Annotated in this window: 51 protein-coding genes and 6 pseudogenes (2 of these 57 only partly in view); 39 read left to right on the top strand and 18 right to left on the bottom strand. The window is 63.0% G+C overall.

Features of this window, described 5'->3' with window-relative positions; all coding sequences use genetic code 11:
• From QFZ94_RS04490 to QFZ94_RS04455, 8 genes are all read left to right on the top strand, one after another.
• On the top strand, positions 1-449 hold the 3' portion of the coding sequence (locus tag QFZ94_RS04490) for a hypothetical protein (protein WP_429455715.1). 307 nt of this gene lie to the left of the window's left edge; only the last 449 of its 756 coding nucleotides appear in the window; the start codon falls outside the window, past its left edge; it ends in the stop codon at positions 447-449.
• Between the two features lie 131 nt (positions 450-580).
• A complete protein-coding gene (locus tag QFZ94_RS04485; RefSeq protein WP_429455714.1) occupies positions 581-901 on the top strand; it encodes a DUF4148 domain-containing protein in 321 nt (106 codons plus the stop codon).
• Positions 902-1,000: 99 nt separating this feature from the next.
• The gene (locus QFZ94_RS04480; RefSeq protein WP_429455713.1) at positions 1,001-1,951 is read left to right on the top strand and encodes a ketopantoate reductase family protein; all 951 of its coding nucleotides are present in this window, start codon (positions 1,001-1,003) and stop codon (positions 1,949-1,951) included.
• Positions 1,948-2,340 carry a VOC family protein gene (locus QFZ94_RS04475; RefSeq protein WP_429455712.1) on the top strand — a complete coding sequence of 131 codons (393 nt, stop codon included), beginning with the start codon at positions 1,948-1,950 and terminating at the stop codon, positions 2,338-2,340. Before QFZ94_RS04480 ends, QFZ94_RS04475 begins: the two co-directional genes overlap by 4 nt.
• Positions 2,341-2,343: 3 nt before the next feature.
• Entirely contained in the window at positions 2,344-2,805 is a 462-nt protein-coding gene (locus QFZ94_RS04470; RefSeq protein ID WP_176120311.1) for a MaoC family dehydratase, read from the top strand.
• The gene (locus QFZ94_RS04465; RefSeq protein ID WP_368581740.1) at positions 2,805-4,025 is read left to right on the top strand and encodes a CaiB/BaiF CoA transferase family protein; all 1,221 of its coding nucleotides are present in this window, start codon (positions 2,805-2,807) and stop codon (positions 4,023-4,025) included. The genes QFZ94_RS04470 and QFZ94_RS04465 overlap by 1 nt, the downstream gene beginning before the upstream one ends.
• Positions 4,025-4,858 (top strand): shikimate dehydrogenase, encoded by an 834-nt coding sequence (gene aroE, locus QFZ94_RS04460; RefSeq protein ID WP_429455711.1) that lies wholly within the window; start codon positions 4,025-4,027, stop codon positions 4,856-4,858. Before QFZ94_RS04465 ends, aroE begins: the two co-directional genes overlap by 1 nt.
• A gap of 94 nt (positions 4,859-4,952) precedes the next feature.
• Positions 4,953-5,864, top strand: coding sequence for a LysR family transcriptional regulator (locus QFZ94_RS04455; protein WP_429455710.1), 912 nt, complete (start codon positions 4,953-4,955; stop codon positions 5,862-5,864).
• Here QFZ94_RS04455 and QFZ94_RS04450 read toward each other — a convergent pair.
• The 5 genes from QFZ94_RS04450 to QFZ94_RS04430 form a co-directional block, all read right to left on the bottom strand.
• Positions 5,845-8,244 carry an EAL domain-containing protein gene (locus QFZ94_RS04450; RefSeq protein WP_429455709.1) on the bottom strand — a complete coding sequence of 800 codons (2,400 nt, stop codon included), beginning with the start codon at positions 8,242-8,244 and terminating at the stop codon, positions 5,845-5,847. The genes QFZ94_RS04455 and QFZ94_RS04450 overlap by 20 nt on opposite strands.
• Before the next feature lie 148 nt (positions 8,245-8,392).
• The gene (locus tag QFZ94_RS04445) at positions 8,393-9,754 is read right to left on the bottom strand and encodes a metallophosphoesterase family protein (RefSeq protein ID WP_429455708.1); all 1,362 of its coding nucleotides are present in this window, start codon (positions 9,752-9,754) and stop codon (positions 8,393-8,395) included.
• 215 nt (positions 9,755-9,969) lie between these two features.
• Positions 9,970-11,262, bottom strand: coding sequence for an NRAMP family divalent metal transporter (locus QFZ94_RS04440; RefSeq protein WP_429455707.1), 1,293 nt, complete (start codon positions 11,260-11,262; stop codon positions 9,970-9,972).
• A 168-nt stretch (positions 11,263-11,430) separates the two neighbouring features.
• Positions 11,431-12,042, bottom strand: a complete 612-nt coding sequence (locus QFZ94_RS04435; RefSeq protein ID WP_429455706.1) for a response regulator receiver protein — start codon at positions 12,040-12,042, stop codon at positions 11,431-11,433.
• A 96-nt stretch (positions 12,043-12,138) separates the two neighbouring features.
• Positions 12,139-12,972 (bottom strand): class II glutamine amidotransferase, encoded by an 834-nt coding sequence (locus QFZ94_RS04430; protein WP_368581747.1) that lies wholly within the window; start codon positions 12,970-12,972, stop codon positions 12,139-12,141.
• A 250-nt stretch (positions 12,973-13,222) separates the two neighbouring features.
• On the opposite strand from QFZ94_RS04430, the pseudogene QFZ94_RS04425 reads away from it, so the two are divergent.
• From QFZ94_RS04425 to QFZ94_RS04415, 3 genes and pseudogenes are all read left to right on the top strand, one after another.
• A pseudogene (locus QFZ94_RS04425) lies at positions 13,223-13,467 on the top strand (nitrate reductase); the annotation flags it as partial.
• Positions 13,461-13,934, top strand: a pseudogene (locus QFZ94_RS04420) (MFS transporter); the annotation flags it as partial. The pseudogenes QFZ94_RS04425 and QFZ94_RS04420, both read left to right, overlap by 7 nt.
• Before the next feature lie 86 nt (positions 13,935-14,020).
• Complete coding sequence (locus QFZ94_RS04415; protein ID WP_410849367.1) at positions 14,021-14,692, top strand: SagB/ThcOx family dehydrogenase; 672 nt, start codon at positions 14,021-14,023, stop codon at positions 14,690-14,692.
• Positions 14,693-14,737: 45 nt separating this feature from the next.
• On the opposite strand, the gene QFZ94_RS04410 is transcribed toward QFZ94_RS04415, so the two are convergent.
• Together QFZ94_RS04410 and QFZ94_RS04405 are read right to left on the bottom strand one after the other, a co-directional pair.
• A complete protein-coding gene (locus QFZ94_RS04410) occupies positions 14,738-15,049 on the bottom strand; it encodes a hypothetical protein (RefSeq protein ID WP_429455705.1) in 312 nt (103 codons plus the stop codon).
• 133 nt (positions 15,050-15,182) lie between these two features.
• Complete coding sequence (locus QFZ94_RS04405) at positions 15,183-16,121, bottom strand: cation diffusion facilitator family transporter (RefSeq protein WP_429455704.1); 939 nt, start codon at positions 16,119-16,121, stop codon at positions 15,183-15,185.
• 196 nt (positions 16,122-16,317) lie between these two features.
• Between QFZ94_RS04405 and QFZ94_RS04400 the strand changes: the two genes are divergently transcribed.
• Positions 16,318-16,581, top strand: coding sequence for a hypothetical protein (locus QFZ94_RS04400; RefSeq protein WP_429455703.1), 264 nt, complete (start codon positions 16,318-16,320; stop codon positions 16,579-16,581).
• Between the two features lie 141 nt (positions 16,582-16,722).
• On the opposite strand, the gene QFZ94_RS04395 is transcribed toward QFZ94_RS04400, so the two are convergent.
• The gene (locus tag QFZ94_RS04395) at positions 16,723-17,952 is read right to left on the bottom strand and encodes an acyl-CoA dehydrogenase family protein (RefSeq protein WP_429455702.1); all 1,230 of its coding nucleotides are present in this window, start codon (positions 17,950-17,952) and stop codon (positions 16,723-16,725) included.
• 33 nt (positions 17,953-17,985) lie between these two features.
• A complete protein-coding gene (locus QFZ94_RS04390) occupies positions 17,986-18,555 on the bottom strand; it encodes a peroxidase-related enzyme (RefSeq protein WP_368581753.1) in 570 nt (189 codons plus the stop codon).
• A gap of 353 nt (positions 18,556-18,908) precedes the next feature.
• Here QFZ94_RS04390 and QFZ94_RS04385 point away from each other — a divergent pair, with 353 nt between their 5' ends.
• From QFZ94_RS04385 to QFZ94_RS04305, 17 genes and pseudogenes are all read left to right on the top strand, one after another.
• Entirely contained in the window at positions 18,909-19,139 is a 231-nt protein-coding gene (locus QFZ94_RS04385; protein WP_429455701.1) for a hypothetical protein, read from the top strand.
• Positions 19,140-19,320: 181 nt separating this feature from the next.
• On the top strand, positions 19,321-19,788 hold the full coding sequence (locus QFZ94_RS04380) for a rhodanese-like domain-containing protein (protein WP_429455700.1): 468 nt from the start codon (positions 19,321-19,323) through the stop codon (positions 19,786-19,788).
• Positions 19,789-19,833: 45 nt separating this feature from the next.
• Entirely contained in the window at positions 19,834-20,811 is a 978-nt protein-coding gene (gene epsC / locus QFZ94_RS04375) for a serine O-acetyltransferase EpsC (protein WP_429455699.1), read from the top strand.
• Positions 20,808-21,056 (top strand): helix-turn-helix domain-containing protein, encoded by a 249-nt coding sequence (locus tag QFZ94_RS04370; RefSeq protein ID WP_018436421.1) that lies wholly within the window; start codon positions 20,808-20,810, stop codon positions 21,054-21,056. The genes epsC and QFZ94_RS04370 overlap by 4 nt, the downstream gene beginning before the upstream one ends.
• 107 nt (positions 21,057-21,163) lie before the next feature.
• Positions 21,164-22,096, top strand: a complete 933-nt coding sequence (locus tag QFZ94_RS04365) for a family 2A encapsulin nanocompartment shell protein (protein WP_410848274.1) — start codon at positions 21,164-21,166, stop codon at positions 22,094-22,096.
• Positions 22,071-24,107 (top strand): family 2A encapsulin nanocompartment cargo protein cysteine desulfurase, encoded by a 2,037-nt coding sequence (locus QFZ94_RS04360; protein ID WP_429455698.1) that lies wholly within the window; start codon positions 22,071-22,073, stop codon positions 24,105-24,107. The genes QFZ94_RS04365 and QFZ94_RS04360 overlap by 26 nt, the downstream gene beginning before the upstream one ends.
• A gap of 285 nt (positions 24,108-24,392) precedes the next feature.
• Positions 24,393-24,635 (top strand): annotated as a pseudogene (locus QFZ94_RS04355) (LLM class flavin-dependent oxidoreductase); the annotation flags it as partial.
• A gap of 495 nt (positions 24,636-25,130) precedes the next feature.
• Entirely contained in the window at positions 25,131-26,063 is a 933-nt protein-coding gene (locus QFZ94_RS04350) for a TauD/TfdA dioxygenase family protein (RefSeq protein ID WP_368581759.1), read from the top strand.
• A gap of 42 nt (positions 26,064-26,105) precedes the next feature.
• Positions 26,106-27,143, top strand: coding sequence for an ABC transporter substrate-binding protein (locus QFZ94_RS04345; RefSeq protein ID WP_410848276.1), 1,038 nt, complete (start codon positions 26,106-26,108; stop codon positions 27,141-27,143).
• Between the two features lie 31 nt (positions 27,144-27,174).
• Entirely contained in the window at positions 27,175-27,975 is an 801-nt protein-coding gene (locus QFZ94_RS04340) for an ABC transporter ATP-binding protein (RefSeq protein ID WP_368581761.1), read from the top strand.
• Positions 27,976-27,994: 19 nt separating this feature from the next.
• Complete coding sequence (locus tag QFZ94_RS04335) at positions 27,995-28,807, top strand: ABC transporter permease (protein ID WP_429455697.1); 813 nt, start codon at positions 27,995-27,997, stop codon at positions 28,805-28,807.
• Positions 28,808-28,862: 55 nt separating this feature from the next.
• A complete protein-coding gene (locus tag QFZ94_RS04330; protein WP_429455696.1) occupies positions 28,863-30,512 on the top strand; it encodes an FAD-dependent oxidoreductase in 1,650 nt (549 codons plus the stop codon).
• A complete protein-coding gene (locus QFZ94_RS04325; RefSeq protein WP_368581764.1) occupies positions 30,509-30,826 on the top strand; it encodes a 4Fe-4S binding protein in 318 nt (105 codons plus the stop codon). The genes QFZ94_RS04330 and QFZ94_RS04325 overlap by 4 nt, the downstream gene beginning before the upstream one ends.
• A gap of 390 nt (positions 30,827-31,216) precedes the next feature.
• Positions 31,217-32,230, top strand: a complete 1,014-nt coding sequence (locus QFZ94_RS04320) for an ABC transporter substrate-binding protein (protein WP_429455695.1) — start codon at positions 31,217-31,219, stop codon at positions 32,228-32,230.
• Between the two features lie 21 nt (positions 32,231-32,251).
• Positions 32,252-33,295: an ABC transporter permease gene (locus tag QFZ94_RS04315; RefSeq protein WP_368581767.1), complete on the top strand. Its 1,044-nt coding sequence runs from the start codon at positions 32,252-32,254 to the stop codon at positions 33,293-33,295.
• Complete coding sequence (locus QFZ94_RS04310) at positions 33,289-34,125, top strand: ABC transporter ATP-binding protein (RefSeq protein ID WP_410848283.1); 837 nt, start codon at positions 33,289-33,291, stop codon at positions 34,123-34,125. Before QFZ94_RS04315 ends, QFZ94_RS04310 begins: the two co-directional genes overlap by 7 nt.
• Before the next feature lie 54 nt (positions 34,126-34,179).
• Positions 34,180-35,214 (top strand): ABC transporter substrate-binding protein, encoded by a 1,035-nt coding sequence (locus tag QFZ94_RS04305; RefSeq protein WP_368581769.1) that lies wholly within the window; start codon positions 34,180-34,182, stop codon positions 35,212-35,214.
• 63 nt (positions 35,215-35,277) lie between these two features.
• On the opposite strand, the gene QFZ94_RS04300 is transcribed toward QFZ94_RS04305, so the two are convergent.
• Genes QFZ94_RS04300 through QFZ94_RS04290 form a run of 3 tightly spaced genes read right to left on the bottom strand, consistent with a single transcriptional unit; the run spans position 35,278 to position 38,557 of the window.
• Positions 35,278-36,366 carry an LLM class flavin-dependent oxidoreductase gene (locus QFZ94_RS04300; RefSeq protein ID WP_429455694.1) on the bottom strand — a complete coding sequence of 363 codons (1,089 nt, stop codon included), beginning with the start codon at positions 36,364-36,366 and terminating at the stop codon, positions 35,278-35,280.
• Complete coding sequence (locus QFZ94_RS04295) at positions 36,363-37,589, bottom strand: acyl-CoA dehydrogenase family protein (protein WP_429455693.1); 1,227 nt, start codon at positions 37,587-37,589, stop codon at positions 36,363-36,365. The genes QFZ94_RS04300 and QFZ94_RS04295 overlap by 4 nt, the downstream gene beginning before the upstream one ends.
• Before the next feature lie 11 nt (positions 37,590-37,600).
• Positions 37,601-38,557, bottom strand: coding sequence for an ABC transporter substrate-binding protein (locus tag QFZ94_RS04290; RefSeq protein WP_410848496.1), 957 nt, complete (start codon positions 38,555-38,557; stop codon positions 37,601-37,603).
• A gap of 191 nt (positions 38,558-38,748) precedes the next feature.
• Between QFZ94_RS04290 and QFZ94_RS04285 the strand changes: the two genes are divergently transcribed.
• Positions 38,749-39,663, top strand: a complete 915-nt coding sequence (locus QFZ94_RS04285) for a LysR substrate-binding domain-containing protein (protein ID WP_368581773.1) — start codon at positions 38,749-38,751, stop codon at positions 39,661-39,663.
• A gap of 8 nt (positions 39,664-39,671) precedes the next feature.
• On the opposite strand, the gene QFZ94_RS04280 is transcribed toward QFZ94_RS04285, so the two are convergent.
• From QFZ94_RS04280 to QFZ94_RS04265, 4 genes are read right to left on the bottom strand one after another with little or no spacing between them, the layout of a single operon-like run.
• The gene (locus QFZ94_RS04280) at positions 39,672-41,279 is read right to left on the bottom strand and encodes a rhodanese-related sulfurtransferase (RefSeq protein WP_429455692.1); all 1,608 of its coding nucleotides are present in this window, start codon (positions 41,277-41,279) and stop codon (positions 39,672-39,674) included.
• Positions 41,276-41,872 carry a cysteine dioxygenase gene (locus tag QFZ94_RS04275; protein WP_410848289.1) on the bottom strand — a complete coding sequence of 199 codons (597 nt, stop codon included), beginning with the start codon at positions 41,870-41,872 and terminating at the stop codon, positions 41,276-41,278. Before QFZ94_RS04275 ends, QFZ94_RS04280 begins: the two co-directional genes overlap by 4 nt.
• Entirely contained in the window at positions 41,872-42,690 is an 819-nt protein-coding gene (locus tag QFZ94_RS04270) for a class II aldolase/adducin family protein (RefSeq protein ID WP_410848290.1), read from the bottom strand. The genes QFZ94_RS04275 and QFZ94_RS04270 overlap by 1 nt, the downstream gene beginning before the upstream one ends.
• Before the next feature lie 11 nt (positions 42,691-42,701).
• Positions 42,702-43,778: an LLM class flavin-dependent oxidoreductase gene (locus QFZ94_RS04265; RefSeq protein WP_429455690.1), complete on the bottom strand. Its 1,077-nt coding sequence runs from the start codon at positions 43,776-43,778 to the stop codon at positions 42,702-42,704.
• Positions 43,779-44,179: 401 nt separating this feature from the next.
• Here QFZ94_RS04265 and QFZ94_RS04260 point away from each other — a divergent pair, with 401 nt between their 5' ends.
• The 7 genes and pseudogenes from QFZ94_RS04260 to QFZ94_RS04230 all read left to right on the top strand — a co-directional run.
• Positions 44,180-45,019 (top strand): MetQ/NlpA family ABC transporter substrate-binding protein, encoded by an 840-nt coding sequence (locus tag QFZ94_RS04260; protein ID WP_429455689.1) that lies wholly within the window; start codon positions 44,180-44,182, stop codon positions 45,017-45,019.
• 25 nt (positions 45,020-45,044) lie between these two features.
• Positions 45,045-46,211 (top strand): methionine ABC transporter ATP-binding protein, encoded by a 1,167-nt coding sequence (locus QFZ94_RS04255; protein WP_429455688.1) that lies wholly within the window; start codon positions 45,045-45,047, stop codon positions 46,209-46,211.
• Entirely contained in the window at positions 46,204-46,860 is a 657-nt protein-coding gene (locus tag QFZ94_RS04250) for a methionine ABC transporter permease (protein WP_410848293.1), read from the top strand. Before QFZ94_RS04255 ends, QFZ94_RS04250 begins: the two co-directional genes overlap by 8 nt.
• 69 nt (positions 46,861-46,929) lie before the next feature.
• The gene (locus QFZ94_RS04245; RefSeq protein ID WP_429455687.1) at positions 46,930-48,177 is read left to right on the top strand and encodes an SfnB family sulfur acquisition oxidoreductase; all 1,248 of its coding nucleotides are present in this window, start codon (positions 46,930-46,932) and stop codon (positions 48,175-48,177) included.
• A 3-nt stretch (positions 48,178-48,180) separates the two neighbouring features.
• Positions 48,181-49,428, top strand: a complete 1,248-nt coding sequence (locus QFZ94_RS04240) for an SfnB family sulfur acquisition oxidoreductase (protein WP_429455686.1) — start codon at positions 48,181-48,183, stop codon at positions 49,426-49,428.
• Positions 49,428-50,822 (top strand): LLM class flavin-dependent oxidoreductase, encoded by a 1,395-nt coding sequence (locus tag QFZ94_RS04235; protein WP_368581783.1) that lies wholly within the window; start codon positions 49,428-49,430, stop codon positions 50,820-50,822. The genes QFZ94_RS04240 and QFZ94_RS04235 overlap by 1 nt, the downstream gene beginning before the upstream one ends.
• Before the next feature lie 21 nt (positions 50,823-50,843).
• A pseudogene (locus QFZ94_RS04230) lies at positions 50,844-51,104 on the top strand (2-oxoglutarate and iron-dependent oxygenase domain-containing protein); the annotation flags it as partial.
• A gap of 155 nt (positions 51,105-51,259) precedes the next feature.
• Here QFZ94_RS04230 and QFZ94_RS04225 read toward each other — a convergent pair.
• Entirely contained in the window at positions 51,260-51,961 is a 702-nt protein-coding gene (locus tag QFZ94_RS04225) for a YoaK family protein (RefSeq protein WP_429455685.1), read from the bottom strand.
• A 207-nt stretch (positions 51,962-52,168) separates the two neighbouring features.
• Here QFZ94_RS04225 and QFZ94_RS04220 point away from each other — a divergent pair, with 207 nt between their 5' ends.
• Together QFZ94_RS04220 and dctA are read left to right on the top strand one after the other, a co-directional pair.
• A complete protein-coding gene (locus tag QFZ94_RS04220; protein ID WP_410848298.1) occupies positions 52,169-53,134 on the top strand; it encodes a LysR family transcriptional regulator in 966 nt (321 codons plus the stop codon).
• Positions 53,131-54,442, top strand: a pseudogene (gene dctA, locus QFZ94_RS04215) (C4-dicarboxylate transporter DctA). Before QFZ94_RS04220 ends, dctA begins: the two are co-directional and overlap by 4 nt.
• Before the next feature lie 347 nt (positions 54,443-54,789).
• On the opposite strand, the pseudogene QFZ94_RS04210 reads toward dctA, so the two are convergent.
• A pseudogene (locus tag QFZ94_RS04210) lies at positions 54,790-56,805 on the bottom strand (CoA-binding protein) (it continues 685 nt past the right edge of the window).

The following is a 56,805-nucleotide window of genomic DNA, read 5'->3' as shown; positions in this document are numbered from 1 at the left end:
TCCGTCATGCTGTGACGACCCGGCTCGCGTCCACGCTCTATGGCTTCGAACCGGACTACGAGCGTGTCGTGATCCAGTTGCTGACGACCGGTACGCAGGGTTTGCAGCTTGCGCTGCTCGCGCCGGGATGGATACACGGATGCCTCGGACTATGGTTTCGCTTGCGTCACATGCGTTGGGCGCTTCGCATGAAGCCCGTGCTGTTGACATGGGTCATCGTGCTGCCATTGCTGTCCGCCGCAGGCTTTGTCCGGATGATGCGAGCGGTCGAAGCGAAGCGGGCGGTCCTTCCAACTCCCGATCCGAAACTGATTGCGCATCAGCTTGCATTGAACGCATGGCGTCACGATCTCGTGGCCTTGTATCTGTCTCTGATCGTCGGCGCGTTCGTCGCAGGTCAATTGCGCAATGGGATCGAACGTCGGAGATTGCGTGGTAGTTCTATTTAGAAAAGACCGGGAATATCCAACGAGAAAACTCCGTCTACCGGATGTGCATCGCGTAACACTCACGATCTGACGAGACGGTCCGAAGTGAATGCAGATGCGCGAATACATCCTCAGGTCAAAAGGAGTACATCATGAAATCCGATTCGTTGAATCAATACGCGGTTTCCCCGTTACTGAGCCTCATGATCGCCGGTGCGATGTTGATGGCGAGTTCCGCAAGCGCGGAGGCGCAAACTGTGTCGGAGCCCCAGCCTCATCAACTCACGCGTGCGGAGGTCATGCACGAACTCGAGGAACTGGAAGCGGCGGGATACAACCCGTCGATGGGCGATGATGGTTCGTATCCCGCCGATATTCAGGCAGCGGAAGCGAAGGTGGCTGCGATGCACCGAGCGGAAAGCGCCGCGGCGATGAGCTCGGGACAGAGCGGGCAAATGGTGGGCACGCATTGATAGCCTCGATATTAAAATCGGCAATGACGTTATTGCATCCATTGCATTGCCAGCATGAGGTCGGAATCGTATCTTCGTCTCCATATCACGGAGACATCTATGAAGATCGCATTCCTGGGAGCCGGCGCGTTGGGTTGCGCGATCGGCTCCGCGCTGACTGAAGGCGGCCATCAGACGTGGCTGGTCGACCGCTTCGCGGCGCACGTCGAGGCCATGCGCCGCGACGGCCTGCTAGTCGACGATGCCAACGGCTCCCGCCGCGTAAAAGTTTGTGCGACGATGAACCCCGCCGAAGTCGGGCCGGTGGACCTCGTCATCGTGCTGGTCAAGTCCTTCCACACCGATTCGGCAATGCGCGGCGCGCTCGATCTCGTCGGACCCGACACGCTCGTGTTGTCGCTGCAAAACGGCCTCGGCCATGAAGACGTGCTCAGCGAAATCGTCGGCCGGGAGCGCGTGCTGGCGGGCAAGACCTATGTGGGCGGCGTGCTGAAGGCGCCGGGGCACATCCAGTCGGGCGTGAACGGAAAGCTGACGATCGTCGGCGAACTCGATGGCCGGGTCACCGACCGGGTCCGCGCCATCGCCGACGCGTTCAACAGCGCGGGTCTGACGACCACGATCAGCGACAACATCCTCGGCACCATGTGGGACAAGTTGCTGATCAACGTCGCGACGGGCGCGATCACCGGCATCACCGGTCTGACGTATGGGCAACTGTACGAAGAGCCCGTTCTGAAAGCTACCGCGTTGGCGGCGATCGAAGAAGCGATGGCAGCCGCGAAGGCCGCCGGCATCCATCTTTCGATGACGAAAGCGGAACAAGCCTGGACGCTCGCGGCCGAAGGACTCTCGCCCGCGTTCAAGACCTCGATGCTGCAGAGCCTCGAAAAAGGCTCGATCACGGAAATCGACTTCATCAACGGAGCGGTCGTGCGCTGGGGCGAGCGCCTCGGCGTGCCGACGCCGGTCAATTCGACGCTCGTCGCGTGCATCAAGGGCATCGAGCGCGCGTTGACGGACCGTCAGCGAGAAGGAGCGACGGCATGAGCGGCGCGAAAGCCTATCTGGAGCACGTCGCCATCTGGGTGACGGATATTCACTGGCATACCCGCTTTTTCGAAGAAGTCTTCGGCATGACCATGCGCGAGGTGGATGGCACGCGCGACGAGCCGCGTCAGTACTGGACGCTCGGCGGACTGCAGTTCATCAGTGATCCGCGCTACGAAGGTCCCGAGGGCCGGCTCGCGCATCTCGGCGTGATGTGCGAGGACCTCGAGGCGTCGCTCGACGCGGCGCAAGCGTTCGGCGTCAGTGAAATGCCGCAGGGGCGCAACTGGCTGCGTCTGCCGGATGGACTCGCAGTCGAACTGATTCAGGCCAAACCCGCCACGTGCGTTGCGCAGGCGCTGGCGATCAATCCACGCGCGGAGGCGTAAAGCATGAGCACGATCATCGAAAAGTACTGGGACGACGCGAACGAGGGCGACGAGTGCGTGAGCCCGACCTATACCGTCACGAAAGAACGCATTCTCGCTTACGCCGATCTGACCGGCGATCACACGCCCGTGCATGTCGACGAGGAATATGCGAACGCGAGCCACTTCGGTTCGATCGTCGCGCACGGGCTGTTCGGCCTGTCGATCGCGGATGGGCTGAAGACGCAGAGCGACTATCGCTTTCTGCCCGGCATGTCGCTCGGCTGGACGTGGGATTTCCTGCTGCCGATCAAGGTCAACGACGTGCTTCACGTCAAGTTCCGCGTCGGCAATATGCGCGCGAGCAACAGCCGTCCGGACTGGGGCATCGTGGTGCTGCCGTCCGAACTGATCAATCAGGACGGCCAGGTCGTCCAGCGCGGCGAACATCGCCTGATGGTGCCGCGCCGTCCGGGAGCGAACTGATGCAAGCCCGCCCCCTCGAAGGTATTCGCGTCGTCGACTACAGCCACTTTCTTGCCGGTCCGTACGTGGGCCGCTGCCTCGCGGCGCTCGGCGCCGAAGTGATCAAGGTGGAGCGTCCCGGCAGCGGCGATGCCGGCCGGCAGCACGCGACCATCCTCGACGACCAGCAAAGCGCCTATTTCCTGCAACTGAACATGGGCAAGCGCGGCGTCAGCGTCGACATGAAAGATCCGCGCGGCAAGGAGTTCATGCAACGCCTGTGCGATTCGGCCGATGTGTTCATCGAAAACTACCGGCCCGGTGCGCTCGACAAGCTGGGCCTCGGCTATGCCGCGCTGTCCGAGCGCAATCCGGGTCTCGTTTACTGCTCGATTTCGGCGTACGGTCACACCGGACCCGACGCGCATCGCGCGGGCTTCGGTCTGATCGCCGAGGCGAAGAGCGGCATCATGCAGATGATCGGCAATCCGGGTGAACCGCCGCCGCTGATGCGCATCTCGCTCGGCGATATGTACACGGGCATTCACGCGGTCGCCGCGATCAACGCCGCCTTGCTCGGCCGCGTGAAGAGCGGTCGCGGCCAGCACATCGACATGGCGTTGTACGACACGTTGGTGTCGATGCACGAGTACGCGGTGCAGTGCTACACGATGCAAGGCGTGCTGCCCGAGCAGACGGGGCACGACATGCCGACGTCGACACTGTACGGCGTGTTCCGCGCGGCCGATGGCGATCTGGTGATCGCCGCGCAGGTCGACGATGCGTGGAAGCGGTTTGCTTCGCTCGTCGAACAGCACGGCGGTCCGGCCGGCTTCGGAACCGATGCGAGGTTCCACCGTCTGAACGGACGCAACGCCCATCGCGAAGAAATTCTCGCGGTCGTGAAGCCATGGGTTGCGGCGCGCCCGGTCGCCGACGTGCTGGCGCTGCTCGATGGCGTCGACGTGCCTTGCGCAAAAGTGCAGCGCATCGATGAAGTGCTCAACGATCCGCAGATCGTCGCGCGTGGCATGGTGATCGAGCAGGACCATCCGCGCTTCGGAAAGCTGCGCCTGCCTAACCTGCCGTTCCGCTTCTCCGACTGCGATACGTCTATCCGCGAAGTCGGCCCGGACCTGGGGCAGCACAACGCGGAAGTCGCGCAGTCGCTCGGATTCAGCGCCGCAGAAATCGACGCGATGCAGACCCAGGGCGTGCTGTTTTCGAAGAGGAGCGCGTGATGAGCGACCGATACGCGGTGATCGGCAATCCGATCGGCCACACGAAATCTCCGCTGATCCACGGTCTGTTTGCGCAGGAGACCGGACAGGACATCAGCTACTCGGCGATCGAAGGTCCGATCGAGCCCGCCGACGCTTTCGCCGAGACCGTCAAGACGTTCATCGCCGCGGGCGGCAGAGGCATGAACGTCACCGCACCATTCAAGCTGCAAGCGTTCGCGATTGCCGACGAGCGCAGCGAACGGGCCGCGCTCGCGGGCGCCGTGAACGCGCTGAAGTTCGAAAACGACCGGATCATTGCCGAGAACTTCGACGGCGTCGGTCTCGTGCGCGATATCGAAGTGAACCTCGCTCAGCCGATGGCGGGCAAGCGCGTGCTCGTGCTGGGTGCGGGTGGAGCGGTGCGTGGCGCGTTGCTGCCGTTTATCGCGGCGCGTCCGGCGCAACTGGTCGTCGTGAATCGCGATGTGCGCAAGGCCGAGGCGCTGGTCGCGCAAGTCGCGAGCAGCCGCCCATTGATCGCATGCGGCTACCGGGAACTCGATGGGATGGGGCAGTTCGACCTCGTCGTGAACGCGACATCGGCGAGCCTGACCGGTCAGTTGCCCGCCGTTCCCCCGGAGGTGTTCAGTCCAGCGGGAACCGCGTACGAACTCGCGTATGGAAAGGGACTCACGCCGTTCCTGCGGCTCGCGCGAAATGCGGGCGTGCAGGGCATCGCCGACGGCGTCGGCATGCTCGTCGAGCAGGCTGCGGAGGCGTTCGAGTGGTGGCGCGGCGTTCGACCGCAGACGCAAGCGATCATCGACCGCCTGACCGTTCCGCTCATTTGACGCATATGGGGGCGAGGAGGCCCACGGTACGGACGTCCATTCATGGGCATAACGTAATGGATACAATGGCGATATTGCAAATGACAATACCGCCATGAGTACCACTGAGCTTCCGGACCTCAAGCTGCTTCAGCTTTTCGACCTGCTTTACGACGTGCGAAGCGTCACGCGCGCCGCAGAGGAGCTCGGGCAAAGTCAGCCGACGGTCAGCATCTGGCTGGGTCGCTTGCGCGAGCATTTGCAGGACCCATTGTTCGTTCGCACGCCGGGCGGTATGACGCCCACGCCGCAGGCTGACGCGCTGATCGGGCCGTGCAGGGAAATTCTGGAGTCGCTGCGCCGGTTCGCTGCTTGGGAGATCTCGTTCGATCCCGCCACCGCCAAACGACGCTTTCGTATTTGCATGACGGACGCGAGCCACATTACGCTGCTGCCGCGAATGTTGGCGCATTTGCGGGCGCAGGCGCCGGGCGTTCGGCTGGAAGCGGCAAGGATCGACGGCAATACGGAGCGGGCGCTCGAATCCGGCGAGGCGGATCTTGCGATCGGGCACGTGCCATGGCTGGGGGGCGGTATGTACCAGCAACAGCTTTATATGCAGGACTGGGTATGCCTTGCGAACCGCAATCATCCTCGCGTGCGTGCGCGGCTGAGTCTGAAGCAATACGGCAGCGAGGGGCATGTCGTCATTGCGGCTGGCACGGGCGGCCAACTGCTCGAACAGGCGTTATTGCGCGAGAACATCGAACGCGACGTCGTGCTCGAATTGCCCGGCTTCCTCGGACTCGGATCGATCATCAAGTCGACCGATCTGATCGCTACCTTGCCACGGCACATTGGCGAGACGCTGGCGCGGACGAACGACGTCGTGGTCCATTCGTGTCCTTTTCCGGTAGACAGGTTCGCGGTGCGCCAGCACTGGCACGCGAAATACCATCACGAAGCCGGCAATCGATGGCTGCGCTCGGTCGTCGCGGATCTGTTTCTCAATGGGAGCAGACGCTAGCTGCCGAGGCTGCTGCGGACGAGGACAGAGAGCATTCGCACTGAACCAGATTCTCCGCCTTCATCGGCTTCGTCAAAAAGAACCCTTGCACGAAGTCGCAGCCTGCGTCGCGCAGCGCATGCAGCTGTTGATTCGTTTCGACACCCTCGGCCGTTACCTTGATGCCGAGTTCGTGCGACATCTGAATGATGCCCCGGACGATCGACGCGGCCGCCGAGTCGCGGCCCAGCCTGGCCGTGAACGAGCGGTCGATCTTGACGATGTCCGGCGAAAAATCGGCCAGATAGCGCAGGCTCGAGTATCCCGTTCCGAAGTCGTCGATGGCGATGCGCACGCCCAGGCGCTTGAGCGCCATTAGCGTTGCCTGCGCGAGTGAGGGGTTTTCCATCAACGCGCTTTCGGTCAGTTCGATCTGCAGGCAGCGCGGCGGCACCCGGTGTTTTCGCAGCGCCTGGTCGACTATCGCGACCAGCGAGTCATCCCGCAACTGACGCGCGGACACGTTCACCGACATCGACAGCCCTTTTTTGCCGGCGGCCTGCCAGACGGCGAGTTGAGCGAGGGCCGCGTCCATGACCCATGCCCCGACTTCGACGATGAACCCGCTTTCCTCCAGGATCGGGATGAAGCTGCCGGGACCCACCAGACCTCGCGCTGGATGATTCCATCGAACCAGTGCTTCGACGCCTTTCACCGTCAGAGAGGCCGGCTCGTGAATACCCTGGAAATGCAGCACGAACTGGTTCGACGCCAGCGCCGTGGGCAGATTGCACTCCAGTTCGAAATCTCCGAGCACATCGCTGGACGCTTCGTCGGCGAACCGGAAGCCGTTGCGGCCGCCTTTTTTCGCCGCATACATCGCGATGTCCGCGCTCGTCAGCAGCGCCTCGTGATCGCGGCCATGCTCGGGATAGATGGATATGCCGATCGACGCCGTGACGAACGGCGCGGCGTGGTCTTTTCGAACGTCGCTTGAAAACAGGTTCAGAAGAGACTGCGCGAGGCTTGCCAGCGTGACCTTGTCGCTCTCGCCCCTGACGATCACCGCGAACTCGTCTCCGCCGAGGCGCGCGACACAGGCATCCGGCGGAAGCGCGCCCTGGATGACTTTGGCGATGTCCTGCAGCAGACGGTCAGCGGCCGTATGGCCCAGCGTATCGTTGAGGACCTTGAAGCGGTCGAGATCGACGAACATCAGACCGAAGGCGACGTTCTGCCTGCAAAGCTTCTTCATGTGGCGGATCAGCGCGCCGCGGTTAGCCAACCCCGTCAGCCCATCGGTGTAGGCCAGATGGTCGAGTGCCGCCAGGCGTTCCTGTTCCAGCGTGATGTCCTCGCTGACGCCGACGATGCGCACCACGTTCGCGGAGCCATCGCACACGGGGTAAGCCGTGCTTCTGATCCAGCGCAGGCAACCGTCCGGGCGGCGGATGCGGTATTCGAAGCGGCCTTCCGACACTTCGGACGCGATGCGGTTCATCTCGGCGAGCAAAGGCTCCAGATCCTCCGGCACCACGAGGTCGAGCCACGCCGAAGGCCGGTTGCTGAGCTCTTGAGGCGTAATGCCGAACACGCGTTCGACCCCCGCGCTGATGTGATGACAGTGTTCGAAATGCGAGCTATACGAATAGAACACGAGCCGGACATGCAACTCCATCTCATGCATCAGCTCATCGCGTTCGCGCAGTGTCTTCAACAGTTCCGATTGCTGGGTGACGTCCTCCGACGCACAAAGCAGCGCGGTCACCGCGCCGTCGTCGCCTGTTACTGGCGTGAGCGTCGAGTTCCACCATTTGGTGCGCCCGCGCGTCGTCGCGCAGCTTCCCGTGAACGATGTGCTGTTGCCGGCGGCGGCGCCCGCCAAAGCCTGCTCGGCCGCCGCGCGGTCCTCGCCGGTCCAGAAAGCGAGCCAGTCCGCGCCGGACAGTTGCTCCGGCGACTCCGCTTCCATCAACATCGCGCCATGCTCCGACACCCGCAGCATTTTTCCGTCGGTAGAGAGCACCTTCAGGCAGTCGCGATTCGCATGCAGAAGCCCGCTCGCCAATGCGGTGGCGGCGCTTTGCCGCGCGTGATCCAGGCCGAGTTTGCGACGAACGATCGCGAGGCCGGCGACGCCGGACATCATCGACAACGCAACACGTAGAGTAGTCGCCGCTTCACTGGCCGCTTGATGCACGAGAGCGCCGACGCCAACGCCGGCAATGACGGCGATGCAGAGACTCGTCAGCGGTATGGTCCTGCGTTGACCATACCGCGACAGGAAATAGGAAAGAAACTGCTGGTTGCGGGCTGACCAGCCATTCGGGTGTGCGTCGCTATCGACCCGGGACTCAATCGGGTTGGGTTTATTGGGGCACGAGGCCGCTTTGAATCTCACGCTGTTCTCCGACTACCGGGTGGAGCGACGGCTCGAACGCTGCGAGCCGCCTCACTTTTACGATTACGGTAGATTTTCACGAATCTTTAATGCGGGGAAACCAGCGGGAGCCGCGGATCGCATCGGACCGGGACGAGTTGCGCACCTGTCAGTCTTCGCGAGGCTGGACCTGCGCGAATTGACGAATGCGCTCCGCAAGAGCGGGTATGCCCGAGTCGCGAGCGACATAATGAGCGACCTGTCGGGTGGCCAGATCGATGGTCACCTGGTCGTCCGGGGTTTTCGTATTGGGTCCGTCGACGGCGGGATGGTATTCGATGCGCAGCTGCCTCGCGTTGGCGACGAGCCGTAAATAGCCGAAGTTGCGGTCGTCGTAGCTTTCAAGGACGACCGCATCGGTGTCTTTCGACGCGGCCTGGATCAGCTGCGGCGCGCGAAGGGGCGGCTGTCCGTTGGTGGTGAGCCGCTGCACCTCGTGACCGCCGTTGCCGCAAACGATGTAAGGGATGTGGGTGCCATCGGAACGGGTTCGCGTAAAGCGCTGATAGTTGTGCGCGTGTCCCGCGAGGTCCGCATGCGGCCAGATACCGACCTCATCGCAAACGGTATCGATCTGCTGTTGCATTTCCACGCTCCAGCCGTGACGCCCGCGCGCCACATACGGCGGATGGTGATGCGCGAACAGCAGCGCGCCTCGATAGTTCTCTTTCTTCACCCGCAATAACGCCGCTTTCAGGAACTTCAGCTGACTGTTGCCGATGTGACGGTCCGCGATCACACCAGGGTCCTCGAGCGTATTGCTATACAACGCGATGATGCGCACGAACGGCGCCTCGAACGTGAAGAAAACGCCTGGCTGAATTTGCGCGGTCCGCGAAAGGTGGCCCGCGTCGGGAGAGACCTGGAAGCAGTCGGAGCAGAAGTTCCTGAGAAACGCCTGCAGGCTTTTCTCATGCTTCAACGGCGAAACCATTCCGTCGTGGTTGCCGGCAGCGGCGAGAATCGGCGCATGATAGTTGCGATACGGTTCATAGAACTGATCGTAGTAGTACTGCGCCTCGCCAAAGCTGTAGACGATGTCGCCCAGCAGAAAGTTGAATTGCGGCACCTCGGCGGGATCGGCTTCGTCGAAGTCGCTGACCATCTTGTCCGAGACTTCGTTCTGGGTGGACGGACCTTTGGTACTGCCGCAATCGCCGGTGGCGTGAAAGACGATCTGTCCACTCTCGCTGATCGTATCGAGCAGCTTCTGGTTGTTGTTCACCACTTCGGCAAACGTCAGCCGGGGCTCGGTGCCGCCGCGCGGCGGCGGAAACGGCAGCGCCTTCAGCTTGTGCTCGCGGTTCAGTTCGTCGATGACCTTGTAGGCCGCGGTGTCGGATGCGTGCCTGACCACGAAAGTTTGCGGGTCCGGCGTGGGCTGCGGTTGCGAGAAAACCGGCGCGGCGAGAATCCTGCTACCGCGGTTGCCGCGTGCGGCTGGCGATTCGTCTGAACGCTTCTTCGGCATGTGCAATCCTCCTTGATCGTCGAACGGGGAGCGGCCACGCGGTTGTCGGCGAACCGTCAGCATGTGGCGGCGCCGTCCGTGGCCGGACGCACCGTTCAGACGAACGTAAAACGAGGAAGTTCAGATACGGTTGCCGTTGCGCAACCCGTGCGGCGCGAATTGCGAAGCATCGTTTTCACATACGAAAGCCGGGTTCGAGGTGAACACGCGTCTGGTTACGACGGCACGAACACGCCCACCGCCGCCAGCGCCATCGCGAGCGTTGCGAGCCATCCTCCCCAGGCCAGCACGCCCTTGACGGCGAACTGTCCCATGACCCGCCGGCTTCGCGCGATCAGCATCATGACGACCATGATCGGCACCGCGGTAATGCCATTGATCACCGCGCTCCAGTAGAGCGCACGGATAGGGTCGAAATGCATGAAGGTGATGGCCACACCGCCGACGATGGCCAGTGCGATCACCGCATAGAATTCGCGCGCGAGCGTCAGATGCAATGCCAGACTGCTACGCCAGCGAAAGCTGCCCGCGGCGGCGTAGGCGGCCGAGCCGGCGAGAACCGGCAGTGCGAGCAGGCCGGTGCCGATGATACCGAGCGCAAACAGGACGTAAGCAAAACGCCCGGCAAACGGCTCGAGCGCGCGCGCGGCATCGGCCGAGGTTTTCACTTCGATGTGATGCAGATGCAGCGTAGCCGCCGCCGTCAACATGATGAAAAATGCCACGAAGTTCGACACGCCCATGCCGACCCAGGTATCGAAGCGGATTCTTCGCAGCTGCGCGGGCGCCTGGTGCGGCACGCGGCGCAACGGCGCCTGTTGCGGTGCCGAGCGCATTTCTTCGACTTCCTGCGACGCCTGCCAGAAGAATAGATACGGACTGATCGTCGTGCCCAGCACCGCGACGATCATGGTCAGATAGTCCGACGTCAGCGAGATGCGCGGCAACACGATCGCGCGCGCGACTTCGCCCCAAGGGATCGGCACGATGAGAGCGACCGCGACGTACGCAAGAAGCGATAGGGCGGTCCACTTCAGAATCCGCGCGTAGCTTTCGTAGGGGACAAAAATCTGCAGGATGACCGAGAACGTCCCGAGGCAGACGACATAAAGGTGCTGCGGACCTGGCAGCAGCAGTCCGGCCGCGGCGCCCATCGCCGACAGGTCAGCGGCGATGTTGATCACGTTTGCCACGACGAGCAGGGCGACCGCGCCGTACAGCAGCCACGCCGGATAATGCACGCGGATGTTCGACGCGAGGCCCTTGCCGGTCACCCGGCCAATCTGCGCGCTCACCAGCTGGATCGCGGTCATCAACGGATACGTGATCAGGATCACCCACAGAAGGTTGAACCCGAACTGCGCGCCTGCCTGCGAATAAGTGCCGATGCCGGAGGGATCGTCGTCGGCCGCGCCCGTGATCAGGCCAGGGCCCAGGCGTCTGATCCAGGATCGCTCGACGGGATCGCGTACGGCGGATTCCGGCTCGATCAATTTATCGTCGTTCATATATATGTCACCTCGCCGCCACATTTAGCAAATTGCGGGCCCGGGGTGTTCGTGGCGGCGTTGCGCGGCTTCGGCAAGCAGATGCGAAGCGCGGCTTCGGTGGAAATACGCGGAAATACTGGCTTCTACAGGGAACGAACGAACTTCGGGCCGTGCCGACGGACACCGTCACCCATGATGCGCAGGAGTCTTCGTCTGCAATTGGATCAAGTCGATTGCGTAAAGCAATTCTTCGAGCACGATGGGCTTGGCAACGATGGCATCGACCTTGCCAGCGAAACTGGCTGCGTCTTCCGGCCGCGCCAGCGCGATGATGCGCGGCTTATCGATGCTTGTATCGAAGCTCTCCACGAACCACAACGCTGTCGTAATCGAATTGACGGGAATGTCGAGAATGATCAATTGGCGCGATGGCTCGAGCCATATTTCATGCCAATGGTCGAAACCGAGCGCTTTGGAGCGTCCATATCCTTTTACATTGAGCAGAACACGCAAAGAATCCCGGACCGCCTTGTCGTGCCCAACGATGACGACCGCGCCGAGGCATTGTGATGGTCTCTTCACGGCGTGGGCCGTTGCGGCCCGCAGTTGCCACTGGCAGCGCTGCCATTGCACCCGGGTCAATTCGTAGTCGCGCTGCGCTCTTGACAGCGCATTCAGCGATGTTGCCGGGTTACTTCTCAACTGTTGCAGATCGCGAGTCGCCTGGTCCAGTGCGGTGCAGGCGACGCAGAAGGCGAGCTTGTCTTCTGCCGTCGGTCCCGGATTCGAAGATGACACGCCGCGTTTCTCCCGAGCCGGTATGCACGTTTTGTGCCGTTGACCTTGCTCATTCCCGCAGCATAGGGCGGCGGGGCGCAAAATTCCAGGCGCGGTTCAGTTCATTCGCGGCTTGAACGCATACTGCTCGATCTCGCCGCCGCGTGCGACCACCGCCGTGCTCTCGGGGATTTCCTGCCAGATGCCCGGCAAGTCGGAGAGCGGCTCGGACAGCACGAGAAACGCGTTCTCGCCGGCCGTCCTGATGCGCTCGTCGTCCGGATACAACTCGCGCAGATGACGGAACGACGTGCTGTGAAACAGCGAGCGCGACTGCCCTTCGCTCGAATAACGGACCGCGATGATCTGCTCGCCGTCGGTCGCACACACGGTCATGTTCAGCGGTTCATCGATGCCATGCCGGCGGCCGGTGGCTTCGACGAAGCCGACCATCCGTTCGAGCGCGGTGACCGGCGTGAGCTCCAGCCCGAAGGACAGCGCGAGAAAAAACAGCACCTCGGAATCGGTCGAGCCCTCGATGGAGGGGAATAGTTCGGGGTCGATCTGCACCATCAGATCGCGGCGCACCTTCGGGTAGTTGCGCACCAGCCCGTTGTGCGCGAACAGCCAGCGGCCGTGGCGGAACGGATGACAGTTGGTTTCCTGCGACGGCGTGTCGGTCGCCGCGCGTATATGCGCAACGAATAGCGGCGAATGGATCGCCCGTGCTGCCTCGCGTAGATTGCGGTCGCTCCATGCGGGCTGGATGCAGCGGTAGCGAAACGGAATGTCGGTGGGATGGCCATACCAGCCGATCCCGAAACCGTCGCCATTGGTGGTGGTGGCGCCGAGCCGCGAATGCATGCTCTGATCGATCAGCGAATGCCGGGCATTGAACAGCACGGTTTCGAGCTGAAGCGGGTTGCCGGTATAAGCGAGCCAACGGCACATGATTGCTCTCCTGTCGGTTGCGCATCACAAACCTACACCACCGCGCGGGCGGCGTTTGTAGGACCAAAGTCCGATTGAGGGAGACTTGACGCATGTCACCATAGATGGAGACGTTGAGTGTGCCAAGGAGCGTCCGTGCCGGGCATCAAGGCAGCCCTTCAGGCACGAAGCGGACGTGGTCCGCAGTTTGTCCGTTTCAAATCCCCTTCGCGACCTTGCGCCGACCCACTCCGATAGAGGCAGGACGCACATGAGCCATCTCCTGGACAGGTTACGTTACTTTACGGCCCTCCGTCCGCAGTTTTCGGATGGTCACGGTGCTGTCACAGATGAAGACCGGCAATGAAGATGCTTACCAGCCAACGCTGGCAGCACGACAAGATAGTTCGTTCCACTCATGGCGTGAACTGCACGGGGTCCTGCTCCTGGAAGATCTATGTCAAGGGCGGCATCGTCACCTGGGAAACGCAGCAGACGGACTATCCGCGGGGTCGGTGCTGCGGGCGGTAGGCGGAGCGCTGGCCGATCGCCTCGGCGCCCATAGCGTGACGTGGTAGGGACTATGCGTCGCGTGGATCTGCCTGTTCCAGCTGTCGTATCCGCCGACCGATTTCGTGATTCACACGATCGACGGTACCGCGAGCATTCACCTGCGCGTAACCGTCTATGCGTTCGTTGCGCTGGCGTTCCTGCTCGGCGCGGCTTTCGCGTTTGGCATCGCGTCGAACTTCAAGTACGTGGCCGACGATTTTACGGAGATCATGGGCGTCGTCACCGGGATCGTCGGGCTTGCAGGGGGCCTGGGCGGATTCCTGCTGCCTATAATCTTCGGCATCCTGCTGGATTTTTTCAGGGTGCGTTCGACCTGCTTCATGATCGTTTACGGGATCGTCTGGGTTTCGCTGATCCTGATCTATCTGTCGGATGTGCGGCATACACCGGTTGCGGGTTCTGTTGCCTGACCGTGTTTGCCAACGCGCAGTGCCGAGAATCGCGCAGGCTGCAGGCTTTGCCTGCCAGCCTGCTTTTTTGCTGATGGAGGTGCCCAATGAAACGCCGTGAACTGTTGGTTGCGCTGGCCGCAGGCGCGCTCGCCGAGGGTTCTACCAGCCTGGCGCACGGAGCCGAGGCGAAATTCACCGATCAGATCGAGTTGCCCAAGCCCAACCTCACAGGCACGGTGTCCCTCGAGGAAGCCATCGCAAAGCGCAGGTCCGTGCGCAGATTCGCGTCGAAGCCGCTGCCGGTCGAGGTCATCGGCCAATTGATGTGGGCCGGGCAGGGCATCACCAGCTCGGACGGCAAGCGTGCGGCTCCGGCGGCCGGCGCTTTGTATGCGCTCGAACTGTACGTGGTGACTGCTACGGAGGTGATGCACTATCTGCCGCAAGGCCATCGGGCAGAGAAGCGCGCCAGCCACGACCTGCGCCCCGAACTGCGAGCGCTTGCGGTCAATCAGGCGTCGGTCGAGGCGGCCCCGGCCTTGCTCGTGGTGGCCGCCGACCCCAGCAGGCTGACCGCGAGATATGGCGGGAGAGCCAATCTGTATGCCGATCTCGAAGTCGGGCATTCGACCGAGAACATGCTGCTGCAGATCGTCGCGCTGGGGCTCGTCGCCGTGCCCGTGGGCGCCGTCGACGGCGCTCCGGCGGCGCGCAAGCTCGGGCTGCCTCGCGGCCAGACCGTCCTCTATCTGATCCCGGTAGGCTATCCGGCCTGAGTCGTTGCGACAGGCGCGATGCGTTCGATCAAGCCTTGGCGAGTTTTACGGTCTCCAGCGCCGTGCGGTAATCGGCCAACGCCTGGGGCTGTGCTCGCTTTGTTGCACGACCGGCAGTAGCGTATCGACGCAGTCCAGCGCGTCCGTCAATCGCCCGAGCACGATCAGCGAGCGCGCCGCATCGAGACGACCGTGAAACATCGCGTCGCGCGGTCCGGCCCGTTCCACCATGTCGATGAGCTGTCCCATCTCGGCCTTGACGCGCGCTCGGTCGATGGGCCAGTGGCGGTCAATCCAGTTCCGAAGTGCGCGAACCAGCACCACGCAATCGTCGTACTCACACTGCAAGCTATCCATTGCCACCCTCAGCCGTATCGCGGGTCGGCCTGACCGAGCCGTTCATTGGGGGAACAAACCCTCTGCGTCTCGCCTGCGCATTAGTATACGAAGCAAGCGGCGCGCCACGTGTCGCCGATGCTCTCTTTCGTTACTAGAGCGGGGCTCGGCCATGTTCTCGCAATTCGGGCTCGAAGAATATCCATCGGGCGGAGGGAAAGCGCTCCTTCAATTCGTGCTCGAGGTGGTTGATCGTGCGCACCATGTCGTTCGCACTGTCGTGCGGTTCGAGTTCGGCCTGAATCGCAATCACCAGATCCTCCGACCACTTCAAGGCGATCAGACTGACGATGCGACGGACTTCGTGGCGCTCGCTGAGCCACGCGCGCATCTCCTGGCGTATGCGCTGGTGCGCCGATTCACCGACGAGAAGCGATTGAATCTCACGCATCGAGAACAGAGCCGTGACCATCAGCACGACGCCGACGCCGACACTGCCGAGCGCATCGTAAAGCGGATTGCCGGTGAGCACCGTAATGCCGATCGCGATCAGGGAGACGAGCACGCCCGTTACCGCGGCGACATCCTCGCTGACCGCGAGCATCACGGACGGCCTGCCGCTTTCCCTGAACCATTTCAGTAGCCCGCCGGCGCGATGGCGGGGTTCGATCGTGCGAATGGAGGCTCTGAGAGCGACTGCCTCGATCACGCCGGACACGCACAACACGGCGATCGCGAGCAAAGGCTGTTCGAGCCGTGAGTGATGGATTGCTCGAAAGCCGCCGATCACCATCGACGCAACGCCGCCGAAGATGAAAAGCTGCAGCGCCACCAGCATTGCGTAGACATAGGTCGCGCGACCGAAGCCGAGTGGATGTTGCTCGTCGGGCTCGGCTCGCGCGGCGCGATGCCCGACGAGCAGCGCAATCTGGTTCAGACAGTCGGCGCTGGAGTGTACGGCTTCGGCGAGTGCGGACCCCGAGTTGGTGTAGAACGCGACGGCGAACTTGCACACGGCGACAGCGATATTCGATGCGAGGGCGTAGTAGACCGCCCGTGGCGCAGATATGTGCCGCCCGGACCTGGCCCTCATGAGCCTATCTCCTTGTTCGAATCGAAAATGGGCGATTCCCGAGCCTGGAGATTGAACAGCATAAAGCAGGCCTCGAGACGCTGGTCGATTACAGGGGAGTCCAACCGATCAGGCGTCCGTTGCGGTGTGCGAGCTGGAACATTCCCATCGGCCCTCTGTCACCTCTGTTGAGGAACCAGACGAATGGAGATGCAACATGACTTCCTACGCGAACCGGCCGACACTTCTTTTCGGTGTTTCGGAGCGGGCAGTGGAAGCCGCGCTCGCGCCGCTGATCGAAAACGGCACCGTGCGTGTATGTTTGAACGCGCGGCGCGTTTCGGGCTATTGCCTGAGCGGTGCGCGTCACGTCGTGAATGGAGCCGCAGCGACCGAAACGACACACGAAGACGCGGTCACAACCACTATTCGCGACATGGTCGGCTGTGCGCTCTTTCGAAGGCGCGCTTGCCGGATATGACTCGCAATTGCAGCAGCATCGCTCGCTTGCCATGCTCGCGCGACGGTGAGGCAGTACTCGCCGCCTGCTCGTAAAGGTGGCCGAAGCTGCGATTAGACAGGGCCTTCGCCGACGCATCATTGCGTGCAGCGAAGGCTTCCTTCAAACGAGACCGAGCACACCGAGGCGCGCTTGGCCGATGAGCTCGAACGACGCATCAGCGTTAGGCGGATGGAATGCGCCCGCACGTACATCGCGATATAGCCGTTCCAGTTCCGCACGCCGCGCCAACGCGCCGGCCCCGGCAATTTGCAGCGAAAGGTTCACGACGCGCAGCGCGCCATCCACCGCGTGCTGTTTCGCGGCCAGCAGTTTCGCGATCCACGGTTCGGGCTCCGGTTGCCCGGACCACCATCTATCGGCGACGCGTTCCAGTAATGCCTCGATGCTGTCGAGTTCGATCGACGCCTCGGCGACGCTGCGCTGCGTGAGAGGCTTGTATGCGTAGGTCCTGCCCTGCAATGCGGCGGATGAGCGCGTGGTGGCGGACGCAAGCGCGAGAGCGAACGCACGTTTTGCCGCGCCGTAGTACACGGCGGCCAGCCCCGGCAGGACGGCGCCGAGAATGCCGTCGACGAACGGATCGTTCGGCGGTCCGGCAGGCAGCACGCGAATTACGCGATCCTTGCGCGCCACGGCGCCCTCAAGCAGGGTATCGTCGCTTTGCGTCGCGCGCAGGCCGAGCGCGTCCCATGTCTTGACCGTGCGATGACCCGGCGCGCTGCGCTCGATAAACGCATGCACGATCTTAGGATGCGCGGGGTCCGAGTCGTCGAGTCCGTGAACGCCGAGCCAGTCCCAAACGGGAGCCAGCGACGTGAAAATCTTGCGGCCGTCGAAGCGGTAGCTGCCGTCGGCGAGCGGCGTCGCCTTCACGAACGAGTGGGCGAGACCCAGATCGTTGCCGGGTTCACCGTGGCCTGCGGCGAAGACCTTGCCGGCTGCGGCCTCGGTAAGAATCCATTGCGCGGAGTTGTCGCTAAGTCGCCGCAAATGCAGCGCCGCGCCGATCCAGTATTGATGCATGTTCAACGCGAGCGCCGTGGCGGGCGCACGTCCCGCGAGCCGGATCTGCTGCTGGATGAATTCGGGCAATGTAAGCCCCAAGCCTCCCAACTCGACTGGCACGCTCGCACGCAGAAATCCCGCCTGTTTCAGCTCGTCGAGGTCTTCGGCAAAGAATCGGTTCTCACGATCGTATAGCGCCGCGCGCGTACCGATGCGATCGAGCAGCGCTTCAGAGAGCAACGAACTGGATGTGTTGGCGGCTTGCGCTTCGTTATTCGTGGGGGCGGATAGGTCGGGTTCCAGTGCCGTACTGACTGTGCTCACAGTGATTTTCTCCTTCTCCCATACGACGATTGTTCAAGCGAAGTATTTGTCGTCGGGGACGACGCCCAGCGAAATGAAAATGCGGTTCGTGTGGTTGAACCACGACGCCGTTTCAACAGCTTCGAGAATGGCCGGCTCGGAAAGGCCTTCGCCACGCAGCCGCTCGAAATCTTTTTGATTCACGCTGCGCGGGTCTTGCGTCACCTTGATCGCAAGATCGGCGAGTGCCTGCTCACGCGACGAAAGCCCCGCGAAATGAAGGTCCGTGGCAATGCGGCGTGCTTTTGCCGGATCGTCGAGCGCGGCGCCCAGTGCGTGAGTGTGATGAAGCGCGCACAGACCGCAGCGGTTGGTCGTGGAGACAACGACCGCGATCAGTTCGCGTTCGACGAGCGGGAGCTTCCCGCCTGTCGCGCCAAACAGTTGTTCGAAGTAACGGACGAAGCGCCGGGTGGTGTCCGGATTCAACGCGAGCGCGCGAATCCAGTTATCGCCGTCATGCGATTGCACGAGCCGCTCGATGTCGTCGGGAAGGGCGTCATTATTGGCGTGTCTGAGCCGCGAGAGCGCGCTTTCCGCTTGAGTGTCAACAGCTGCTGTCATATCAATGCTCCTTGGACGGGTTGCCGCGAGAAGAGAGACTGATGCGCCTGATTATCGTCAGCGGCTTGCCGCGCGCGCCAATATTGATTTGGCATTTGCATAGCGGCGCGAATGCGTTTCGACGCAGTGAAACGAATGCCCCTGCGATGGCGTCGAAGAGTGCCGCGGCGTCGCCGGAAAAAGCGTGATCGACGTTGTTGATTCGAAGGCCTCGGAACGCGGCGACGTTCGATCGTCCAGAAAAGATTAGCGTTTGATACGCGTAGTGAAATCCAATCCATCAAACCTTGTTTGCCGTTCTTTTATGCGAACGCTAGATTGAGTCCATACAGCAATGGATCGATGGAGGTCGCATGGCCACGGCAATTTTCCCGAGTGGGCTGCTGCATCCCGTGCGGACCTTGCGGCAGCGTTATGCGAAGCGTTCATCGGCACAGTCCGATGAGCGTTCCGACGGACTACGCGCGCCAGACGAGCGCGCGCAATCGGCGGAGCGGATCGCGGCGTATGCGCGCGGCGGCTATTTCCATATGGAATACACGCCTGGCATGTTTGTCGTGCCGCACGATCCGCCGCCGGATTGAATGGCAAGCAGCGTTTCCGTAAGTCGCAGCGACTAAACCGATGCTTCTTTAGAAATGAAAATAAATTGGTTCGGCTTCGGTCGCCGATCTCTCATAGTGTCTCCTGATGGCTATAGGCGGTTGCATTCGCCATTGTCTAGAAACAGCGCGTAAGGAATGGCGCTATATCGAAGGAGACGTCATGACGCTTGAACTCGCAGAACGATCCACCGACGCGCTGCTCGAAAGCGCCCGCGCACGCGCTGCCGAAGCGGGCCTGTCCTATGCGGGCGGCGTGCCGCCGCAAGACGCGTGGGCACTCGTTCAGGCCGGCGCCGCAGTCCTCGTGGACGTGCGCACTGCCGAGGAACGCAAATTCGTCGGACTCGTGCCGGACAGTCTGCATGTTGCATGGGCAACTGGCACGAGCCTGACGCGCAATCCGCGCTTCGTGCGCGAGCTTGAAGCGAAGACCGGCAAGGATGCGGTCGTGCTGTTGCTGTGCCGCAGCGGCAACCGCTCCGCGCTGGCGGCCGAGGCTGCCGCGAAGGCGGGCTTCACGCAGGTTTTCAACGTGCTGGAAGGTTTCGAAGGAGAGCTGGACGACGCGCAACGGCGCGGCGCCAGCAATGGTTGGCGTTTTCACGGCCTGCCGTGGATTCAGGACTGATGCACCTGAAACGGTCCGCGCTGCACTTTATGGGGAGTCAACGCTGTGGCAGTGTTCGACGTCGATGAAATAGTTCAGGCGCTTCAGACGGTGCGCCAGCAGTGGCGTGAAGTGCAGAAGCGTTCGCTCGAACCAGGCGGGCGCGAGTTGCCGGGGCGCGAAGCGCTCGCGGACATCGTCGATACGCTGAAGGGTGTGCTTTTTCCGATGCGTCTCGGGCCCGCCGATCTGCGGCAGGAGAGCGAGAACTTCTACGTCGGGCATGCGCTCGACGCGGCCTTGCATGCGCTACTGGCGCAGGCGCGGCTGGAGTTGCACTACCGCACCCGGCACGACCCACCGCCCGCGGCCCTGGTGGAAGCGCAGGCAAGCGTCGCGGTGCGCGCGTTCGCGACGCGCTTGCCGGCAATCCGCACGCTGCTCGACAGCGACGTGCTCGCCGCGTTTCATGGCGACCCCGCGGCGGGCAGCGTCGATGAAGTGCTGTTGTGCTATCCGGGCGTGCTCGCGATGATTCACCACCGCATCGCGCACGAATTGTACGGACTCGGTTTGCCGCTGCTGGCGCGGATCGTTGCTGAGCATGCGCATGCGCAGACCGGGATCGATATTCATCCCGGCGCGAAGATCGGCGCGGCGTTCTTCATTGATCACGGCACCGGCGTGGTGATCGGCGAGACGGCCGTGATCGGCGAGAGGGTGCGCGTCTATCAGGCGGTGACGCTCGGCGCCAAGCGCTTTCCTCGCGACGCGCAAGGGCACCTGGAGAAGGGGCACGCGCGTCATCCGATCGTCCAGGACGACGTGGTGATCTACGCGGGCGCAACCATACTCGGACGCGTGACGCTCGGCCGGGGTTCGGTGATCGGGGGCAATGTGTGGCTCACGCAGGATGTCGCGCCGGGGTCGCACGTGACGCAGGCGGTGTCGCGCAATGAAGGCACCGGCGTTGCCGTGCCGGGCGAACGCACGTCACGCGCGCAGCGGGAGGACGAACCTCTCGTGACGGGAGCAGCGCGATGAGCGGCCTCGTCAGGGAATTCGGCGCGGCGGTCAGACGGATTCGCGAGACTTATGGCTGGTCGCAGGAGCAACTGGCCGAGTACGCCGAACTGAACCGCTCCTATGTCGGCGAGATTGAACGCGGTGCCGCGATCGCATCTATCGTCACGGTCGACAAACTCGCGCGCGCGTTTCAGGTGCCGATAGAACGTCTGCTCAATCCTGCCGCTGCAACTGCGGAGGTCGATCCCGCTTCGCTGCGTTAGATCGAACGTTGCTGTCTATAGCATGTTGAAGGGCCGGGGTTGGCTCTCGATAATCTGTTCCGCTCATAAGCTTTCCCGATTTTCATCTAACAACCCCGGAGCAACAGATGACAGCAACAGTGGGCGGCCTGACGGCGCTCGGCGATACCGCAGCACGGCAACTAGCTAATGCCACCAAAACCGTTCCGCAACTCGCGACGATCACGCCGCGTTGGCTCACGCACCTGCTGCAGTGGCTGCCGGTCGAGGCAGGCATCTATCGTCTGAACCAGGTGAAGAATCCTGAAGCGGTGGTGGCCGCCTGCACCGCGCGTGAAGATGAGAGCGCATTGCCGCGCACTTTTGTGCCGTACGAGGAAGCGCCGCGCGAGTATTTTCTCAATGCGGTCAGCACGGTGCTGGATGTGCATACGCGGGTCTCGGATCTGTACAGCAGCCCGCACGATCAGATCAAGGAGCAACTGCGCCTCACGATCGAAACGATCAAGGAGCTGCAGGAAAGCCAGCTCATCAATAATCCCGATTACGGTCTGCTCGCCAACGTCGCTGAAGAACAGCGCGTGTTTCCGTTGACCGGCGCGCCGACCCCGGACGATCTCGACGAGCTGCTCACGAAGGTCTGGAAAGAGCCCGCGTTCTTCCTCACTCATCCGCTCGCGATCGCCGCGTTCGGCCGTGAATGCACGCGCCGTGGCGTGCCGCCGCCCACCATCAGTCTGTTCGGCTCGCAGTTCCTGACATGGCGCGGTATTCCGCTGATTCCGTCGGACAAGGTGCCGGTTGCGGACGGCAAGACCAAGATCCTGCTGCTGCGCGTCGGCGACAAGCGCCAGGGCGTGGTCGGCCTGTTCCAGCCGGGTGTCGCGGGCGAGCAGGGTCCGGGGCTGTCGGTCCGCTTCATGGGCATCAACAATCATGCGATCGCGTCGTATCTGATCTCGCTCTATTGCTCGCTCGCCGTGCATTCGCCGGACGCGTTGGCGGTTCTCGATGACGTGGAGATCGGCAAGTACCATGACTACCCAGACACCTACAAGTAAGCCGATGGACAACGTCCTGTCGCACGAAGTGCCTGACGGTCCTCCAGCGGGATTGCCCGACCCCGCGCTTCTGGCGTCGCTCGCTAACGCGTTCTTCTCGGCGCTGCCGGGCAATGCGCCCGATACGTCGGCAACGCCGGGTCTCGCGGGCACGCAGCCGTTCACCGCGCCCGTGACCAGCGAGCTCGGCAATCCAGCTCCGGCTGGTTCGCCGCTCGCGGGACCCGGAGGCACGGGCACCGGCATCCCGGGCGCGGCGTTGCCGCAAGGTCACGTGCCGGGCGGCAACCTGCTGCCTTCGCCGACGCACGTTCTGTCGCTGGGGCATCGCGCGCCCGCGCTGGTGCCGCATGCGGCGGCTCAGAACGGCTTGCCCGATAACGTGGTGACGGTAGCGCCCGCGCTCGATCCGCCTTTTGGCAGCGCCGCGCTGGGTGTGCCGGAAGGACAGGGCGCGCAGCGTCAGGGCGGCGGTGGAGCGCTGGCAAGGCAGTCGGCTTCGCCTTACTACTTCCTCGGCGATGCGACGCACTCGCGAGAGACTTCCGCCGTGCCGCCGGAGATCGTCGTGCCGGGCTGGCAGGAAGTGACCGCGCAATCGCTCGGCTTGCCTGCTGTTGACGGGCCGCTTGTCGAACAACGCTTTCCGTATGACCGGGCGGCTGCTTCACCCGCAGCGGCGCAACCCGCGAGCCCGTCACACTATTTCCTGAATATGCAGGATCGTTCTCGCACGCCGGGGCAGTCGCTTCATGGCGCGCAGAACGTCCCGCAGGCGGCAAGCGCGGCGCATCCACCGTTCGACGTGAATGCGATTCGCCGCGACTTTCCGATTCTGCAGGAGCGCGTCAACGGCCGGCAACTCGTGTGGTTCGACAACGCCGCGACGACGCACAAGCCGCAGGCGGTGATCGACCGGCTCGCGTATTTCTACGCACACGAAAACTCGAACATCCATCGCGCGGCGCATGCTCTGGCCGGCCGCGCGACCGATGCCTACGAGGCGGCGCGCAGCAAGGTGCAGCGCTTCATCGGCGCGGCATCGCCGGAGGAGATCATCTTCGTGCGCGGCACCACCGAAGCGATCAACCTGATCGCGAAGACGTGGGGCGTGCAGAACGTTGGCGAAGGCGACGAGATCATCGTGTCGCATCTGGAGCATCACGCGAACATCGTGCCGTGGCAGCAGCTTGCCGCGCAGACCGGCGCGAAGCTGCGGGTGATTCCGGTCGATGACAGCGGGCAGGTTTTGCTCGACGAATACCGTCGGCTGCTGAATGACCGGACAAAGATCGTCTCGGTCACGCAGGTGTCGAACGCGCTGGGCACCGTGGTGCCGGTCAGGGAGATTGTCGAGCTTGCGCATCGTGCGGGCGCGAAGGCGCTGGTCGATGGCGCGCAGTCGGTATCGCACATGCGGGTGGATGTGCAGGCGCTCGACGCGGATTTCTTCGTGTTCTCGGGCCACAAGGTGTTCGGTCCGACCGGCATCGGCGTGGTGTATGGCAAGCGCGCGATACTCGAAGATATGCCGCCGTGGCAAGGCGGCGGCAACATGATCGCGGACGTGACGTTCGAACGCACGGTGTTCCAGCCGCCGCCGAATCGCTTCGAAGCGGGAACGGGCAATATCGCCGATGCGGTGGGCCTGGGTGCGGCGATCGATTACGTTCAGCGCATTGGTATCGAGAATATCGCGCGTTATGAACACGATCTGCTCGCGTACGCAACGAGCGTGCTGCAACCGGTGCCGGGCGTGCGGCTGATCGGCACGGCGCGCGACAAGGCCAGCGTGTTGTCGTTCGTGCTGAAGGGCTACGAAACCGAAGAGGTGGGCAAGGCGCTCAACGAGGAGGGCATCGCGGTGCGCTCCGGGCATCACTGCGCGCAGCCGATCTTGCGTCGCTTCGGTGTCGAGGCAACGGTGCGGCCGTCGCTCGCGTTCTACAACACCTGCGATGAGGTCGATGCGCTGGTGTCGGTGGTGCGGCGGCTGTCATCGCGACGCTGAAACAGGCGGCCAGCAATGGCCGCCGCTTCCTCGCGTGTGAAATGCGCGGGCGGCAAGCACGGCGATCGCTCCATGAGCGCCGCACAAAGCGCGATGCATAGCTGACACGCCACGATAGCCATTGAAGATTCGCTTCCTTCACCGTCGTCGCAAATTCCGTTATCGTTCATTGCGCTGCGGCGCTAACCTCGCATGGTTCGGGTATCCCGCGGCGCAACCTGGACACGGCAGCAACGGAGCGCCTCGGGCGCGTAACGCCTTCGCCGCGGTCCAGCCCAACAACGCATTCGGCGAAGCGCGAGACATGAGCACGCTTCGCCGACGAGCGTGACTGCGCGGTCGGCATCCATCCAGTCCGCACTGGCCGCGGTAACGGAGAAGATCGGCCTCGTCGCCACCGCCTCGACCACCTTCGACGCCCCTTACCATGTCGCGCGGCGCTTCGCATCGCTCGATCACATCAGCGGCAGGCGGGCAGGCTGGAACGTCGTCACGACGTCCAATCCCGATGCCGCGCTGAACTTCGGAGGCGCGGCCTGTTCCGTCGTGAATACGTGGGCGCGACGCTGCGCGAATATCTCGGGCTGCCACGGCCTGCCAATCGCTTCTTTCCCACCTGAGCGCCGCGCGTTCTTGAGTCCATTAGACTGGCGAAGTACCGCACTTGCGTCGCCGGACAGTCTCCGGCCTGCCCACATCTATTAGCCAAACATGCCGACCGGCAGCCCTTGCCGGTCGTGTCACATCGCGCCTCCGCGGCGCGGCTTGTCATCCTTGTTCCGCTCGAACACGTATTGCGACGCCGTAGCCAGCGCAACCATCGAGCGCTATCGAAACGGCGAATCTTTGACTATAGGCAACGCATCGCCCGCACGGAAAGAAACTTTGGTTCGAACCTAGTATGACCGCGCCGACTAAACGAATCGCTATCCGTCACATATTCATGCGCGGAATCGTTGGTTGCCGATGCCGTGCGCGCTCTGCTTTCATGGAGTCCGCCATCGATCCCATAAGGAGGAAGCCATGAGTTCAGTACTCGAGGTTCAGCAACCGCACTCCGCAGCACATCAGGACATTCGCGTGCGCCGATACAAACCGCTTATCGGCGCAGTCATCGAAAACGTCGACCTGTCCCAACCGCTCAGCGACGCCAACCAGCGAACCGTGAGGCAGGCACTCGTGGATCACGGCGTGATCTTTTTTCGCGAGCAGGAGCTTACGCCCGAGCAGCATGTCGCGCTGGCACGCATCTTCGGCACGCCCATTCGCAAGAACATCTATCTGCCGGCCGTCGCGGGCTTCCCGGAGATCGAGGTCATCGCCCATAGCGAGAAGACGCAATCCGGCGGCACCGACAACTGGCACGTCGATGTTTCATGGCAGGCACAGCCGCCCAAGGCAACCGTCCTTCACGCACAGGAGATTCCCGAAGGGGGCGGCGGCGACACGATCTGGACCTCGTCGGCGGCAGTCTACGACTTGCTGGATCCCGATCTGGCCCGCTACTTCGAGAAGCTGAAAGCGGTCAACACGTTCATCGCTTCGCCGAAAAAGCATGCGCTTGCGGACCTGTTGAGCGGCTACGACATTCCCGAGGGAACGAGCGAGGACAACGTTCAGGCCGGGCTCGAACGGGTGCGCGACGCTTCGCAAAAGTTTCCGCCGATCGAAGTGCCGGTGATCAAAACGCACCCTGAAAACGGCCGCAAGCTGGTGTTCGTCAACGAAGGACATACGAGCCATCTGCTCGGTGTTTCGAAGACGGCGAGTCAGAGCCTGCTGAACTATCTATACGACCTGATCAAGACGCCTGAAGTGCAGGCGCGCTTCGAGTGGAAAGCCGGCGACGTCGCGATCTGGGACAACCGTCAGGTCCAACACTACGCGGCGCGCGACTACGGCTCGGCGCGGCGGCGCATTCACCGCATCACGCTGGAGCACGACGGGGTTTTCTAACTGGGGCTCGGCCTTCGGCATCGGATCACGGAGAAACGGAACATGAAGCAAACGGCTCGACGCTGGCGGCAGCGTGTCACATGGATCTTCTACCTGGCGTCGCTGATCGCGGGCGGATTGTTTTGCGGCGCGTCTGCGTTTGCGCAGACTCCTGAAAAGCTCGAACTGCGCTATCAGGGCTGGGCGAGCAAGGTGCTGTATCCCGAGCTTGCCGAGGATCTGGGCTATCTCGCGCCGATCAAGTTGAAGTGGGTCGGCAATACGATCAGCGGACCGCAGGACATTCAGGCCGCAGTAACCGGAGACGTGGATTTCGGCGGCGCGTTCAACGGATCTATCGTGAAGCTGGTGGCCGCGCATGCGCCTGTGAAGGCCGTGATTTCGTACGTGGGCACCGACAAGGACACCAACGGCGGACTGTTCGTGTTGCAGGGCAGTCCGATTCATGGTCCGCGCGATCTGATCGGGCACAAGGTGGGCGTCAATACGCCGGGTGCGTATGAGCAATACCTGGTGACGGCGTATCTGGAGAAAGCGGGGTTGTCCAAAGATGAAATCGACAAGGTAGTGTTCGTCGCCGCGCCGCCGGTCAACCTCGCGCAGCTTCTCAAGCAGAAGCAGCTCGACGCGGTGTTCCTCGAAGACATCATCAAGGACAAGCAGCTCGCGCAAGGCGGCGCCACGCTGCTGGTCACCGACTATCAACTGTTCGGCTCGTTCGGCTACGCGAGTTATCTGTTCACGGATCGCTTCATCGCGCAGAACCCGAACACGGTGCGCAAGTTCGTCGATGGCACGGCGCGCGCGATCGAATGGGCGAAGACCACGCCGCGCGCCGAAGTGGTCGCGCGTCTGAAGAAGATCGTCGAAGCGCGGCATCGCAACGAGGATACGACGATCGTCGATTACTGGAAGTCGGCGGGCGTCGGCGGCAAGGGCGGCTTGATCGACGCGAACGATTTCACGACATACATCGACTGGTACGTGAAAAACGGCGTGCTGAAGCAGAACCAGGTGAAAGCCGAGAGCATCTACTCGAACCAGTTCAATCCGTTCAATCAGTCGGTGGCGTCCCACTAGGGCGCTATCGCGTCGACTTCCGAGGCCTGCGATGGGTGCTGCAATCGGCGTGCGCAACGTCACGAAAGGTTTTCATCTGAAGCGGCGCGGACACTTCAGCGTGCTGGAGGACGTGTCGTTCAACGTGGCCGCTGGCGAGTTCGTGACGCTCGTCGGACCCAGCGGCTGCGGCAAGACTACGCTGCTCGATCTGATCGCGGGATTGGCGAAGCCCGACCGTGGACAGATTCTCGTCGATGGCCGCGCGGTCGAAGGGCCGGGTCTCGACCGGGGCGTGGTGTTTCAGCAGTACGCGCTGTTTCCGTGGCAGACCGCGCTCGGCAACATCGAGTTCGGCCTCGCGGCGAAAGGCGTGCCGAAACCGGAGCGCACGGAGAAGGCTCGCGCATTCCTCGGACTCGTGGGCCTGAGCGGTTTCGGCGACCGCTATCCGCATGAACTGTCGGGCGGGATGAAGCAGCGTGTTGCGATCGCGCGCGCGTTGTCATTCGAGCCCGACGTGCTGCTGATGGACGAGCCCTTTGCCGCGCTCGACGCTCAGACCCGCGAGACACTGCAAGACGAACTGCTGCGGATCTGGCAACGCACGGGCACCACGATCGTGTTCATCACGCATTCGATCGATGAGGCGATCTATCTCGGGCAGCGCGTGCTGGTGATGGCGGCAGCGCCGGGACGTGTCACGCATGCGCTCGACGTGAATCTGGAGCGGCTCGACCTGAATGAAGACCTGCGCTCCAAACCTGAGTTCGTGCAGCTGAGACACGAGATCTGGCAACTGACGCATCAGCCGCGCGCGGTCTCGCGCGCGGCGGTCGCGCATGCGGCCTGAACCTGGAGCCCGAACGAAGATGAGTACGTTATCCACCCGCTTTTCGTCGGCTGGCTCGTGGGCGACTGGTCTCGTATCGACATTGTCGCGCGTGCTGCGCGGCGGTGTCGTGATCGTCGCGTTCTGTGCGCTGTGGGAGATTCTGCCGCGTGCTGGCTGGATCGACGCGACGTTTCTGCCGCCTTTTTCGACGGTGCTTGGCGCGCTGGTCGAGATGCTGCGTTCGGGCGAGCTTGAACAACACTTGTTCGCCAGCGCGTCGCGAGCGCTCGCGGGGTTCACGATCGCAGTCGCGGTTGGCGTGCCGTTCGGTTTAGTGATTGGCTGGTATCGAACGCTGGCCGAAATGCTCGATCCGCTGCTCGAACTGTTTCGCAATACCGCGCCGCTCGCGCTGCTTCCGGTGTTCGTGCTGGTGCTGGGAATGGGCGAGACCTCGAAGGTGTCGATGGTCGTCTATTCGTGCGTGTGGCCTGTCATGCTCAACACCGTGAGCGGCGTGCGCAACGTCGATCCGCTCCTGATCCGCTCGGCGTTGTCGATGGGACTGACGCCGGTGCAACTGTTTCGCAAAGTCGTATTGCCAGCATCGGTCCCGGCTGTGTTCACCGGCATACGCGTCGCGGCGGCCTATTCGATTCTCGTGCTGATCGCCGCCGAGATGGTCGGCGCGAAGGCGGGGCTCGGCTACCTCGTCAATTACTCGCAATTCACGTTCGAGATTCCGAAGATGTACGCGGGCATCGTCACGCTCGCGCTGCTCGGGCTCGTCTTCAATCACGCGGTGTTGCTTGCGGAGCGGCGGCTCACGGCCTGGAAAGGCGAGCGCTGAGCGCGCTTTGGCTTCGTGAGGGAACGGCAACGGTCATCACAGGAGATGCATTTTCATGACGGACAATCCGGCGAGAAGCGGTGCGCCCAGGGTCACTCACGCGGATAAGGGCACGCGGCACGATGCCGACGTTCTCGTGATCGGCGGCGGTCCCGCCGGCGCGTGGGCGGCGATCAGCGCGTCCGCGCGCGGCGCGCGAGTCGTGCTTGCGGACAAAGGCTTCTGCGGCACGTCGGGCGCGACCGCGCCAGCGGGCACCGGCGTCTGGTATGTGCCGCCGGACGGGACATCGCGCGCTGCCGCGAAAGCGAGCCGCTTCAAGCTCGGCGGCGAACTCGCGGACCAGTCGTGGATGGATCGCGTGCTGGAGCAGACCTGGCTGAACGTGCAGCAACTCGCGGAGTGGGGCTATCCGTTCCCGCTCGACGAAACCGGCACCGAGCGGCGCACGTCGCTGCAAGGGCCTGAGTACATGCGGCTGATGCGCAAGCGCGTCAAGGAGGCGGGCGTGCGCATCCTTGACCACAGCCCCGCGCTCGAATTGCTGATCGACGAGGACGGCACGGTGTCGGGTGCTGCGGGTGTCGATCGTCAGGCGGGCGAGCAGTGGCTCGCGCGCGCGGGCGCAGTGGTGATCGCGACGGGCGGCTGCGCGTTTCTCAGCAACGCGCTCGGCTGCAACGTGCTGACGGGCGACGGCCAGCTGATGGCCGCCGAAGTGGGCGCGGTTCTGTCGGGCATGGAGTTCTCGAATGCGTATGGACTTGGGCCCGCGTTTTCGTCGGTGACCAAATCGCTGTTTTACAACTGGGCGACTTTCTACTATCGCGACGGATCGGCGATTCCCGGCGCGGGATCGTCTCATGGGCGCGGTGTGATCGCTCAGGTTCTGGAGAGCCAGCCGGTGTACGCGCGCCTCGATCGCGCCGACGAACAGGTCCGCGCATGGATGCGCAAGGCGCAGCCCAACTTCTTTCTGCCGTTCGACCGTCAGGGCATCGACCCATTCGCGCAGCGGTTTCCCGTTACGCTGCGCCTCGAAGGCACGGTGCGTGGAACCGGTGGTCTGCATCTGATCGACGAGTCCTGCGCGACGTCCGCCGAGGGCTTGTATGCGGCTGGCGATGCGGCCACGCGCGAGCTCATCTGCGGCGGCTTTACCGGAGGCGGCAGCCATAACGCGGCGTGGGCGATGTCGTCCGGCTTTTGGGCCGGCGCGGGCGCAGCGGACTATGCGCGCTCACGACGGGGCGCTACGCGCTCAACATGCGTCGTGCGCGCCGGAGGCGTGGCGCTGCGCGACGGCGGCGGCAGTGCGCCTTATGACGCCGATGAAGTCATCCGGGGCGTGCAGCAGGAAGTGTTTCCCACGCAACGCAACTGGACGCGCGACGGCGCGCTGCTCGAAGACTCGCTGACGCGCCTGGATACGCTATGGCAGCGGGTACGCCGGGCGGCTCCAGCACGCAGCGCACAGGAGGCCGTGCGTGCGCGCGAGGCGGCAGCGATGCTGGCAACCTCGCGCTGGATGTATCGCAGCGCGTTGCAACGCACCGAGACGCGCGGCATGCATCGGAGGAAGGAGCATGCGACGCCGGACCCGGCGCAGCGCGAACGGTTGTTGAGCAGCGGACTGGACAGAGTGTGGGTCGAAAGACTGGATGCACGACGCTCGGCGGATTTCGTCAAAGGAGTTGCCGCATGATCGAGATTGTCGATAGCGAGCGCTGCACCGGCTGCAATATCTGCGTGCGGGCGTGTCCGGTCAACGTGTTCGAGGTCGTGCCGAACGAACCGCCGCGTATCGAGCGTCAGAGCGATTGCCAGACATGCTTCATGTGCGAACTGTATTGCCCGGAAGATGCGCTCTTCGTCGCGCCGCAAGTCGAGCCGTTGCCGAAGGGGGAAGTGCGTCCGGTCGAATTCGGTCAGTACCGTCGCGCGATTGGCTGGGGGCGCGACCGGCAGCCTACCGCCGATCAGGACGCGAGTTTCGAATTGCTGGCTCGTGTTCATTGAACGGCATAAGTCTTCGGGTGCGCAGAATTAGCTTATGTTCGACGCGCTGCCACGCTTAGCCCATATACATCGTTGAGCTTACCGCGCGGACTCCGCGCAAGAGGCGCGGCAAAGCGCGTCGAAGAAGCCGGTTTCGGGCGGCACCCTCACCTGGGGCGTGACGACCGAGCCCGCGTGATCCGATCCGCGTCGCGACGGCTCCTATTCCCGGATAAGCCACGTCTCCCCCGAACGTGGCATCGCATCACGCGCTGGACGCGCACTCACCTATTGATGCGTTGCTGACATGCAAAACATAAATATTGAATAAATATAAACATATCGAAATCGAATAATTCTCACGCGGGTCCTTCCTCGCTACTCTGTGCTGACTATCTTCGGCGAGGACTTATGACCCCTTCCGTTCCAGCGTCTTTTTCCACGCGGCGACGCGTGTTGCGTGCGCTCACTGCAGCGCCGCTCGCCGCAATGGCCGCCGCGGCACGTGGGCAAAGCGTGTCCGCGGCCAGTCCAAACGCGAGCACGGCAAGCAACGGCGTAACGCTGGTGCTCGGCGATCAGGCCGGCGGCACGCGGGCGCTGATCGAAGCATCGAATGTACTGGACGGCGCACCTTACGCATACCGCTGGGCTAACTTCCAGGGCGCCGCGCCCTTGTTCGAAGCGCAACGCGCGGGCGCCGTCGATCTCGCGCCTGCGGGCGACCTGCCAGTGCTCGCCGCGGCAGTGGGCGACCCGTCGTTGAAAATCGTGGCGACCCGCGTCGGGTCGGGCGCGCAACTCGGCATCCTGGTGAGCCCGAATTCGACTATTCGCACCGTGGCCGACCTCAAGGGGCGCACGGTGTTCGTCTCGTCGGCGCGCGGCAGCATTTCGCAGTTCCAGCTTTATGGCGCGCTGGCGGAAGCGGGTTTATCAAAAGATGACGTCAACGTGCGCTTCATTCTGCCGGTCGACGCGTTCGCCGCCTTCGCGTCCGGTTCGATCGAAGTGTGGGCGACCTTCGACCCGTACTACGGAATCGCCGTGCAGCGCGGCGGCAGGGTGCTGCGCGACGGCAGCGGGATCAACAGCGGCCTCGGCTTCATCACTGCGTCGGGCAACTCGCTGACGGACCCGCGCAAACGCGCGGCGATTGCCGATGTCCTGAAGCGCTATCAACGCGCCGGCGATTGGGCCCTTGCGAACCCCGATGCCTATGCGCAGATCTACGCGACGCTCACGCGCTCGCCACTCGACGCCGCGAAGCAGATCACGCAGCGCGCTTCGCTGAAGCAGCACTTCGTCACCGACGCGGACATCGAAGCGCTGCAAAAAGTAGCCGACAGCGCGAACCGCGACGCGATCCTGCCACGCCGGATCGACGTGCGCGCGATCTCGGAAACCCATCTTGCCAGCGCATGACCTCGACTGACGGAGCGCGACATGTCCACGCAAACACAAACTTTCCCTCGGGCCAATCTTGCCGCCGATGCCGCGAGCACTGCGCGGCACGACCCCAAGCTGATCGTGTCCGGGCTCGCCGCGCTTGGATGGCTCGGCGGCGCGGCGATCACGCAGTGGTGGCCCGCACTCGACGACTGGCCATACACGCGTGAACTGCTGATCCTCAAGCTGCTGTTCGCGGTGTTATCGGCGGGTATCGGCGTGGCGGGCTGGAGAGTGAATGCCTCGACACACGCGGCAAGCGCAAAGCGTCTGCGCGTGCAGGCGTGGCTCAACGCGGCGCCCTGGCTGTTGGCGCTGTCTATCGGATTGACGGCATGGGAAGTGGTCACCGCGCAGCTCGAATGGCTGCCGCGTCCGTTCTTCGCGCCCCCGCAAGCATTGCTCGCCGTCTATGCGGACGATCTGCCGAGACTCGCGTCGAGCGTCGGCCACTCGTTCGTGTTGCTCGCGTATGGCTACGTGTGCGGCGCGCTGGCGGGCTTCGTGATCGGCGTCAGCATCGGCTGGTCGAAGGCGGTGGGGTATTGGCTTCATCCGATCCTGCGCCTTGTGGGTCCGTTGCCCGCCACCGCGTGGCTGCCGCTCGCCTTCTTCTTTTTCCCGTCGAGCTTCAGTGCAAGCGTGTTCCTGATCGCACTCGCTGCCGCGTTCCCGGTCGCCGTGCTCACATGGTCCGGTGTAGCGAGCGTGAGTTCCGCGTATTACGACGTGGCCCGCACTCTCGGCGCGCGGCCATCGTTCCTGATTCTTCGCGTCGCCATTCCGGCTGCGTTGCCTTCTGTATTCGTCGGGCTGTTCATGGGTCTGGGCGCGTCGTTCGCGGTGTTGATCATCGCGGAGATGATGGGCGTGAAAGCGGGCCTCGGCTGGTATCTGCAATGGGCGCAGGGCTGGGCCGCCTATTCGAACATGTACGCCGCGCTGCTCGTGATGGCGCTGATGTGCTCGGGGCTCATCACGTTGCTGTTTCGCGTGCGTGACCGTCTGCTGACATGGCAAAAAGGATTGCTCAAATGGTAGCCGCTTCTCTGTCTCAATCGTTTTCCGGGTCGTTTCGGCAGGCGTCGTCCGCTCACGCGCGGCGAGGCACGCGAGTCGATGTGCGCGAGGTCAGCCATCAATTCACGCTGCGCGGCGAGGCGCTGCCCGTGCTCGACAACATCAGCCTCACGGTCGAGCCCGGCGAGTTCGTCGCGCTGCTCGGCGCTAGCGGCTGCGGCAAATCGACGTTGCTGAGGCTCGTCGCCGGCCTCGATGCGCCCGCGCGCGGCGAGATCCACGCAGACGGCGAAGCGATCGCTGGTCCCGATCCGTCGCGCGTCGTCGTGTTTCAGGACCCGACGCTGTTTCCGTGGCGCACGGTGCGCGACAACGTCGGGCTCGGTCCCCAGGCGCAGCGCAAAGCACGCGGCGATCAGGCGAAGCGCGAAACTGCGGAACGTATCGACGCAGCGCTGCAGACGGTCGGCCTGTCCGCGTTTGCGAACGCGTTTCCGCATCAACTGTCGGGCGGGATGGCGCAGCGCGCGGCACTCGCGCGCGCGCTGGTCAATAACCCGCGCCTTCTCGTGCTCGACGAACCGTTCGGCAAGCTCGATTCGCTGACGCGTATCCGCATGCAGGCGGAACTCGTGCGGCTGTGGCAGGCGGAAAGGTTTTCCGTGCTGCTCGTCACACACGACGTCGAGGAAGCGCTGTACGTCGCGAACCGCGTGATCGTGCTGAGCGAACGGCCGGCGCGCATCGTTTCCGAGGTTCGCAACGACGCGCCGTATCCGCGCCATCGCGACGATCCCGCGCTGGTGTCGTTGCGCCGCGATGTACTGGGGCTGCTGGGCCTCGAAACGTAGCCCGCGCGCAGACGCGGCCATAGACCATCCACTCAAGCACAGGGAAGCAACACGATGAACCATACCGACGACAATCAGCCATCGAACGCCGCGCGCCGCGTGTGGCTGCGCAACACCGCGTGGGCCGCCGGCGCTGCTGCGCTGGGCGGCGCGGCGTTCGGACTGCCGGGCGTGCGCGCATCGGCTGACGAAGCGCTGAAGCCGCTCAAGCTTTCATGGAACGCGTCGGCGATCTGCACCGCGCCCGTGCCGGTCGCGGAGAAGCAGGGTTTTTTCCGCAAGCATGGCTTGCAAGTTGAACTGGTCAACTTCGCAGGCTCGACCGACCAGCTGCTCGAAGCGATCGCAACCGGCAAATCGGATGCAGGCGTCGGCATGGCGCTGCGCTGGATCAAACCGCTTGAACAGGGCTTCGACGTGAAACTGACGGCGGGCATTCACGGCGGCTGCATGAGACTGCTCGCGACGAAGGCGTCGGGGATCGTCGATCTTCAGGGGCTTAAGGGACGCACGGTCGGCGTGAGCGACATGGCGAGCCCCGCGAAGAATTTCTTCGCGGTCACGCTAAAGAAGATCGGCGTCGATCCGGACAACGATGTGCACTGGCGTCAATATCCCGCTCCGCTGCTTGGCGAAGCATTGAAAAAGGGCGAAGTGCAGGCGATCGCCGATGGCGACCCGACCATCTGGACCTTGCGCGAAGGCGACCATTTGCAGGAAGTGTCGAACAACCTGTGCGGCGAGTACGCGAACCGTGTGTGCTGCGTGCTGGGCGTGCGCGGCTCGCTGATCCGCAAGGACCGCGCGACGGCGCAAGCGCTGACTCAGGCCTTGCTCGAAGCGACCGAGTGGACCGCGAACAACCCCGCGCAGGCCGCCGCGATCTTCGCGCCGAACGCGCCGGGCGCGAATGTCGAGCAACTGACGGCGATGCTCAAGAGCCATACGGACCACCATCATCCGGTGGGCGATGCGTTCAAGAAGGAAATCGCGCTCTATGCCGACGATCTGAAATCGGTCGGCGTGTTGAACGACGGTACCAATTCGGACCGTTTCGCGGCGCGTGTGTTTTCGGACGTGCTTGCCTGACGTGCAAAAAGCCGCGACGCGCGCCTGGTTAGCAGGCGCGCGTCGGTTGCGTGAGAGAGATAATCAAGCGGGTGCCGTTTGGCGCGCGACGGCGGCGCGCACCACAGGCAACAGATCCCGGCCATACGCCAGCGCATCTTCGAGCGGATCGAAGCCGCGAATCAGGAAGGTCGATACGCCTAGCTTGTGATATTCGAGCAGCGCGTCGGCCACCTGTTGCGGCGTGCCGACCAGCGACGTCGAATTGCCCGCCGCACGCGTGAGCGCGGTAATGCCGGTCCACAGTCGCGTATCGACGACATTGCCCTTATCGGCTTCGGCGAGCAGCCGTTGCGAGCCGACGTTCTGCGGGTTCTTCGGCCGGCGCGTGAAATTCGGCGACGTGGCGACAATGTCTTTCGCGCGCTCGAGAATGGATTCGGCGCGCGCCCATGCGGCGTCTTCGGTGGGCGCGATGATGGGACGCAGAGACAGGCTGAAACGCACATGCTGTTCGCGGCCATAGCGCGCGGCGGCTTTGCGCACCTTCGCGATGGTCTCTTCGACGGCCGCGAGCGACTCGCCCCACAGCGCGTAGACGTCGGCGTGCTTGCCCGCGACCTCGATCGCCGGCTCGGACGATCCGCCGAAATACACCGGCAAATGAGACCGCTGCAACGGACGAATCTGCGACTTGTGGCCCGTCACGCGGTAAAACGCGCCATCGTGATCGAACGGTTGATCGCTGGTCCAGGAGCGCTTGACCACATCGAGATATTCGTCGGTGCGCCGATACCGGTCAGCGTGCGACAGATAATCGCCATCGCGCTGCTGCTCCGCGTCGTCGCCGCCCGAGATGATGTGCACGGCAGCGCGTCCCGCGCTGAAGTGATCGAGTGTCGCGAGCTGCCGCGCGGCGAGCGTCGGCGCGACGAAGCCCGGACGATGCGCGAGCAGGATGCCCAGGCGCTTCGTCTGCTGCGCGACGAACGACGCAATCTGGAAGCCGTCGGGCGACGCGCTCGAGTGCGCAATCAGCACACGGTCGAAGCCGCCATATTCATGCGCTTGCGCGACGGCGGCAATGTACGGCGGATTGACCGCAGGTCCTTTCGGCAAATGAATCTCGCTCGATTCCTGATGGCTCACATAGCCGATGAATTCGACGCTCATCTGGGTTCGCTCCTCGTGGGTGAAGTGATGGTGAATGCGGCGCGGCCCAGATTGCCGAGCACGGTGTCGTTCTGCGGTGTGTGAATGCGCGCGCACAGCACGTCGCGGTAGTGGCGCTCCAGTGCGTTGTTGCGACTGAGGCCAGGATTGCTGCTCGCTTCGAGTGCGAGCTCGACGGCATCGATAGCGTGCTGGCTGACGAGATACTTGATGGTCGGCGCTTCGACCGTACCGATCTGGCCGGCTGCGCCTGCATTGAGCAGCACGCGGTTGTTGAACAGCAGCGCATCGATGCGCCCCACCGTCTGCTGAAAACTGTCGAGCGTCGATAGCGGGGCGTTCAGTCCCGAAGGCACGCGTTGCGCCGCCCACTGCACGAACCAGTCGCGCGCGGCGCGTGCGACGCCGTCGTAGATCGATGGCAGCAACACGTTCATCCACAGGCTCGTCACCGGGTCCATGCCGTTGGTCGGGCCGGGCGGTTGAAGATCGACGGCCTGGTCGAACGGTACGCGTACGTTGTCGAAGATCACTTCGTGGCTGCCCGTCGCGCGCATGCCCAGATGATTCCACGGCTCGCCGAAACGGATGCCCGGCGTGTCGCGATGAACGAGCCACGTGCCGACTCGCGGTGCCGCTTCGTCCGTGCGTCCCCACACGGCGAACCAGGTCAGACCGGGACTGCCCGTCGAATACAGCTTGCGGCCGCTCAGTATCCAATGATTGCCTTCGCTGCGGCCAACCGTGGCGGGCAGACCGCCACGCGAAGGTGAGCCGAGTTCGGGCTCGACGCGCAACGAGTTGATCAGCGCGCCGCGTTCGACGGCATCGCGCGCAATGCGTTGTTTCAGCGCGAGTGGCCAGTTTTGATTGGCTTGCAGGCGCAAATGGTAGAGGCATTGCATGACGAGAATCAGCGCCGTCGAAGGTTCGCCGCGCGCTACCGCGCGGACCACTTTGAGCGCCTGTGTAAGCGTGGCTTCGCGTCCGCCGAGCGCGCGCGGCACGGTCAGCGAAAGCAGGCCCCCGCGACGCTGACGGGCGAGGTTCTCGTGCGGGAAGATCGGGCCGGCGTCGAGCGCGGCGGCGCCTGCGCCGAATTCGGCCGTCAGCGCGGCGAGCCACGCATCGGCTTGCGGACTGTCGAGATCGGCGAGTGCTTCGAGCGCATCGGCGTCGCGTTCTACATCGGCAAGCGCGGCTTCGGGTTGACGGCTGGTCATGGTCGGTCGGTTCACTGTGCGGAGAGCGGAAATTGCCGGTCGAAACTCTTCGTGACATCGAGCGGTGTCTTGATCACATCCGCACGGTGATAGAGATCGGCCGTCTTTTGCTGTTCGGCGATGAGGCCATCGTCGATGACGACGGGATGCAGTTGCGCGCGCTGATACACGGTCTTCAGCACTTCGGGCGGTAAGCCCGTCACTTTCGATTGCATTGCGGCCACTTCGTCCGGATGCGAGAGCGCCCAGCGCTGGCCGGCCGCGACGCGCTTGAGGAAATCGGCGATTTCGGCATGCTTGTCCTTGATGGACGTTTCGGTCGCAGCCTGGAAGCTAAGGCCAGAAGACAGATTGACGCCATTCGCGATGCTGCGATCGTGATCGCGCTGCTCGGCGAGCGCGACATACGGGTCCCACGTGGACCACGCGTCGACGTTGCCGGACGCGAGCGCTGCTTTTGCGTCGGCGGGCTGCATGAAGCGCAGCGATACATCCGAGAGCTTGATGCCCGCGCGTTCGAGTGTCGCGATCGCGAGGTAATGGCCGATTGAGCCGCGCGTGGTCGCGATGCGCTTGCCCTTGAGATCGGCGGCCGTCCTGATGGGCGATGCGTCAGGCACGATGATCGCGAGATCCGTCGGCGTCGAGCGCGTTGCGGCTACTGCACGCACTCGCGCGCCCGCTGCGTACGCGAAGATCAGCGGCGCATCGCCGAGGCCGCCGACGTCGATTGCCCCCGCGTTGAGCGCCTCTCCCAGCGGTTGCGCAGCAGGGAAGTTGAACCATTCGATCTTGTAGGGCACGTCCTTCAACTGGCCTGACGCTTCGAGTATGCCTCGCGTCTGCAACTGCTGGTCGCCGACTTTCAGCGTCGTGTCTGCCAGCGCGACAGGCGATGCGCTCGCGACGATCGCGCAAATCAGAAGGCCGGAAAATCTTTGCAGGAATCGATTGGGAAAAAAGTGCATGAGGGAGCGCAGCATGAGGTAGTTGGATAAGAACACACGATACGGTCGCAGGTTTTATAAGGCAAACGCATTGTTCTTCTTTGTTAATATGCGTGGGAGGAAAACGGAAAGCGGGAAGTACCGCTTGAGCATGCGGGCGGTTGCACGCTAATGTCGCTCCACCAACACTTCAATCAACGAGAAGATCATCCATGAAACTCGATGAAATCGAGGCCTTCGTTGCCGTCGTGCGCAGCCAGTCGCTGAGTCAGGCCGCCGATTCTCTCGCACTGACGCAACCTGCCGTGACGCGCCGCATCCAGAACTTCGAAGAGGCGCTCGGCGTCGAGCTGCTCGATCGCAATACGAAACCGCTGAAGACGACGCCGATGGGCCGCGTCGTTTTCGAGCAATGCCGTGTCATCGTGCGCGAGGTGGACGCGCTCAGGCATCTGGTCGCGGACGACGCGCCACTCGCGGGTGTATTGCGCCTCGGCGTCGCACAGACGGTTGCCGATGTGGCGATGCTGAAGGCTCTCCATACGCTGCGCAGTGCGCATCCCGAGTTGCGGGCGCGGGTGTCGACGGGATGGGGCAACCCGCTGCTGCAGAAGGTCGACGAGGGCGAACTGGATGCGGCGTTCGTGCTGCTGCCAACGAACCGGGCGTTACAGGAAACGCTCGCAGGCGAAACGCTGGGCGAACTGAAGCTGGCTGTGGTCGCGCAAAAGGGCAGCATGAAGAAGCGTGCTTATGCGCTCGCCGAATGCGAGGCGTATGGCTGGGTGTTAAATCCCGATGGCTGCGGTTTTCGCGCGGGCTTGCAGCAGGCTCTCGCGGCGAAAGGCTACACGCTGAAGCTCAACCTCGAAACGCTCGGCACAGAATTGCAGCTCGGACTCGTCGCCGACGGCGTTGGCCTGGGGCTGGTTCCGCTGCCGTTGCTGCGCAGCAGCGTGCATGCAGCGCACCTCGACGTGGTTCAGATCACCGACTTCAAACCTGAAATCGCCGTGTGGATCGTACGTTCGCGCGCGTTGGGCAAGATGCAGTCCGCGCTCGCCGTACTCGCGGAAAGCGTCGAACAGAGCTTCAAGGCGGCGGCACGCCTGTCACGCGCCGCCTGATGGCGCGCTTAGATCACGAAAAACCCATGCGTGCCGTCGCGATCGAGTTGCGCGACGAGGCCGTATTCCCATTCCAGATACGCGTTCATCGCTTCGCGCGCATTGTCGGTCCCTTCATACGGACGACGATAACGATCGATACGCGGCGAAGCGAGCCGGGCGTCTCCCGATTCGGTCGCAAATCCCGCACGTATCCACGCTGATGTGCCGCCCTCCAGCACATGCACGGGCTTACCCGTTAGCGAGGCAACTTCGGGGGCCGCGAACGGTGCGAGCGCGTTGGTCGCGCAGGTGACGACATAACGTTTCGCGTCGGGCAGCGCGCGAAGATCGTCGACATCGTTCGACAGGCGCGAACGCACAATCCAGTGCGCACCCGGAATATGCGCCTTCACGTGGTTCGCGCTCGACGTAACGTCGATCACCACGGTGCGGCTCGATGGATCGGCGAGCAGCGCGGCGAGTTCTTCCGCGGATAAAGCGGGGGTGTGCGCGGGCTCCGGCTTCGTGCTGCGCCAGGGGCCACTAGCCGTGAGTTCCTGTCCGGCAGCGTCATCGATCACGTAGACGTCGATGTTCATCTGCGCGAGCCAAGATGCTGTCATGTTGGCGCGCACGCCGTCGTCGTCGAACAGCACGACGCGCGCGCCGCGCACGGGCGCGAACATGTCCGTCTCCTGCACGAGCTGGCCGCCCGGCGCGCCCTGAAACCCCGGTGCATGCGCGCGTTCGTATTCGGCAGGCGTGCGCACATCGAAGCGATACGTGGTGCGCGACGGATCGGACGCCCAGCGAGCGGCTTCATCGGGCGTCGTGCGTTGGACGCCCGCGCGGTCGGCGAGCGCGCGCGCTGCGGTGCGCGATGCAGCGAGGTTCGTCTGATCGAGACCGGCCTCGGCATCGAACCGACGGCTGCTGCCGTGCTCCAGCGTCTGCCCCGCGAGCGTCCAGCCGATGGTGCCGTTGCGCAGCGCCGCGACGGGGTTCGGCAGCCCCGCATTGACTAGCGATTGCGTGCCGATGATGCTGCGTGTGCGGCCCGCGCAATTGACGATCACACGCGTTTTAGGATCTGGCGCGAGCGCTCGCGCGCGCAGCACGAGTTCCGCGCCGGGCACGCTGATGCTGCCGGGAATGTTCATCGTCTGATATTCGTCGAAGCGTCGCGCGTCGAGCACGACGACGTCGTCACCGCTTTCAAGCAGGGTTCCGACCGCCTCGGCGGAAAGCGAAGGCGTATGCCGCTGCGCTTCGACGAATTCGCCGAAAGCCTTGCTCGGCACGTTGACGTCGCGGAACACTTCTCCGCCGGCGCGAATCCATCCGTCGAGTCCGCCCGCCAGCAGCGCGATCTGCGTGTAGCCGAGCGAAGCGAGCTTGTCGCCGGCGCGCGTCGCAAGTCCTTCGCCTGCGTCGAATAGCACGATGGGCACGTCGCGGCGCGGCAAACGCGTGTACGCGTCGAGTTCGATCTTCGACAGCGGAAAATTCGCGGCGAAAAGCGGATGAGCCTGTGCGTGCGGGTCTTCCTCGCGCACATCGAGCAGCGCGATTTCTCGGCGCGCGAGCAGCGCTTCGCGCACGTCTTCATACGTGCGGACGGGATATGACGTCATGAAAGAGGTATTTCCTTGCTGAGATCCCACAGGTTGGGGAGCGTGTCGTTCGAATAGCCTGAAATAAAGGGTTTTGGCCGCTCGTTTGGCGGATACGTGGAGCGGCGCACCGCGCCGATGTTCGCACCATAAACGTGGATGCTGACGGACGTGCGGTCGTCGTACGCATTGCGCACGCGATGAATGTCGCCGATGGCGGGCGACACCGCTTCGACATCGCCCGCTTCGAGACGTACTTCGGCGCCCGCCACGCATAGCGTGCCGTCGTCGTTGCGCGCGTAGGGTGCGGCAAGTTCCGCGCCGCGCAGCACACCGATGAGTCCCCACACGGTGTGATCGTGAATCGGCGTCTGCTGGCCCGGACCCCAGACGAAGCTGACGACGCTAAAGCGTTGACGTGCGTCGGCGTAGAGCAGAAATTGCTGGTAGCGTTCGACGGACGGCTGCGCGTAGGCATTGGGCAGCCAGTCGTCGACGCGGATCAGTTCGCGCAGCGCAAGCGCGGCCTGATCGAGCAGCCCGGCTTCATCGACGCCGGCATCGACGAGTTCCGCAATCTCGCCGACAAAGTGCCTCAGTTTGTGAATGGCCATCAGTCGAGCAACTCCCGTTCGCTTTCGATCAGCCCTTCATACAGACTGTCGAATGCATGACGCGCACCGTTTGCGCGGCCGACCTGCTGATGCGTGAGGTCTGCCATGTCGTGAGGAATCGGCTGCGGCGTGCCTGCCGCTTCCGCGAGCAGTTGAGCGTGGCATGCGTTGTCGAGCGCGATGTACCACCATGCAGCTGCTTCGACTGTTGGGCCTGCTGTCAGAATGCCATGATTCTTCAGGATCACGGCCTTGCGCGACCCGAGGGCATCTGCAATGCGCGCGCCTTCCGTCGTATCGAGCACGACGCCACGAAAATCATCGAACAGCGCGTGGTCTTCGTAGAACGCGCACGAGTCCTGCGTCAACGGATCGAGCTTTCGGCCGAGCGTCGACCATGCCTTGCCATACAGCGAATGCGTGTGAGCGGCTGCGACGACATCGGGGCGCGCCTCGTGAATGGCAGCGTGAATGGCAAACGCAGCCTGATTCACAGGACCATCGCCCACCACGATTTCGCCGTGGCGATTCACCAGCAGCAGATCGGACACGCGCATGCGGCCGAAATGCCGACCCAGCGGATTGACCCAGAAGTGATCGGTCCATTCGGGATCGCGCGCGGTGATATGGCCCGCGAGACCTTGCGCAAAGCCATATTGCGCGAACAGTCGAAATGCGCCCGCAAGACGTTGCTGACGATGCAGACGTTCTTCTGCAAGCGTACGTTGAGGTTCCGGTTCTTCGTCGAACCAGAACTTGCGCACGGGTGCGTGACGCCGCACGAGCGACGGTTGATCGGCGGCGAGAAGGGTGCTCATGATCGCTCCTGTCAGGCGGCGCGGCGTTCGCGGGACGTGAGTTCGCGGGTCGCGGGAATCAGTTCCCGCCCATAGTCGATGGCGTCTTCGAGCGGATCGAAGCCGCGAATCAGGAAGGTCGTCACGCCGAGTTCATGATATTCGGCGAGCGTCTGTGCGACTTGCGCCGGCGTGCCGACAAGCGCAGTGGAATTCGAGCGGCCGCCGATTTCTTTTGCCACGGCGGTCCAGAGACGTTCGTCCGCGCGTACGCCGTCGCCGGATGCCGCGAGCAGGCGACGCGCGCCTTCGCTTTGCTGCGGACCGCCGCGCGAGAAGCCCTGTTCGACACGCAGGCGACGTGTCTCTTCGAGGATGTGTTCTGCGCGCTCCCATGCGGCACTTTCCGTCGCGGCAAGGATCGGCCGGAACGACACGGAGAAGCGCACGCTGCGGCCGTGTTTCGCGGCTTCGGCGCGCACGCGCGTCACCTGTTCGTGCACCTGCTGTTTCGATTCGCCCCACAGCGCATAGACATCGGCATGTTTGCCGGCCACGGCGAGCGCGGGCTCGGATGCACCGCTGAAATAGATGGGCACATGCGGCGACTGTTTCGGCTTGACCTCGGAGAACGCCTTTTCTACGCGGTAGAAGCGGCCTTCGTGATCGAATGGCTGATCTTCCGTCCACACGCGACGCAGAATCTGCAGGTATTCGTCGGTGCGCGCGTAACGATCGTCGTGACTCAGGAAGTCGCCGTCGCGCCGTTGATCTTCGTCGCTGCCGCCGGAGATGAAGTGCACACCGAGCCGGCCGCCCGAGAAGTGATCGAGCGTGGCGATCTGCCGGGCCGCGAGCGTCGGGGCGACAAAGCCCGGGCGATGCGCGAGCATGAAATGCACTTTCGATGTCACGCTCGCCGCGTAGGCGATCGTGATCGTCGCATCGGGGCTCGTCGAACTGTGCGGGACCAGAATGCGGTCGAAGCCGGCGTTCTCGTGCGCCTGCGCAAAGGCGCGCACGTAGTCGGTATCGATAGCGGGCCCTTGCGGAAGATGCGTTTCCGACACCTTGCGCTGTTGAATCATGCCGATGAATTCGACGCTCATGTTAGTTCCTTGCGGAAATCCGTTTTGATGAGGAAATACATGTCACAACAGACGCAACGATGAACGAAGCGCCTGCGGATGATCGAAACGAGGCTAACACTACGTTATGCAAAGACTAAATAGTAAATTCAGATAAACATATAGAGATCGCATGTTGCGCAAGCCATCTGCAACGCTTTCATATCGCGTTTTACGATTTCCATTCGAAAATCGCTTCGTAGACCGGGTTTTTGCGTGACTCTATTATCGGCTCTCCCCGGACTGAGCGCGGCGAGGTGTTATCTAACGGCCAAATGGGTTCCCAGTCCATTCCCGCACGTGGAAGTCCGTGGAGGCGTGATCTGAGCCTCTTGCAGTCGCGAGCGCTTTGAATCAATACATTCCATTGACGAGAGTCGAGTATGAATCAAGCTTTGTCCACATTACGGCGTTTCTTTTTCGCTCGAAACGCGTCGGCAGTCCACGCTATCCTCTTCGTGCTGGCCTTCAGTACGTCATCCGCATTCGCGGGCGACGCACCGACACTCAAGATCGGCACATCGACCAGCCCGCAAATCGAAGCGTTGAAGACCGCGGCTCAGGAAGCCAAACAGCAAGGGCTCGACGTCAAGATCATCGAATTCACCGACTGGAATACGCCGAACGCCGCCCTCGCGAACAAGGATATCGACGTCAATTATTTCCAGCACATTCCCTTCCTCGAAAACGCCAAGAAGCAGGGTGGTTACAACTTCGTGGCGATTGCTCCCGGCACGATCATGAAGATCGGCCTCTATTCGAAGAAGGTAAAGCGCTTTGAGGATCTGAAGGATGGTGCCACGGTTGCGATCGCGAACGATCCCGTCAACGGCGGTCGCGGACTGCTCCTGCTGCAACGCGCTGGACTTATCAAGCTGAAGCCTGGCGTCGACTACCGCGCGACCACGCTGGATATCGTCGATAACCCGAAGCATCTGAAGATCGTTGCCCTCGAGGCGTCGCAGCTGGCACGCTCGCTCGATGACGTCGATCTCGCGCAGGGCTATCCGAGCTTTATCAAACTCGCGGGCACGGCCGATCCGAATAGCGCGCTGTTGTTCGATGGCCTCGAAAACAAGAACTTTGCGATTCAATGGGTGGTGCGCCCGGAAAGCGTCAACGACCCGCGCATCCTCAAGTTCATTTCGATCTACCAGCATTCGCATGCTGTGCGAGTTGCGCTCGATAAGGCGTTCGGCAATCTGTACGCTGTCGCGTGGTGAGACGAGGATCGGCAAGGAATTCCACATGACCCATCTGCTCGACGCTGCGCGCTTCATCGAGGAAGAATCGGCATTCGCCGTCGGAGCGCCCCAGCACGGCACCGCACCTGCCGTCGTATTCGACGCCGCAGGCAAGGTATTCAAGCCGGCACGCGGTCAGCCCGCCGTCGCGTTGACGAACGTACGGTTGAATGTGCGTCGTGGCGAGATATTCGGCATCATCGGGCGCAGCGGAGCGGGCAAGTCGACCTTGCTGCGCCTTGTCAATGGACTCGAAAAGCCGTCCTCGGGAGCGGTGCTCGTGAACGGCGTGAGCGTCGGCGAACTCGACGAGAGCGGACTCGTCACATTGCGTCGGCGCATCGGCATGGTTTTCCAGCACTTCAACCTGCTGTCGGCGAAAACGGTCTATGACAATATCGCGTTGCCGCTCAGGATCGCGGGCGTGTCCCGGGCGGCCATCGAAGAGAAAGTCTCGGCCCTGCTCGATCTCGTCGGGTTGTCGGCCAAGCGAAACGCATTTCCGGCGAGTCTTTCGGGCGGGCAGAAGCAGCGCGTCGGCATTGCACGTGCGCTGGTACACGATCCCGACATTTTGCTGTGCGACGAAGCGACCTCTGCGCTCGACCCGGAGACGACACAGTCGATTCTCGCGTTGTTACGCGATATCAACCGGCGTCTCGGTCTGACGATCATTCTCATCACGCACGAAATGGGCGTGATACGCGAAGCCTGCGACACCGTCGCTGTCATCGAGCAGGGCGCCGTAGTCGAAACAGGCCCCGTGTGGCGAGTGTTCGGCGAGCCACAGCATGACGCGACGCGCGCGCTGTTGCGCACATTGGTGCACGCCCTTCCCGACGATCTTGCCGCCCGCCTGAAGCCGGCGAGCAATCCTGCATTGCTTGGCGAGGCGGCCGATGTTCTGCTTGACGTGCGCTACACGGGGGCCAGCGGAAACGATCCGGACCTTGCGGCATTGAGCTCGGCGTTGACGGTGGACGGCGGCGCGGTGAGCTTCGTGCATGGCGGAATCGACCGCATTCAGGGACATGCACAGGGGCGTCTCGTGCTGGCGGCGCGGTTGTCGGCGCATGAGAGGTCAGAGGATGCATTCGCGAGCCGCATCGCCGTGCTGGTTGAGCGTGCGCGGCGACACGCGGATCACGTGGAGGTGCTTGGCTATGTCTGAACTGTGGCTTTCGGAACTGACGGGTGCGATTCGTGACACGTTGCTGATGGTCGGCATTTCGGCATGCATCGCGTTGATCGTCGGTATTCCGCTTGCGCTGGTGCTCGTCACGACCACGCGGGGTGGTATCTACGAGCGACGCACTGTGAATTCGACGCTTGGCGGTCTCGTCAACGCGCTGCGCTCGACGCCGTTCATCATTTTGCTCGTCGCGCTGTTGCCGCTCACGCGTGTTCTGGTCGGCACGACGATCGGCGTGTGGGCTGCGATCGTGCCGCTCTCTATCGCAGGGATTCCATTCTTTGCCCGCGTTGCCGAAGTCAGTCTGCGCGAAGTGGATCGCGGTCTGATCGAAGCCGCCCAGGCGATGGGTGCGCAGCGCCGCCACATCATCTGGCATGTACTGCTGCCGGAAGCGCTGCCGGGCATCCTGGGCGGATTCACGATCACGATCGTGGCGATGATCGGCTCGTCCGCGATGGCGGGCGCCGTCGGTGCGGGCGGGCTTGGCGATCTCGCGATCCGTTATGGCTACCAGCGCTTCGACACGACTGTGATGGTGACGGTCATCGTGTTGCTCATCGCGATTGTCACGGCGGTGCAGGTCGTCGGGGACCGCCTCGTTCGCCGTCTCGCGCGACGGGCGTGAAGTCCGGCCAGATCGGCCGGAAGCGAATCGTAGCGCTGCGGGCTTCACTTTTGCATTCGAGCCAACATCATGTCGACATTTCAATCTGATGCCGTGGCGCAGTTGCCGCGACGTCCCGATCCTGCGCGTGTCAAGCGCATCAAGGACGATTCCGAAGCCCTCGATGCGGCGCGCACCCTCGCGGCAGACTTCGCAGCGGGTGCCGCCGAACGAGATCGCGACCGCATCCTGCCATGGGCCGAACTCGACCGGTGGTCCGAAAGCGGGCTGGGAGGGATTACCGTGCCGGCGGAATACGGCGGCGCCGACGTTTCGTTCGCGACTCTTGCGGAAGTCTTCGTGATTCTTTGCGCGGCCGATCCCGCGTTGGGTCAGATCCCGCAAAATCATTTCGGCGTGCTGGGCGTACTTCGCGAGATCGGCACACCAGCCCAAAAAGCGCGCCTGTATGGCGAAGTGCTGGCGGGCCAGCGGATCGGCAATGCCGGCCCGGAACGCCGCTCCGCATCGAGCGCGACGATCCTGCAAGGCACGACGCGCTTGCGTGCGACGGAAGATGGGCTGCGGCTAGACGGCAAGCGTTTCTATTCTACGGGCGCGCTGTTTGCGCACCGCGTTCCGGCCCGCGCGACCGACGACGAAGGACGTGCCGTTCAGGTCTGGGTGCCGCGCGATGCCGCTGGCCTGAGCGTGGTCGATGACTGGAATTCGTTCGGGCAGCGCACAACCGCGAGCGGTACCGTGATTTTCGACCAGGTGTCCGTCGATGCCGACGATGTATTGCCCATCTGGCAGCTTGGCGACCGTCCGGGTCTGTTCGGGCCGACTTCTCAACTGATACAGGCCGCCATCGACCAGGGAATCGCCGAGGCGGCCGTGGCCGATGCAATCCATTTCGTGCGCGAGCGTTCCCGGCCGTGGATCGATTCGGGGCTGCAGCGCGCCGTCGACGATCCCTACATCATCGCCGACGTCGGCCGCCTGCAAATCGATCTCCACGCCGCGCACGAAGTGCTGATCGAGGCTGGCCACACGCTCGACGCCACCGCCTCGCAGCCGGTCGATGCCGCGGCGAGCGCGCGTGCGTCCGTTGCCGTGGCTCAGGCAAAAGTGCTCACGACGCGCATCGCGCTTGAAGCCAGCGAGAAGCTGTTCGAACTGGCGGGGTCCGCGTCGACGCGCGCGGCACACAGCCTCGATCGCCATTGGCGCAATGCACGCACCCACACGCTGCACGATCCCGTGCGCTGGAAGTTGCATCTGGTCGGCAACTATTTTCTGAATGACGTACTGCCCGTGCGGCATTCGTGGAACTGAAAAATGGCAACAGACATTCATGACAGTACGCTTGAGCGCATCTCGCCGGCCGAATCGACGCGCGCGAGGCCGGCACGAATCGCCGATGACGCACACGCGTTGCTGGCCGCTCGACAGCTCGCCGCAGCTTTCGCCCCCGATGCCGCGGCGCGCGATCGCGATCGCCGGTTGCCGTGGGCCGAACTCGATGCGTTCGTGGCGAGTGGTCTATGGGCGATCACGGTGCCTCGCGAATATGGCGGCGCGGGCGTCAGCAGCAAGACGCTCGCGGAAGTGACGGCGATCATTGCGGCAGCTGATGGCTCTTTGGGCCAGATTCCGCAGAATCATTTCTATGCACTGGAAGTGCTGCGTGTCGGCGGGCGCCCTGAGCAACAGCGCTTCTTCTATGATCGCGTACTGGCGGGAGACCGATTCGGCAACGCACTCGCCGAGACTGGCCATAAGGACTTCAAACGGCGCACGCGGCTCACGCGCGGCGCGGCCGGGTGGCAAGTCGAAGGGCGAAAATTCTATTGCACCGGCGCGCTGTTCGCACACTGGATTCCCACACTGGCGGTCAGCGAAGAAGATGGGCGCGATGTCACTTACCTCGTGTTCATCCCGCGCGACGCGCCGGGTGTCGAAGTGATCGACGACTGGGACGGTTTCGGGCAACGCATCACGGGCAGCGGCTCCGTGAAGTTCGATCAGGTGCGCGTCGAGCCAGAATGGATCGTGCCGTTTCAGACTTCGTTCGAGCGGCCTACGACGATCGGCCCGTTCGCGCAGATCATGCATGCGGCAATCGATCTGGGACAGGCGCGCGGGGCATTTCAGGCAGCGTTGCAGTTCGTGCGCGAGCATTCGCGGCCATGGATCGACGCGAGGGTGGAACATGCGTGGCAGGATCCGCTCACCATCACGGCCTTCGGTGATCTTGCCGTTCGCCTGAGCGCGGCGGAAGCGCTGTTGCGCCGGGCGGGCCGCCTGGTCGATGCAGCCCAGGCGAAGCCAGCCGAACGCTCCGTTGCTGAGGCGTCGATCGCCGTGGCCGAGGCGCGCGCGCTCACCACGACGGTCTCACTGGAAGCCGGCTCGCGGCTGTTCGAACTCGCCGGCACGGCCGCGACGCTCGACGGCCTCGGCCTCGACCGGTTCTGGCGCAATGCACGCACCCACACGCTGCATGATCCCGTGCGCTGGAAGTATCACGCCGTCGGCAACTTCTATCTCAACGACAAACATCCGCCCAGGCACGGAGCCTTGTGATGGCAAAAAAGCAGATCCTGCTGAACGCATTCAACATGAATTGCGTCGGCCATATCAACCACGGGTTATGGACGCATCCGCGCGATCGCTCGGCAGACTATCGGACACTGCCGTACTGGACCGATCTGGCGCGCACGCTCGAGCGTGGACTGTTCGACGGGCTGTTTCTGGCCGACATCGTTGGCGTGTATGACGTTTATCAGCACAACGTCGACGTGACGTTGCGGGAATCGATCCAGCTTCCCGTCAACGATCCCACGCTGCTGATTTCGGCGATGGCCGCCGTTACCCGGCATCTCGGCTTCGGCGTCACGGTCAACCTCACCTACGAGCAGCCCTATCTGCTTGCACGGCGTTTCTCGACGCTCGATCATCTGACGCAAGGCAGAGTCGGCTGGAACATCGTGACGGGCTATCTCGACAGTGCGGCAAGGGCGATGGGACTTGAAGAGCAGTTGCCCCACGACGAGCGCTACGACCGCGCGGACGAATACCTCGACGTGCTGTACAAGCTCTGGGAAGGGAGCTGGGAAGCGGATGCGGTGCTTCGCGACAAGTCGGCGCGTGTGTATGCCGATCCGGCGAAGGTCCACAAGATCCGGCACGCGGGGCGCTACTACAACGTGGACGGCTATCACCTCGCGGAGCCGTCGCCGCAGCGCACGCCAGTTTTGTTTCAGGCGGGGAGTTCGGGGCGTGGTCAACGTTTTGCCGCCCGTCACGCAGAATGCGTGTTCATTTCGCCCCCGAGTCGTGCGGTTGCACGCGAGACGGTCAAGACGCTGCGCGAGCAACTGGTGGAAGCGGGACGACGCCCAGATGACGTGAAGGTGTTCGCCGGCGCGGCAGTCGTGACCGGCGCCACGGAGCGCGAAGCTCGCGAGAAATACGCGGACTATCTACGGTATGCAAGCCGCGACGCAGGGCTTGCACATTTTGCCGCCAGCACGGGCATCGATTACGCACAATACGATCTTGACGCCGCCGTCGATTACGCGCCCACCAATGCCATCGAGTCCGCCACGCGCACAGCAAAGCAGCACGGCTGGACGCGGCGCAAGCTGCTCGAGATGTTCGAGCTGGGTGGCCGGTATCCCGCCATCGTCGGAAGTGCCGCGCAGGTCGCGGATGAACTGCAGGGCTGGATCGAAGAAACCGGTATCGATGGATTCAATCTGAGCCGTACGGTGGTGCCCGAGAGCTACGAAGACTTCATCGATCACATCGTGCCCGAACTGCAGAACCGGGGTCTTTACAAGACTGCTTATGCGGACGGAACGCTGCGCGGCAAGCTGTTTGGGCGCGGCGATCATTTGCCCGAGCAGCACGCCGCGTCAGATTTCCGTGTCGGATCGAACGAGCGAAGAGAGATTGAGCCAAACGTCCACCGTTGATCAATCTCGTTGCTATCGCGGATGAGCTGGCCGCTCGTGCGCTTCGCGGGTGATTCATCGAATGACGATCTGACCGCGAAAGTTCATATGTCCAATAGAGACCGCTGCGCCGCGACTGCTTTGCCCGTACTCGACCTGATGCAATTCGACCACGGCGATGCCGAAGCGCTCGCGAATTTTCTGGTTAAGCTGCGCGAAGCCGCGCGTGATATCGGCTTCTTCTATCTGCGCGGTCACGGTATCGACGCGGCGACCATTCCCGAGGTGCAAGCACGCTCGCGGCAGTTCTACAAAACCGTCGGTCATAACCGATGGTGCCGAATGCCTCCACTCAATCGCCTGTCGATTGCCGTTTTCTCAGCTTCATGTTTCCAAGATCGCGAATGCGCGGGGCAAACCGGAATCCAGCCAGGGCCATCAGCACAAAACGTCCAGTATCACTCACCGTAACTCCGCGCGGCAGCCTCGTCTTCGCGCCGGCGAACTAGCCGACCTATCTGGACAAGCGCTGCGACGAGAAGCAGGACTGCAAGCCAGAGTGCTCCGTCGTGTAGCATCCGTGTCGTCACACCCCCAAACACCGCGCCTGCGAAAAAACAAAAGCCTGCCATCCCAAGCAGTGACGCCTCGTGCAACGCAATTCTGTCGTAACTCGGGATAAAGGCCTCCAGCAGTTTTTTCGCCGCTCGCCGTAGGTTTCCTGTTGTCATGACCGACGTGTAGGTCAGATTCTCGATGTGCGTGAAGGACAACGTCTGCAGGGTGGCGACGAACGAAATGCCAGGGATAAGCCAGACATCCGAGTCGCCGACCAGACCGCTTGCAGCGATGGACAGAAAGGCAATCTCAAGAAGCAGGCAAACGAGTGCTGGACGACGGACCGAAGCCGCAAAGGCATCGAGGCGCAGGAGATGAACGACAAATACCGCGAACACGAAAGCGATCAGTGGAGGGATATGGCGGGCCGCCCGCGCCCAGTCCCCCGCCGCGATCTGGATACCGAGAAGGGCGACATTCCCCGTCATCGTATTGGCAAATACGCCACCATGCCCGACATACGTGAAAGCGTCCAGAAAGCCTCCCGATAACGTCAACAGCGCCGCGACGCTACGAGTTCTACTCGCCGAATCAAAGTCCATCGAATCGACCTCTCGTCTTGACCGGTAATGCCAATATATAGGTTGCATGCCGCGCGGCAATCTGCTGCGAAGGTTACCTCGCAATAAATACCTGGCTTGTCAAGTTTGACCGTCGTGCGCTTACGCCCGCAAACGCGCGTAGTTCCCAATGGGTGCTTTGCGCTGCATCGTGCAAAATACCTGATTTGAAACGCGGAGGGATGACCTGTGGGCGTCAATTTCGACTTGAACGACTTGCAGGCGTTTCGAGCGGTCGTGGAGCTCGGAAGCTTCCGCAAGGCCGCCGAGGCGGTCAGCATTTCGCAGCCGGCCTTGAGCCGCCGCATCGACAAGCTCGAGGAAGCGCTCGGCGTGCGTCTGTTCGAGCGCACCACGCGCAGCGTCACGCTCACCACGGTTGGTCGTGTATTTGCGCCTAGCGCCGAACAGCTGCTCGATGATCTCGACGTCGCGTTGCTCGGCATCCGCGACGTTTCTTCGAGCCGCCTGGGTCATGTGACCATTGCCTGCGTGCCTTCGGTCGCCTACTACTTCCTGCCAAACGCCGTTGCCAGCTATCATCGCCGCTTTCCTCGCATCCGGGTCAAGTTGCTGGATGTGAGCGCCAATGAGGTGCTTTCCGCCGTCATCAGCGGAGAGGCTGATTTCGGGGTGAGCTTTGTGGGCAGCCAGGAGACCGAGGTCGACTTCAAGGTGCTGCTGCAGGAGCGCTTCGTGGCCGCCTGCCGTCGTGATCATCCGCTCGCCAGCAAGAAGCGCGTGAGCTGGAGCGAGCTTTACGAGCACGAGTACGTCTCGGTAGACAAGACTTCAGGCAACCGATTACTGCTCGATCAGGCGCTCTCGGCGGTGGCACCGCGCTTGCCGAGTATCTGCGAGACTCGCCATGTCACGACCATGCTGGGTTTGGTCGAAGCGGGCCTCGGTGTCGCGGCGGTGCCGTCGATGGCCATGCCCGGGCACAATCACCCCATCCTCACGAGCGTGCCGCTCGTCGAACCGGTGGTCAAGCGGCGCGTGGGAATCGTGAGGCGCCGCGGGCGTCCGCTGACCCCGGCCGCTCAGGAGTTCCACAGAACGATTATCGAGCTCAGGCGCGGCGGCGCAAGCGGCGATGCCTTAAGCGACGAAGCGTCTCCGAAAGAGCGGCGAGGCAGGAAGACCGCATCGTGAGATTGGTGAGACCGCTTCGCTTGCTCTATGTGCAGGTTGTGCTGGCCATGGTGCTCGGTATGGCGCTCGGTCATTTCTTGCCGCAAGCGGGCCCGCTGCTGAAGCCCCTGAGCGACGGGTTCATTGGCCTTGTCAGGATGATGATTGCGCCCATCGTTTTTTGCACGATCGTCTCGGGCGTTACATCGCTTGGAAGCGGAAACGCGATTGGTCGCACAATTTTCCGGGCGCTGGCGCTCTTTTATCTTCTAACTGCCGCGGCGCTCGCGCTCGGACTCGTCACGGCGTTCGTGCTGCGCCCCGGCGCGGGAATGCACATCGACGCAAGCCACCTGGACGTGAGTAACCTCGCGCAATATGCGAAGGGCACGCATCCGCGCGACGTTGTCGCGTTCGGGATGAGCCTCATCCCCGAGACGATGCTTGGTGCCTTCGACAAGGGCGAGGTGCTGCCCGTGCTGCTGCTCTCGCTGCTCTTCGGTTTCGCGCTGAATTCATGTCCGGGCGCCGGCAGGCCGGTGCTCGCGCTCATCGACGGCATCGCCGAGACGCTCTTTCGCATCCTCGCGATGATCATGCGACTGGCGCCTCTCGGCGCATTCGGCGCGATGGCATTCACGGTGGGCCGCTTCGGGATCCGCTCGGTCGGCTCGCTTGGCATGTTGATGGTGTCTTTCTACGTGGCATGCGTGCTGTTCATTGCGCTGGTTCTCGCTCCGCTCGCGCGCGTGCACGGTTTCGCTCTCTGGCGGCTGTTGCGCTACCTGCGAGAGGAGTTGCTGATCGTTCTGGCGACGTCGTCGACGGAGCCGGTACTGCCCCGTCTGATCGCGAAGCTGGAGGCGCTCGGCTGCGACAAGGGCCTAGTGGGGCTTGTGCTGCCCGCGGGCTATTCGTTCAATCTCGACGGCACCGCGATCTATCTGACGCTCGCCTCGATGTTCATTGCTCAGGCGTGCGACGTAGCGGTTTCCGGCGCCGCAGATCGCGGCGATGCTCGCGGTTATGTTGCTCACCTCAAAGGGGGCGGCCGGCGTGTCGGGCAGCGGGCTGGTCGCGCTCATCGCGACGTTGACAGTGATTCCCGATTTGCCCGTCGCCGGAGTGGCGCTACTGGTAGGCATCGACCGCTTCATGTCAGAGGCGCGGGCGCTGACGAGCGTGGTCAGCAACGCTTGCGCAGTGATCTTTGTTTCGATGTGGGAAGGTGCGTGCGATCGTGCGTGTCTCGGGCGGATGCTCGGGGCAGCAACGCCAGGCGGCGCGCAGAGTGCGGAGGAAGTCGCGAGGAATGCCCCGAAGACGTGAGAGGGAAATGGCCAGAGCCAAGCCTTCCTTCAGGTTTCCATCAGAAGCCAAAAAGAAAGAAGTCGAACTGTTCCAGAAAATTTCCGGCCGTTACGCGGAAAACCGCCGAAGCCTTGGAGTGTCCCGGCAACGGGTAGAGGGCGAGGGGTGCATCAATGTGTCTCCTGAAATCCCGATAAATGCGGTGGTCCGGTCTTGTCTTTCGGGAATATTGGCCCATGACCAATAAAACCAAAATTGCAATGTTTTGAACGATTGATGTTTGTTAGTTATCGATCGTCATTTGGCTCTGCCGCGCCGGGTGCTACCTGTGCACTAGCGCCCGGCGCGCCTTCAGATTCCCACAGTCAGGCCACGAAACGACACTGTGAAGCGGGCGTTCGCGTGTCCATATTGCGTCCGCGGTTCAGATGATCGTCAATTTCCGCCGCGCATCCGAGCATGCGCGGGTAGAGGAAGATTGTGAACGCGGCGGTTTCAAGGTCCGCCTCGCTGAACTCTCCGCGTTTGAGCGGCTGCCACAGCATCTTCAGTAGCAGCGCGGCGATCACGGCATCGACATTGACGCAGTAGACGTTGCGCGAGACACCCGCGTCGAACAATGCCTGCACCAGCGCGCGGTAGTACGCATGGAACGCGTTGTACTCCCCGCGGGCCTCGTAAAGCCTGGAGATAAACACCTCGCGCGGATCATGGTTCACCGGCTTGTCCTTGAAGACCGGGTGGTTCACGCCCGGCAGCTTGGCGATGTCGAGGCTGCCCAGCTGTTTCTGCTGCGCCTTGTACTGCGCATAGTGCTCGACCGAACGGCGCGCGAGTGCTTCGAGGTCGACGCCGTGTTGCGCGTCGGCGGGGTCGTCGAGGCCACTGTCGCGAAACGCCTCGATGAGAAAGGCGATGCCTTCATAGCCGTTGCCGCCGTGCGTATAACCCGAATGGGAGAGAAAGCCCGTGAGCGCCTTGTTCAATTGGACGCGTTCGGGAGATTCGGGACCGTCGGCGGACACCGCACCCTTCGCACCTTGCGCCGAGATCGCGCCCGGTCCGTTCGTGAGCAGTAATCCGGTCAGCGTCCTGAATGCGAACAGGTCGTCGGCGGACGGTTTCAGACCGAGCAGCGCTGCGAATGCCACCTCCGTCAGAGAGCGCTCGCCGAGCAACGCCTCGGTGGAAAAGTCGCAGAAACCGTCAGCACGGTGGCGCGAGGCGTCCGCCGAGGCGCCGATCAGCGTGCCGAAGAGTTTCATCCACCATGGCAGGTTCTCCGCCGTGAGCCGCGAGATGCGCTTGCGCATGAGCGGGCCCCAGGCGAGTGTCGTCGTGATCGCCGCGAGCACGGCGTCCGCTCGCGGATGGCCCGGCCCGTTGGCAAGCCATCGCACGAATACCGAACTCACACTGCGCACGGCGAGCCCGGCGAGCATGGCCTGCGCTTGCAGGTCGGGTTCGTCGGAAAAAAGTGCCGCGCTGCCTTCGGTGTCGATCGCGTCGATGTCGAATTCGTGATCGAACGCGTCCATGAGTTTTGCTGCCGCGAAGCGGTCGATCATCAGCCTGGCCGCCTCGCGCGCCGCGCGCTGGCGATTCGGCCCGACGATCGCAGCGGCGGCGGCAAGCACCGCGTTTGGCGCATTGCCCGCCTCGCGCGCCGCCTGCGCGGCCGCCAGTTCAGGCGTGCCGTACAGGTTCACCGCCGCGCCGATCGCGACGTCGACCAGTTTCTCGTCATTTGTGCCACCGAACTCGTGCAAAAGTGCGAGGCACACGTTCGCTTCGAACGAATGCGTCGCCGCTTCGAGCATCGATACGCCGTGCAAGCTGCTGACCTGGGTCTTCGCGTCCATCTGCGAGGCGCCCGAGGCGTCTTTCAACGGCTGCCGCGGCGGGATCGCGCCGACCTGGTCGTTCACCCGCGCGACTTGCTCGTCGTAGGGCGCGACGGCCCGCACGACTGGCAGCGCGAGTTCGCCGGGGTAACTCGAGCCCCTGATCCGAGCCGAACCACGGTTTGAGCGCGAGGCTGCCTTCCGGCTCGAAGTCGGGCATCGTTGCGTTTGCGCGCATCACCGCCGTGAGCGCGGCGGGAATATGGGCGATGTTCGTCACCACCGCGCCCTTCGCCGAGCAGCAAGGATCGTCGGGCGTGAAGAGCCGCTCGACGCCGAATTTCTCCATGAACCAGCGTTCCTTCGCGAGCGCATCGTCGGCGCCACCCGCCATCGCGCCCGCGTGTCCCACTGCGCGCGTGAGACGGCTTTTCCAGCGGCCCACCACGCACGCGACCACGGGTTTGGTGAACTCCGCTTCGGCCTCGTAGTACCCGCCGGGCTCGCAGTACAGCACGGCGGCCTTGCTGCGCGCGT

Origin of the sequence: Paraburkholderia sp. JPY465 (genome assembly GCF_050436725.1) — a bacterium.
In the GTDB taxonomy this organism is placed as follows: Bacteria; Pseudomonadota; Gammaproteobacteria; order Burkholderiales; family Burkholderiaceae; genus Paraburkholderia; species Paraburkholderia youngii.
Note: the sequence above shows the minus strand (reverse complement) of the source record. Positions and strands in the feature narration are given on the sequence as shown.

Bases quoted from the DNA above. Each gene is read 5' to 3' on its own strand.
- QFZ94_RS04335 (WP_429455697.1), top strand. From the start codon at position 27,995: ATGAGTACGTTATCCACCCGCTTTTCGTCGGCTGGCTCGTGGGCGACT.
- QFZ94_RS04310 (WP_410848283.1), top strand. From the start codon at position 33,289: ATGGTAGCCGCTTCTCTGTCTCAATCGTTTTCCGGGTCGTTTCGGCAG.
- QFZ94_RS04360 (WP_429455698.1), top strand. From the start codon at position 22,071: ATGACTACCCAGACACCTACAAGTAAGCCGATGGACAACGTCCTGTCG.
- QFZ94_RS04385 (WP_429455701.1), top strand. From the start codon at position 18,909: ATGGCCACGGCAATTTTCCCGAGTGGGCTGCTGCATCCCGTGCGGACC.
- QFZ94_RS04485 (WP_429455714.1), top strand. From the start codon at position 581: ATGAAATCCGATTCGTTGAATCAATACGCGGTTTCCCCGTTACTGAGC.
- QFZ94_RS04225 (WP_429455685.1), bottom strand. From the start codon at position 51,961: ATGGACTTTGATTCGGCGAGTAGAACTCGTAGCGTCGCGGCGCTGTTG.
- QFZ94_RS04245 (WP_429455687.1), top strand. From the start codon at position 46,930: ATGTCGACATTTCAATCTGATGCCGTGGCGCAGTTGCCGCGACGTCCC.
- aroE (WP_429455711.1), top strand. From the start codon at position 4,025: ATGAGCGACCGATACGCGGTGATCGGCAATCCGATCGGCCACACGAAA.
- QFZ94_RS04330 (WP_429455696.1), top strand. From the start codon at position 28,863: ATGACGGACAATCCGGCGAGAAGCGGTGCGCCCAGGGTCACTCACGCG.
- QFZ94_RS04260 (WP_429455689.1), top strand. From the start codon at position 44,180: ATGAATCAAGCTTTGTCCACATTACGGCGTTTCTTTTTCGCTCGAAAC.
- QFZ94_RS04410 (WP_429455705.1), bottom strand. From the start codon at position 15,049: ATGGATAGCTTGCAGTGTGAGTACGACGATTGCGTGGTGCTGGTTCGC.
- QFZ94_RS04440 (WP_429455707.1), bottom strand. From the start codon at position 11,262: ATGAACGACGATAAATTGATCGAGCCGGAATCCGCCGTACGCGATCCC.
- QFZ94_RS04350 (WP_368581759.1), top strand. From the start codon at position 25,131: ATGAGTTCAGTACTCGAGGTTCAGCAACCGCACTCCGCAGCACATCAG.
- QFZ94_RS04275 (WP_410848289.1), bottom strand. From the start codon at position 41,872: ATGGCCATTCACAAACTGAGGCACTTTGTCGGCGAGATTGCGGAACTC.
- QFZ94_RS04235 (WP_368581783.1), top strand. From the start codon at position 49,428: ATGGCAAAAAAGCAGATCCTGCTGAACGCATTCAACATGAATTGCGTC.
- QFZ94_RS04325 (WP_368581764.1), top strand. From the start codon at position 30,509: ATGATCGAGATTGTCGATAGCGAGCGCTGCACCGGCTGCAATATCTGC.
- QFZ94_RS04365 (WP_410848274.1), top strand. From the start codon at position 21,164: ATGACAGCAACAGTGGGCGGCCTGACGGCGCTCGGCGATACCGCAGCA.
- QFZ94_RS04475 (WP_429455712.1), top strand. From the start codon at position 1,948: ATGAGCGGCGCGAAAGCCTATCTGGAGCACGTCGCCATCTGGGTGACG.
- QFZ94_RS04290 (WP_410848496.1), bottom strand. From the start codon at position 38,557: ATGCACTTTTTTCCCAATCGATTCCTGCAAAGATTTTCCGGCCTTCTG.
- QFZ94_RS04405 (WP_429455704.1), bottom strand. From the start codon at position 16,121: ATGAGGGCCAGGTCCGGGCGGCACATATCTGCGCCACGGGCGGTCTAC.
- QFZ94_RS04265 (WP_429455690.1), bottom strand. From the start codon at position 43,778: ATGAGCGTCGAATTCATCGGCATGATTCAACAGCGCAAGGTGTCGGAA.
- QFZ94_RS04415 (WP_410849367.1), top strand. From the start codon at position 14,021: ATGAAACGCCGTGAACTGTTGGTTGCGCTGGCCGCAGGCGCGCTCGCC.
- QFZ94_RS04285 (WP_368581773.1), top strand. From the start codon at position 38,749: ATGAAACTCGATGAAATCGAGGCCTTCGTTGCCGTCGTGCGCAGCCAG.
- QFZ94_RS04390 (WP_368581753.1), bottom strand. From the start codon at position 18,555: ATGACAGCAGCTGTTGACACTCAAGCGGAAAGCGCGCTCTCGCGGCTC.
- QFZ94_RS04315 (WP_368581767.1), top strand. From the start codon at position 32,252: ATGTCCACGCAAACACAAACTTTCCCTCGGGCCAATCTTGCCGCCGAT.
- QFZ94_RS04270 (WP_410848290.1), bottom strand. From the start codon at position 42,690: ATGAGCACCCTTCTCGCCGCCGATCAACCGTCGCTCGTGCGGCGTCAC.
- QFZ94_RS04380 (WP_429455700.1), top strand. From the start codon at position 19,321: ATGACGCTTGAACTCGCAGAACGATCCACCGACGCGCTGCTCGAAAGC.
- QFZ94_RS04445 (WP_429455708.1), bottom strand. From the start codon at position 9,754: ATGCCGAAGAAGCGTTCAGACGAATCGCCAGCCGCACGCGGCAACCGC.
- QFZ94_RS04295 (WP_429455693.1), bottom strand. From the start codon at position 37,589: ATGACCAGCCGTCAACCCGAAGCCGCGCTTGCCGATGTAGAACGCGAC.
- QFZ94_RS04370 (WP_018436421.1), top strand. From the start codon at position 20,808: ATGAGCGGCCTCGTCAGGGAATTCGGCGCGGCGGTCAGACGGATTCGC.
- QFZ94_RS04305 (WP_368581769.1), top strand. From the start codon at position 34,180: ATGAACCATACCGACGACAATCAGCCATCGAACGCCGCGCGCCGCGTG.
- QFZ94_RS04480 (WP_429455713.1), top strand. From the start codon at position 1,001: ATGAAGATCGCATTCCTGGGAGCCGGCGCGTTGGGTTGCGCGATCGGC.
- QFZ94_RS04345 (WP_410848276.1), top strand. From the start codon at position 26,106: ATGAAGCAAACGGCTCGACGCTGGCGGCAGCGTGTCACATGGATCTTC.
- QFZ94_RS04465 (WP_368581740.1), top strand. From the start codon at position 2,805: ATGCAAGCCCGCCCCCTCGAAGGTATTCGCGTCGTCGACTACAGCCAC.
- QFZ94_RS04340 (WP_368581761.1), top strand. From the start codon at position 27,175: ATGGGTGCTGCAATCGGCGTGCGCAACGTCACGAAAGGTTTTCATCTG.
- QFZ94_RS04470 (WP_176120311.1), top strand. From the start codon at position 2,344: ATGAGCACGATCATCGAAAAGTACTGGGACGACGCGAACGAGGGCGAC.
- QFZ94_RS04430 (WP_368581747.1), bottom strand. From the start codon at position 12,972: ATGTGCCGTTGGCTCGCTTATACCGGCAACCCGCTTCAGCTCGAAACC.
- QFZ94_RS04300 (WP_429455694.1), bottom strand. From the start codon at position 36,366: ATGAGCGTCGAATTCATCGGCTATGTGAGCCATCAGGAATCGAGCGAG.
- QFZ94_RS04280 (WP_429455692.1), bottom strand. From the start codon at position 41,279: ATGACGTCATATCCCGTCCGCACGTATGAAGACGTGCGCGAAGCGCTG.
- QFZ94_RS04400 (WP_429455703.1), top strand. From the start codon at position 16,318: ATGACTTCCTACGCGAACCGGCCGACACTTCTTTTCGGTGTTTCGGAG.
- QFZ94_RS04250 (WP_410848293.1), top strand. From the start codon at position 46,204: ATGTCTGAACTGTGGCTTTCGGAACTGACGGGTGCGATTCGTGACACG.
- QFZ94_RS04255 (WP_429455688.1), top strand. From the start codon at position 45,045: ATGACCCATCTGCTCGACGCTGCGCGCTTCATCGAGGAAGAATCGGCA.
- QFZ94_RS04320 (WP_429455695.1), top strand. From the start codon at position 31,217: ATGACCCCTTCCGTTCCAGCGTCTTTTTCCACGCGGCGACGCGTGTTG.
- QFZ94_RS04455 (WP_429455710.1), top strand. From the start codon at position 4,953: ATGAGTACCACTGAGCTTCCGGACCTCAAGCTGCTTCAGCTTTTCGAC.
- QFZ94_RS04240 (WP_429455686.1), top strand. From the start codon at position 48,181: ATGGCAACAGACATTCATGACAGTACGCTTGAGCGCATCTCGCCGGCC.